The sequence below is a fragment of the Allomuricauda sp. ARW1Y1 genome, from assembly GCF_013407935.1.
Lineage (GTDB): Bacteria > Bacteroidota > Bacteroidia > Flavobacteriales > Flavobacteriaceae > Flagellimonas.
On the sequence record NZ_JACBZU010000001.1, the window covers coordinates 1 to 57671 of the forward strand.

The 57671-nt window shown below is 43.5% G+C and carries 55 protein-coding genes (1 of these 55 running past the window's edge); 36 read left to right on the forward strand and 19 right to left on the reverse strand.

The genetic code is table 11. From position 1 onward, the window contains the following. Window positions 1-64 precede the first annotated feature (64 nt). The 3 genes from GGE08_RS00005 to GGE08_RS00015 all read right to left on the reverse strand — a co-directional run bounded on the left by GGE08_RS00005 (window position 65) and on the right by GGE08_RS00015 (window position 2080). Window positions 65-901: a peptidylprolyl isomerase gene (locus GGE08_RS00005; RefSeq protein ID WP_179382870.1), complete on the reverse strand. Its 837-nt coding sequence runs from the start codon at window positions 899-901 to the stop codon at window positions 65-67. 66 nt (window positions 902-967) lie between these two features. Next, a complete protein-coding gene (locus tag GGE08_RS00010; protein WP_179382871.1) occupies window positions 968-1738 on the reverse strand; it encodes an HNH endonuclease in 771 nt (256 codons plus the stop codon). Between the two features lie 105 nt (window positions 1739-1843). Continuing rightward, window positions 1844-2080 carry a helix-turn-helix domain-containing protein gene (locus GGE08_RS00015; protein WP_179382872.1) on the reverse strand — a complete coding sequence of 79 codons (237 nt, stop codon included), beginning with the start codon at window positions 2078-2080 and terminating at the stop codon, window positions 1844-1846. Window positions 2081-2142: 62 nt separating this feature from the next. On the opposite strand from GGE08_RS00015, the gene GGE08_RS00020 reads away from it, so the two are divergent. Next, window positions 2143-2628 carry a hypothetical protein gene (locus GGE08_RS00020; RefSeq protein ID WP_179382873.1) on the forward strand — a complete coding sequence of 162 codons (486 nt, stop codon included), beginning with the start codon at window positions 2143-2145 and terminating at the stop codon, window positions 2626-2628. On the opposite strand, the gene GGE08_RS00025 is transcribed toward GGE08_RS00020, so the two are convergent. Further along, on the reverse strand, window positions 2629-3078 hold the full coding sequence (locus tag GGE08_RS00025) for a cupin domain-containing protein (protein WP_179382874.1): 450 nt from the start codon (window positions 3076-3078) through the stop codon (window positions 2629-2631). A 54-nt stretch (window positions 3079-3132) separates the two neighbouring features. Next, window positions 3133-5337, reverse strand: coding sequence for a DUF5916 domain-containing protein (locus GGE08_RS00030; RefSeq protein WP_179382875.1), 2205 nt, complete (start codon window positions 5335-5337; stop codon window positions 3133-3135). Between the two features lie 164 nt (window positions 5338-5501). Here GGE08_RS00030 and GGE08_RS00035 point away from each other — a divergent pair, with 164 nt between their 5' ends. After that, window positions 5502-6410: an AraC family transcriptional regulator gene (locus GGE08_RS00035; RefSeq protein WP_179382876.1), complete on the forward strand. Its 909-nt coding sequence runs from the start codon at window positions 5502-5504 to the stop codon at window positions 6408-6410. Window positions 6411-6428: 18 nt separating this feature from the next. On the opposite strand, the gene GGE08_RS00040 is transcribed toward GGE08_RS00035, so the two are convergent. Continuing rightward, complete coding sequence (locus tag GGE08_RS00040) at window positions 6429-7466, reverse strand: AraC family transcriptional regulator (RefSeq protein WP_179382877.1); 1038 nt, start codon at window positions 7464-7466, stop codon at window positions 6429-6431. Window positions 7467-7657: 191 nt separating this feature from the next. Here GGE08_RS00040 and GGE08_RS00045 point away from each other — a divergent pair, with 191 nt between their 5' ends. From GGE08_RS00045 to GGE08_RS00070, 6 genes are all read left to right on the forward strand, one after another. Then, window positions 7658-8353 carry an SOS response-associated peptidase gene (locus GGE08_RS00045; RefSeq protein ID WP_179382878.1) on the forward strand — a complete coding sequence of 232 codons (696 nt, stop codon included), beginning with the start codon at window positions 7658-7660 and terminating at the stop codon, window positions 8351-8353. A 172-nt stretch (window positions 8354-8525) separates the two neighbouring features. Continuing rightward, window positions 8526-8687, forward strand: a complete 162-nt coding sequence (locus tag GGE08_RS00050) for a DUF1328 family protein (RefSeq protein ID WP_179382879.1) — start codon at window positions 8526-8528, stop codon at window positions 8685-8687. A gap of 39 nt (window positions 8688-8726) precedes the next feature. After that, a complete protein-coding gene (locus GGE08_RS00055) occupies window positions 8727-8966 on the forward strand; it encodes a hypothetical protein (RefSeq protein WP_179382880.1) in 240 nt (79 codons plus the stop codon). A 135-nt stretch (window positions 8967-9101) separates the two neighbouring features. Continuing rightward, the gene (gene cls / locus GGE08_RS00060) at window positions 9102-10523 is read left to right on the forward strand and encodes a cardiolipin synthase (protein WP_179382881.1); all 1422 of its coding nucleotides are present in this window, start codon (window positions 9102-9104) and stop codon (window positions 10521-10523) included. Window positions 10524-10612: 89 nt separating this feature from the next. Next, window positions 10613-11077 carry a hypothetical protein gene (locus GGE08_RS00065; protein ID WP_179382882.1) on the forward strand — a complete coding sequence of 155 codons (465 nt, stop codon included), beginning with the start codon at window positions 10613-10615 and terminating at the stop codon, window positions 11075-11077. Window positions 11078-11245: 168 nt separating this feature from the next. Then, window positions 11246-11878: a hypothetical protein gene (locus tag GGE08_RS00070; protein WP_179382883.1), complete on the forward strand. Its 633-nt coding sequence runs from the start codon at window positions 11246-11248 to the stop codon at window positions 11876-11878. Here the strand turns inward: GGE08_RS00070 and GGE08_RS00075 are convergent. The 3 genes from GGE08_RS00075 to GGE08_RS00085 form a co-directional block, all read right to left on the reverse strand. Next, window positions 11873-13396 (reverse strand): GH3 auxin-responsive promoter family protein, encoded by a 1524-nt coding sequence (locus GGE08_RS00075; protein WP_179382884.1) that lies wholly within the window; start codon window positions 13394-13396, stop codon window positions 11873-11875. The genes GGE08_RS00070 and GGE08_RS00075 overlap by 6 nt on opposite strands. An 82-nt stretch (window positions 13397-13478) precedes the next feature. Continuing rightward, window positions 13479-13712 (reverse strand): hypothetical protein, encoded by a 234-nt coding sequence (locus GGE08_RS00080; RefSeq protein WP_179382885.1) that lies wholly within the window; start codon window positions 13710-13712, stop codon window positions 13479-13481. Window positions 13713-13719: 7 nt separating this feature from the next. After that, window positions 13720-13980: a hypothetical protein gene (locus GGE08_RS00085; RefSeq protein WP_179382886.1), complete on the reverse strand. Its 261-nt coding sequence runs from the start codon at window positions 13978-13980 to the stop codon at window positions 13720-13722. An 88-nt stretch (window positions 13981-14068) separates the two neighbouring features. Here GGE08_RS00085 and GGE08_RS00090 point away from each other — a divergent pair, with 88 nt between their 5' ends. Then, window positions 14069-14296: a hypothetical protein gene (locus tag GGE08_RS00090; RefSeq protein WP_179382887.1), complete on the forward strand. Its 228-nt coding sequence runs from the start codon at window positions 14069-14071 to the stop codon at window positions 14294-14296. Window positions 14297-14779: 483 nt separating this feature from the next. Here the strand turns inward: GGE08_RS00090 and GGE08_RS00095 are convergent, their stop codons facing one another. Further along, a complete protein-coding gene (locus GGE08_RS00095) occupies window positions 14780-16300 on the reverse strand; it encodes a pyruvate kinase (RefSeq protein ID WP_179382888.1) in 1521 nt (506 codons plus the stop codon). Between the two features lie 67 nt (window positions 16301-16367). Then, window positions 16368-17915 carry a glycoside hydrolase family 32 protein gene (locus GGE08_RS00100; RefSeq protein ID WP_179382889.1) on the reverse strand — a complete coding sequence of 516 codons (1548 nt, stop codon included), beginning with the start codon at window positions 17913-17915 and terminating at the stop codon, window positions 16368-16370. Window positions 17916-18113: 198 nt separating this feature from the next. Between GGE08_RS00100 and GGE08_RS00105 the strand changes: the two genes are divergently transcribed. The 4 genes from GGE08_RS00105 (at window position 18114) to GGE08_RS00120 (ending at window position 21418) form a co-directional block, all read left to right on the forward strand. Further along, window positions 18114-18728 carry a TIGR04282 family arsenosugar biosynthesis glycosyltransferase gene (locus GGE08_RS00105; protein WP_179382890.1) on the forward strand — a complete coding sequence of 205 codons (615 nt, stop codon included), beginning with the start codon at window positions 18114-18116 and terminating at the stop codon, window positions 18726-18728. Then, window positions 18725-19540, forward strand: coding sequence for a purine-nucleoside phosphorylase (locus GGE08_RS00110; RefSeq protein ID WP_179382891.1), 816 nt, complete (start codon window positions 18725-18727; stop codon window positions 19538-19540). The genes GGE08_RS00105 and GGE08_RS00110 overlap by 4 nt, the downstream gene beginning before the upstream one ends. Next, window positions 19537-20502 (forward strand): arsenosugar biosynthesis arsenite methyltransferase ArsM, encoded by a 966-nt coding sequence (arsM, locus tag GGE08_RS00115; protein ID WP_179382892.1) that lies wholly within the window; start codon window positions 19537-19539, stop codon window positions 20500-20502. Before GGE08_RS00110 ends, arsM begins: the two co-directional genes overlap by 4 nt. A 100-nt stretch (window positions 20503-20602) precedes the next feature. After that, entirely contained in the window at window positions 20603-21418 is an 816-nt protein-coding gene (locus GGE08_RS00120; protein WP_179382893.1) for a hypothetical protein, read from the forward strand. A 55-nt stretch (window positions 21419-21473) separates the two neighbouring features. On the opposite strand, the gene GGE08_RS00125 is transcribed toward GGE08_RS00120, so the two are convergent. Next, entirely contained in the window at window positions 21474-22388 is a 915-nt protein-coding gene (locus GGE08_RS00125) for an N-acetylmuramoyl-L-alanine amidase (RefSeq protein WP_179382894.1), read from the reverse strand. A 93-nt stretch (window positions 22389-22481) separates the two neighbouring features. Beyond that, window positions 22482-23501, reverse strand: coding sequence for a glycoside hydrolase family 113 (locus GGE08_RS00130; protein ID WP_179382895.1), 1020 nt, complete (start codon window positions 23499-23501; stop codon window positions 22482-22484). Between the two features lie 127 nt (window positions 23502-23628). Between GGE08_RS00130 and GGE08_RS00135 the strand changes: the two genes are divergently transcribed. From GGE08_RS00135 to GGE08_RS00210, 16 genes are all read left to right on the forward strand, one after another. Next, a complete protein-coding gene (locus GGE08_RS00135; protein ID WP_179382896.1) occupies window positions 23629-24978 on the forward strand; it encodes an NAD(P)/FAD-dependent oxidoreductase in 1350 nt (449 codons plus the stop codon). A 9-nt stretch (window positions 24979-24987) separates the two neighbouring features. Continuing rightward, window positions 24988-26592: a 4Fe-4S dicluster domain-containing protein gene (locus GGE08_RS00140; RefSeq protein ID WP_179382897.1), complete on the forward strand. Its 1605-nt coding sequence runs from the start codon at window positions 24988-24990 to the stop codon at window positions 26590-26592. A 91-nt stretch (window positions 26593-26683) separates the two neighbouring features. After that, on the forward strand, window positions 26684-27373 hold the full coding sequence (locus tag GGE08_RS00145) for a glycosyltransferase family 2 protein (RefSeq protein WP_179382898.1): 690 nt from the start codon (window positions 26684-26686) through the stop codon (window positions 27371-27373). Beyond that, complete coding sequence (locus GGE08_RS00150; protein ID WP_179382899.1) at window positions 27373-28857, forward strand: cellulose synthase family protein; 1485 nt, start codon at window positions 27373-27375, stop codon at window positions 28855-28857. The genes GGE08_RS00145 and GGE08_RS00150 overlap by 1 nt, the downstream gene beginning before the upstream one ends. A 9-nt stretch (window positions 28858-28866) precedes the next feature. Further along, a complete protein-coding gene (mptB, locus tag GGE08_RS00155) occupies window positions 28867-30219 on the forward strand; it encodes a polyprenol phosphomannose-dependent alpha 1,6 mannosyltransferase MptB (RefSeq protein WP_179382900.1) in 1353 nt (450 codons plus the stop codon). A gap of 220 nt (window positions 30220-30439) precedes the next feature. Continuing rightward, entirely contained in the window at window positions 30440-31054 is a 615-nt protein-coding gene (locus GGE08_RS00160) for a GNAT family N-acetyltransferase (protein WP_127139632.1), read from the forward strand. 121 nt (window positions 31055-31175) lie between these two features. After that, a complete protein-coding gene (gene argG / locus GGE08_RS00165) occupies window positions 31176-32363 on the forward strand; it encodes an argininosuccinate synthase (protein WP_179382901.1) in 1188 nt (395 codons plus the stop codon). A 114-nt stretch (window positions 32364-32477) separates the two neighbouring features. Then, entirely contained in the window at window positions 32478-33464 is a 987-nt protein-coding gene (gene argC / locus GGE08_RS00170) for an N-acetyl-gamma-glutamyl-phosphate reductase (protein ID WP_179382902.1), read from the forward strand. A 78-nt stretch (window positions 33465-33542) separates the two neighbouring features. Continuing rightward, a complete protein-coding gene (gene proC, locus GGE08_RS00175; protein WP_179382903.1) occupies window positions 33543-34337 on the forward strand; it encodes a pyrroline-5-carboxylate reductase in 795 nt (264 codons plus the stop codon). Window positions 34338-34465: 128 nt separating this feature from the next. Next, window positions 34466-35614: an aspartate aminotransferase family protein gene (locus tag GGE08_RS00180; RefSeq protein ID WP_179382904.1), complete on the forward strand. Its 1149-nt coding sequence runs from the start codon at window positions 34466-34468 to the stop codon at window positions 35612-35614. After that, window positions 35611-36549, forward strand: coding sequence for an acetylornithine carbamoyltransferase (locus tag GGE08_RS00185; RefSeq protein ID WP_179382905.1), 939 nt, complete (start codon window positions 35611-35613; stop codon window positions 36547-36549). The genes GGE08_RS00180 and GGE08_RS00185 overlap by 4 nt, the downstream gene beginning before the upstream one ends. After that, window positions 36546-37292 carry an SDR family NAD(P)-dependent oxidoreductase gene (locus GGE08_RS00190; RefSeq protein ID WP_179382906.1) on the forward strand — a complete coding sequence of 249 codons (747 nt, stop codon included), beginning with the start codon at window positions 36546-36548 and terminating at the stop codon, window positions 37290-37292. The genes GGE08_RS00185 and GGE08_RS00190 overlap by 4 nt, the downstream gene beginning before the upstream one ends. A gap of 1 nt (window position 37293) precedes the next feature. Then, complete coding sequence (gene argB, locus GGE08_RS00195; protein WP_179382907.1) at window positions 37294-38073, forward strand: acetylglutamate kinase; 780 nt, start codon at window positions 37294-37296, stop codon at window positions 38071-38073. Further along, window positions 38070-39140 (forward strand): M20 family metallo-hydrolase, encoded by a 1071-nt coding sequence (locus GGE08_RS00200; protein ID WP_179382908.1) that lies wholly within the window; start codon window positions 38070-38072, stop codon window positions 39138-39140. The genes argB and GGE08_RS00200 overlap by 4 nt, the downstream gene beginning before the upstream one ends. A 93-nt stretch (window positions 39141-39233) precedes the next feature. Next, entirely contained in the window at window positions 39234-40517 is a 1284-nt protein-coding gene (gene argH, locus GGE08_RS00205) for an argininosuccinate lyase (protein WP_179382909.1), read from the forward strand. Window positions 40518-40567: 50 nt separating this feature from the next. Next, window positions 40568-42163 (forward strand): M1 family metallopeptidase, encoded by a 1596-nt coding sequence (locus GGE08_RS00210; protein WP_179382910.1) that lies wholly within the window; start codon window positions 40568-40570, stop codon window positions 42161-42163. Between the two features lie 144 nt (window positions 42164-42307). Here the strand turns inward: GGE08_RS00210 and GGE08_RS00215 are convergent, their stop codons facing one another. Then, on the reverse strand, window positions 42308-44347 hold the full coding sequence (locus GGE08_RS00215; protein ID WP_179382911.1) for a T9SS type A sorting domain-containing protein: 2040 nt from the start codon (window positions 44345-44347) through the stop codon (window positions 42308-42310). Window positions 44348-44621: 274 nt separating this feature from the next. Between GGE08_RS00215 and GGE08_RS00220 the strand changes: the two genes are divergently transcribed. The 4 genes from GGE08_RS00220 to GGE08_RS00235 all read left to right on the forward strand — a co-directional run bounded on the left by GGE08_RS00220 (window position 44622) and on the right by GGE08_RS00235 (window position 50288). Continuing rightward, on the forward strand, window positions 44622-45461 hold the full coding sequence (locus GGE08_RS00220) for a DUF5694 domain-containing protein (RefSeq protein ID WP_179382912.1): 840 nt from the start codon (window positions 44622-44624) through the stop codon (window positions 45459-45461). Window positions 45462-45574: 113 nt separating this feature from the next. Beyond that, window positions 45575-47764 (forward strand): DUF5916 domain-containing protein, encoded by a 2190-nt coding sequence (locus GGE08_RS00225; RefSeq protein ID WP_179382913.1) that lies wholly within the window; start codon window positions 45575-45577, stop codon window positions 47762-47764. Between the two features lie 121 nt (window positions 47765-47885). Beyond that, window positions 47886-48311 carry a hypothetical protein gene (locus GGE08_RS00230; RefSeq protein WP_179382914.1) on the forward strand — a complete coding sequence of 142 codons (426 nt, stop codon included), beginning with the start codon at window positions 47886-47888 and terminating at the stop codon, window positions 48309-48311. A gap of 204 nt (window positions 48312-48515) precedes the next feature. Beyond that, window positions 48516-50288 carry an erythromycin esterase family protein gene (locus tag GGE08_RS00235; protein ID WP_179382915.1) on the forward strand — a complete coding sequence of 591 codons (1773 nt, stop codon included), beginning with the start codon at window positions 48516-48518 and terminating at the stop codon, window positions 50286-50288. 123 nt (window positions 50289-50411) lie between these two features. Here GGE08_RS00235 and GGE08_RS00240 read toward each other — a convergent pair whose 3' ends face one another. The 4 genes from GGE08_RS00240 to mvaD all read right to left on the reverse strand — a co-directional run bounded on the left by GGE08_RS00240 (window position 50412) and on the right by mvaD (window position 54430). Then, window positions 50412-51254 (reverse strand): pseudouridine synthase, encoded by an 843-nt coding sequence (locus tag GGE08_RS00240; protein WP_179382916.1) that lies wholly within the window; start codon window positions 51252-51254, stop codon window positions 50412-50414. Window positions 51255-51348: 94 nt separating this feature from the next. Further along, entirely contained in the window at window positions 51349-52254 is a 906-nt protein-coding gene (locus GGE08_RS00245; protein ID WP_179382917.1) for a geranylgeranylglycerol-phosphate geranylgeranyltransferase, read from the reverse strand. 10 nt (window positions 52255-52264) lie between these two features. Beyond that, window positions 52265-53203, reverse strand: a complete 939-nt coding sequence (locus GGE08_RS00250; protein WP_179382918.1) for a mevalonate kinase — start codon at window positions 53201-53203, stop codon at window positions 52265-52267. Between the two features lie 141 nt (window positions 53204-53344). Next, entirely contained in the window at window positions 53345-54430 is a 1086-nt protein-coding gene (gene mvaD, locus GGE08_RS00255) for a diphosphomevalonate decarboxylase (protein WP_179382919.1), read from the reverse strand. Window positions 54431-54521: 91 nt separating this feature from the next. Between mvaD and GGE08_RS00260 the strand changes: the two genes are divergently transcribed. Continuing rightward, complete coding sequence (locus GGE08_RS00260; RefSeq protein WP_179382920.1) at window positions 54522-54995, forward strand: TspO/MBR family protein; 474 nt, start codon at window positions 54522-54524, stop codon at window positions 54993-54995. On the opposite strand, the gene GGE08_RS00265 is transcribed toward GGE08_RS00260, so the two are convergent. Further along, window positions 54992-55531 carry a DUF1697 domain-containing protein gene (locus GGE08_RS00265; RefSeq protein WP_179382921.1) on the reverse strand — a complete coding sequence of 180 codons (540 nt, stop codon included), beginning with the start codon at window positions 55529-55531 and terminating at the stop codon, window positions 54992-54994. The genes GGE08_RS00260 and GGE08_RS00265 overlap by 4 nt on opposite strands. 61 nt (window positions 55532-55592) lie before the next feature. Between GGE08_RS00265 and glpK the strand changes: the two genes are divergently transcribed. Together glpK and GGE08_RS00275 are read left to right on the forward strand one after the other, a co-directional pair. Beyond that, a complete protein-coding gene (gene glpK / locus GGE08_RS00270) occupies window positions 55593-57089 on the forward strand; it encodes a glycerol kinase GlpK (RefSeq protein WP_179382922.1) in 1497 nt (498 codons plus the stop codon). Window positions 57090-57127: 38 nt separating this feature from the next. Beyond that, window positions 57128-57671: the 5' portion of an MIP/aquaporin family protein gene (locus GGE08_RS00275; RefSeq protein WP_179382923.1), read on the forward strand. Its footprint extends 185 nt past the window's final position; only the first 544 of its 729 coding nucleotides appear in the window; the start codon lies at window positions 57128-57130; its stop codon lies off the right edge, out of view.

The following is a 57671-nucleotide window of genomic DNA, read 5'->3' on the forward strand; positions in this document are numbered from 1 at the left end:
CAAGAACCGTTTCGGGGAAGAATTCTTCCCCGAAACAGACGACATTAATGATAATTTTATGAATTTAGCGATGTCCTAAAAAAGGGAAGGCTACAGCTTGACCTTTGAGTATTTCAAAGCTTTTTTGAATGGCTTCACATTTGATTGCCTTATTCAGAACTTCTTTTTTGCAATTCACGCACTCTACTTTTGAAATTTGTACGTTACTCAGTTCTACAATGTTTTTAATCCCAGTTGCAATTGTTACCCGTATGAATTTGCCTTTTTCATTTACATCTCGTGTAACGGATTCTTGTATTTCAGTTAATTTCAAGTATTCAAATTCCCCTGTTTCCCTATCATTGTGTGTTTTTAAAACAACAAAATGCCAGTTCCTATCTTTTTGAATAGACTCAAAAATATCATTTAGCTCGTGTTCAGCTACAGACTTTTCGAATTCAGGAACCATTCTGCCTTCAGGAAACCAGCCTAGGTTTCCTTGGTTTTTCCTTGGGTCCATCGAGTATTCATCTGCAAGATCCCCAAAGTCCTCTCCATTTCTATATCTTCTAAATATTTCTTTTTTAGTACCCTGAATTTTGGAATTGGACATTTTGCCACCATCCAACCATATGTATTTAACCTTGAATTCCTTCTTGGTTTTTTTATTAAGGATTTTATAATAAACATCATTAAACTCCTTTATGCTGTCGATTTCAATATCTTTGATAAATTCTTCAAAACCAGAATCGCTTGTTGTCTGTATGATACGTTTTAGGGAAAAACAAGGATTATTCAATTGAATACTATCCACTTGGTTTTGGGTGCTTATGTTCCGCATTAATAACTTGTAATCAGGGTTTTGACCAAAACAACAGGGCATTACAAAAAGAACAAATATTATATTTTTAAAATTTTTCATATATGAATCGTAAAGGTCTTAGCTATGGCGGAATGAACTATGGACTTTGTTCTACTTAGTCATTTTTCAATTAGCCATAATTTTTAAAGTCAAATCGAAATCATTAAATTTTTCTATAGGAAACATTTCAGAAAATAATTCCTCCTTAACCTTTTTTGTCTCCTTTATATAAGTATCTCTACTCAATACGAAATTACGGGATGTTGAAATTGCTAAAACATGACCTAGCAATTCAAATTCAAAAAAGTTATGATTGTCTAAAAGGTATTTCATTCTGTACCTTTCGTCAAAAATTAATTCTGGTGATTTATTCCATTCCTCTAGCATCATCATGATTCCATTTTTTCTCCTGAAGTATATTAATGGAAAGTCGCCGAGGTTATATCTTGAAAACTCTCTAATGAAATCATATTTTTCATTCAATGCATCTCCTTTTTGCCTTTCTCTTTCTTCTAGATAAACTTTATATATTCCTCGTTTCAACTGTCTAGCCATATTTTTTTGAAAATTTTGCCGAAGACTATATTTAGGTTTAACTCTTACTTTTTTTTGCTTTAGATTAACGTTAAATAGTTCTGATTTAAATCTTGCTAGTGCTTTATTCTTTCCGACCTCATTGCTGGAATCAAGTAAAATCAATCTGGAGATATTAAAAGTCTCTTTTATGACTGTTTCAATAGAAGGAATTCTGTTTTGAATATTTCCAAAATATGAATTGCATTTGTCACAAACATTTTCACATATGTTTTTACCACCTAAAGATTGGGGAATCGTATGTGCTTTATTATTAAATGTAACTTGTGTATCATTCTGTCTACACCAAATGCAAATTTTCATTTATTTTAAAAATTATGTAACATGTTTATATAAATATAAAATACATCCATACACCCCAAATTAAGCATAAAATCGATGATTGGCAGTTGGATTTACGTTTAAAAATCAATCCTTAAAATCAAAAAGTTGGGAAATATCCACTTCCATGGCCATAGCTAAAGTGACCAGTGTTTTTAAAGTTATATTGGTTCTTCCGTTCTCGATTCTGGAAATGGTGGTCTTATCGTAATCGCATATGGAGGCAACATCCAATTGGGATAATTCTTTGCTCTCCCTAACCTCCTTAATCCGGTGACCTAACTTTTTTTGATAGGCAAGTAATATTTCGTTGTTTATTGACATTTATGTCAATATTAGTTTCTATATTCACAGATAGAGTAAACATATATGTCAACTGTATAGCTATGAAAAATTTACCGACAACATCAAATAAAGCGGATAAGCCAAATGCTAACCTAATACAAACCCTAACCCATTTCCTCCACCACAGCACCCACACCCAACTGCAAATCACCTTTGCATCGCTCAACATCTGCAATTCGCAACACGGAAAACTGCTGCAGCGCCTGCCCAGCCGGCAGGGCCGTATCGGGTTTCAAAAATTGTCCCCGCAGCTGCTCCAATTGGATATTATGGACAGTTTGGTGTTCCGGTTTTCCATTCAGTGCCCCATTCATCAACCCGTGAACCTCAGCGATATGGGACCGCTCTCCCTGCCCCGCCCCTTGGACCAAGGCAGCCTATACGTGGATGAAGAAAAATTGGTGCTATCCTTTAGGATAGATGCCCCCGACCCTTTGCTCCGGATACAGGTTACGCATAACTACCAAGGCATATACCGCCTGGAGGAATACTGCACCCCGCTTTGTGGGCATGCCACTAAGGTGTAGTCAGTTGTTGTACTGTGCATCGGAAACGGGCTCCATCCATTCCACGATCCCCTTTTCGGTGTTGGGAATCACATAAATGTGCGACATGCCCTCGTCCTTGGATGCCCCGTGCCAATGCTTGGTATTTGGGGGACATTTTACTACATCGCCCTTGGTAATTATTTCCTTGGGCTGCCCCTCGATCTGATGATAGCCGGTACCATCGATCACGATCAATAGTTGCCCCGCCGGGTGGGAATGCCAATGGCTCCTCGCCCCAGCTTCAAAATACACATTGCCCGCCAAGGTGGTGTAGATAGAATCGGCCTGTACCAAACCATACGGATAGGCGTTGCCGGTAAAAAATTCATCTGGGCCCTTTTGCCCCTTCGGGAAAATGGCATCTTGGGCGTTTCCGGTTACTGCGAAGCACAGTGCGCCCAATAGCGCTATCAAGGTCATTTTTTTCATTGCTATCGTGTTTTAGTTGTTGTTTTTTATCATTCAAACCACCCTTGGCCCAACTTATAGGTTCAACCAATAGGTGAGCTTTAAGTTAATGGAACGGAACCGGGGCGCAAACGTTCCCGTAAAATAATTGTCGTTGTACACCAAAAATAGGTCCGATAAGGGGGCAAAACGCCATTGCAGGCGCGAATTGATGCCAAAATTGTCCCGCTGGTTGCTGTATTGGATCAAGGTGTTCCAAAATATGGACTTGCTAAAAGTGATTTCGGTACGGGCAATGCCCAACCAAATATCGGCATCGTTGTAGGGTTCTGGCAGTCGAATGCCATCGTAATTGACACCAACACTAATGTTGGCCCACGGCTGAAAGCGATAACCCACCTGCCCACCAAAGGAATACTGCTCCCCATTAAAAAACTGTCCGATCGAGGTATTGCCCGAAAAAGTGAACAGTTTGGACGGATTGGATGCGTATTCGGCGTTGTACTGCGTAAAGCTATACCCCCGGTTTCCAGATAGTGGCGTAGCGCCCGGCGTTCGGGTCGGGTCAAAGTCGTTGGTAAGAAAAATATAATCGTGCTGTACGTTATTGGAAAAGGTGGACTGGTTGGTAAAATTGATTTCCCAAGTGGCGCGGTAGAAATAATCGGTGTTCTTAAAATCGAGGTTCACCCTCCAAAAGTTGACGCCCAACAGTTGGAAACTGTGGTTGCTGATCTTGGAATTTCTCGGATAAAACCGTCGTGTTGCCGAAAGGCCATTTTTAAAAATATCGGTTCGTGGCACAAAGCCCAAATCGGCTCGGTACTCTTCATCCACATACACAAAATCGGTTACAAACCGCCAGTCCCTATCGTCGTAGTTCACCCGGGCCTGGGCCGAAAAGTTGCCTTCGCTGTCCCCCGGCTGAAAGGACTTGTGCACAAAGAAATTCCCGGTCCAAATGTTATCTGCCGAAGCCAAATCATAGTCCAGCCCAATGACCCGATTGTAGCGTTCGTTCGGGTTGAGGGATTCATCGGTGTCCAACGTTTGGCGGTTCACCCAAAAAAAGCCCAAATTGGAGCGGGAAAACACTTTCTTTTGAAACGCCAACATCATATTATTGTAGGAAGGAATCCTGTTGGCATCATCTGCGGCCGATTGCAGGTTCAAAAAGCCCAGTCGCCATGTGGAATTGAGTTTTCCGCTCAAACGTACCCCGCCCAACAGTCTATTTTCAATGAGATTGCCCAAGGTATCGCGCACCAAGCCGATACGCCTTGAGAAAAAGGGAATATTGTCCAAGGTGTTCCCGTAGTTGGCAAAAAGGTCGTTGTTGTCGATAAAGAACTGGCGCCGTTCCGGCAATCGTATTTCAAAGCGCGTCAGGTTGGTAAACACATCATCGACCTCCACATTGCTGAAGTCGGGGTTAATGGTGACATCCAAATTCATTCCGTCGCTAACGGCCACTTTCGCATCCACCCCTGTCTTAAAATCCTGTTGGTCGGTATCGGCGGCATAATCCTGCTGCGCCAGCGTATTGATGTAGGGAATCAAGAAAAATGGGCTCCGCGAGCGCCCCAAGGGTCGTTCAAAGTTCAACTGCCCCATGTAGGCCAAACTGGAAAGGGTCTGGTTTTGCGGAATCTGGGTCCATGTGGTCTGTTCGTTGCTTTGGATATTCCAGCGGTAGGCCCGAAAACGCCAAGAGGTGGAACCCTCTATAAATTTTAAGGACGTGAAGGGTATCGCGATTTCCACGGTGTAATGGTCGTTGTACCGTTGTGCTTCGGCCTGCCACTTGATGTCCCAGGTATTGTTGAAATTTTCCCCGCCTTCGGCCACCAAGCCCTCACGCTGAACGCCGTAGGGGGTCACACCAAAAAAGAAGGCCGTGGTCGCATCGCTGAAGGTATCGAAGAGGAAGGAGATGTTATCGTTGGTAGTTCCGCCAAAATCCCGGCGAAGGGACGATACCACGTAATCGCCATTGGCCGCCTCGGCTCGAACGCCCAAATACAGGGTAGTTTCGGAAAAGACCACTTTAAAGGATGTGGCGTGTTTTGCCGGAAGCGAATCGGTTGGGAAGTACTGCACAAAATCGGAACCGGTTTCGGCCATTTCCCAAAAAGCTTCGTCCAATTTACCATCCAACACCACTTCTTCGGTGATGAATTTGGCGCCGATCTGTTTGGTGGTATTTTGGGCAAATCCCGAATACGGAACAAGCATAAAAAGGCCAAAAATCAACCATAATAAGGGGTGCCAGTGCTTCATCATCATCGTTTTTCCAGTGATGTGACCAAAAATACGCTCCGACCCAGTGAAAAATCGTACCAGAATTACAGATGTTCCTACCAATATTACAGATTGTTCACGCCCATTTGAAATACTGGCAATCAATAGCTTATATTTAATGCGTAATTGATAGGGTTAGGACCATGGAAAAGATTTTGCACATACGCACCGTTAACGATTATTTCAAGTGGCGCGATGCCGAATTGTTGCATCCCTTGGTCAGTATTTTGGATTATTCCACGCTAAATCTGGACCAGTATTCCTACAAGGGCTATGAGGGTATCCATTGGGGCTGCTACGGTGTTTTTTTAAAGGATAGCAAGCATTGTAAGATCAAATATGGCGGTAGGGACTATGACTATGACGAGGGGACCTTGGTGTTTGTGGGTGCCGACCAAACCGTACAGCTCACCCAAGATGCCAATTACGTGCCGAAAGGGTATGCGCTGGTGTTCCATCCCGACCTTTTTCTGGGCTCGGACCTTGCCAACAAGATGTCGTCCTACACCTATTTCTCCTATGCCGTAAATGAGGCGCTCCATTTATCCACTAAAGAGCGTAGAATTATTTTGAGCCTGTTGGATAAGATTCAATTTGAATTGGAACAAAACTTGGACAAACACAGTAAAAAGCTCATTGTTTCCAATATTGAGTTGCTGTTGGATTATTGCCTCAGGTTTTATGATCGCCAGTTCTTGACCCGTGAAATTCCACATCAAAATTCCCTGAACAAGTTTGAATCTTTGTTGAGCGACTATTTTACTTCGGGAAAACCTTTAAAATACGGATTGCCCACGGTGGGGTACTTTGCCGACCAATTGCATTTGTCCAGCAATTATTTTGGGGATTTGATCAAAAAAGAGACCGGAAAATCCGCTCAGGAATACATCCAGACCAAACTTATCGATGTAGCCAAGGAGAAGGTCTTCGACCCGAACAAATCGGTAAGCGAAATTGCTTATGAGCTCGGCTTTAAATACCCCCAACATTTTAGCCGCATGTTCAAGCAGCAGGTTGGGCATTCACCCAAAGCGTTCCGCAACTTAAATTAACAGACCTTCAGAGCTGCATCAACCTACAGTCTGTGCGCTCTTTTTACTATTCTTGAATTCGCTTGGGCTTAGGCCGTACTTTTCCTTAAAAATCTTGGAAAAATAGCTCCTACTGGTAAACCCGATGGAGTAGACCACTTCAGAGATGTTCATTTCGGTGGTGGCAATGTAGTCGCGGGCCAGTTCCAATCGCGCATGGCGAATGTACTCCGTCACCGTTTTGTTGTAGAGCAACTTAAAGCCTTCTTGCAGTTTGGCCTGCGTTAGTCCCGTTTCCGCAGAAATGTCTTCCAACGAAAAATCTTGGGAAATGTTCTTCTCTATTTTTTTGACGTAGTTGCGAATGGTCTTCAGCTCCCGCTTTAGCAGACTGGTCTGCGGTCTTTTGTTCAGTACCTCCTTGTTGTGCTGGATCATGTGCATGGACAATATCTGGTACACGTAGCCCTCGATCATCATAATGCGGATCATGCCCTTGGCCTTGATTGCGCGCATCTTGGTGACCACCTCCGCCATTTTAAGGTTGTATGAGCCGTAGTAGGCAAACACCTTTTCGTGGTCGCTATCCAAAAACACCTTGTACAGCTGTTGGTTGAGCTCCTCGCCTTGGTTGAGTCTTTTGCGCAAAAATGGCTTTCGGCGCACTTGGATGACGGTTTGGGAAATTTTGATGTCCTTTGGGAAATATCTATCGGTGATGCCGCCATCCCTGTTGGTCAAAATCACGGATTGAAACTGCTCCATGATTTTGATCTCATCATCGGGCTGGTAGCCAAACTTATGTCCGCAATAACCTTCCAAACAATAGTAAAAACTGATGGGATTAAAGTTGGAGGTGTCCACCTCAATGATCACCTCTTCGGCAAAGGTAATGTCCAGTTCCAACAGGCTTACCCCCCAATCGAAGGTAATAAAACGTATGCTCCCTTCGGCCTTATCGTTGGAAACCTCCAAAACATACTGTCCCCAGCGCTCCTTGATTTCGCCTCCGATTACATCTCTTATCTGCTCCACCGATTCCGCGGTGTCCTGAGCATCCACTTTGATTTTGATCATTAAAATCTCCTACTAATTTGTTTATTCTTGGTCTAAGACTATAAATATAGGGTTTGTTGTCCGTTGGTCAGCCATGGCCGCTTGGCTTTATCATAGTTTTAATAAAAAAATGAAAAGCAATACAAATAATTTGATTTGAGTTAACCATTGCCTGCTTTTTAAATTTACTTGATAACATATTACTGGAGACTATGATTTACAAGCTTTCAAATGACGCAGGAAAAGAGGAGATAGAACAGGAGTTTGGAATTCCTTTCCGATATCCAAACCTATATACCCCAAACCCCATTATTAACGGATTTCACGAAATCAACCTCAGTGTGGTGACCATGGAGAAGCCCAACCGCATCTCATTGGCCATTTGGGGGCTGATGCCGCAGGATTTCAAAGAAGATTGGCATATATTTCAGGACAATGCCAATACCCTCAACGTAAAGGTGAGCGAACTGGAAGACATCGACTGGATGCAGGAATCCTTTGAACAGCGCCGCTGCTTGATCATAGTGACAGGTTTTTATACCCACCTTTTGGAAAACGGAAATACCTGTAGTTTTTACATCCATCAAGCCAACAACAGGCCTTTCTACCTTGCAGGCACCTATAATAGGTTGGACGATGGCTTTTTGTGCACCGCTCTTATGGTAGACAAAACGGATACCTTCCTCACCAAATACCACAACATTAGCAATCTTTGCCCCGTCATCATCCCCAAAGCCATGGCGATGGACTGGCTGAACCAAAAGGCTACCCCATCGGAGCTGGAAGAAATCATCCAAAAGCCAAAAGATGTGAAACTGAAAGCCAAACGGCTATCCAATGAGTTTTTTTTGAACCACATCACTTCCGACACCCAACACGTACCCCTTATCACAAATTCGCAGGACTAACACGGTCCTCTTAAGGGATTACTACCTCTTTTTTAAGGGGCGATGCGATTCCTATTTTGCTTTTGAGTTAACATAAACACCGAAAACGACAAGCTACGGACAAAAGGCAAGCGATATTTGTAATATACTGATTAAGAGTTGATCAGGCTATAATTTAAACACTACTATTATTATGTTACGTTGGACAGTCACCTTTGTTATTTTGGCCATCATAGCGGGTATTTTCGGATTTGGCGGAATCGCCGCCGGAGCTGCAAGCATCGCCAAAATATTATTTTTCATTTTTATTGTCCTGTTTATCATTTCACTGATAACCGGAAGAAAAAGACTATAGAATACCCACAATAATCATTAACCTTAAAACAGAGAACCCATGAAAAAGACGATAAGTGTATTTGCCCTAATGCTAGCTACCGTGCTTACTTTGAGTATGACCAGCTGCAGGGAAACAAAAGAAGATAAGGCCGAAGAGGCCGTAGAAGATGTGAAGGAAGGCGTTGAGGATGCCGCCGAAGAGGTGGAAGACGCAGCGGAAGATGTTGGAGACGACATTGAAGATGCTGCCGAAGAAGTGGAAGACTCCATTGAGGACGCCACTGACGATTCCCAATAGACTTCACAAATTAAAAAGTATAAACTCTGGCAAAGATTTGCCAGAGTTTTTTGTTTGCACCTATTTTATTATAGGGATGGCATGGCTTTACCATAAAACGTTGCTACCTTAGAACATCTAAACACTACCATTTTTTTGAAGACTGTCCTCACCATCCTCTATATCGTAACTTCCGTTTGGGCCATTGGCGCCATTATTTACCACGGAAGAAGGCCTTCCCGTTCCATTAGTTGGGCATTGGCCATTATTACCTTACCCTTTCTTGGGGCACTCCTCTATTACCTTTTTGGTGTGAACCGCAGAAAGTTCCGCTTTTTTAATCCCAAGGAATTTGAAAAACGCAAAAAATACGGATTACCGGAATCTCCCTTAAAAGAGGACCATCGCACCCATTTCGAGAACGACATCAGAAAACAGCGCCTCAGTCGGCTAATCCATTCCAGTTGCAATACCACGGCGACCTCTGGAAACAAAGTTTCCGTGTTGCAGGATGGCGGCGAAACCTTTAATGTGCTGTTCAATGCCATGGAAAAGTCCAAAAGGTTCATCCACATTCAATATTATATTTTGGAACAGGGCCAGCTCTTGGACAAAATGTTGGATTTGTTGAAGCGGAAAATTGATCAGGGGGTGGAGGTACGCATCATTTACGACTCCTTGGGAAGCTATCAATTGCGGGGGCGGCCCAGGAAAAAATTTCAGGATATCGGGGTAAAGATCTACCCCATCATGCCCATCCGATTAACCAACCTGCTGTTCTCCCTCAATTTTAGGAACCATAGGAAAATTGTCATCATCGACAACCAAGTGGCCTTTACGGGGGGCGTGAATGTATCGGACAAATACATCAAACGAGAGGATGGACTGGGCAAATGGAAGGACGTCCACTTGCAATTGGAAGGGCCAGTGGTCAACGACCTGCACATGGTATTTCTAAAGGACTACTTTTTTGCCAGCAACAAGGAAAATTTTCATATCTCCGATTATCTGTTCGAACAGGAACAAATGGACGGAGTTGATGCCCAAGTAGTGGCCGGGGGACCGGATTCCATGTATCCCACCATCATGCACCAGTACATCGGCATGATGAACCAGGCCCAAAAATCCATTTGCATTGCCAATCCCTATTTTGTTCCCGGAGAGGCTTTTTTGGAAAGTTTGAAGATTGTGGCACTGGAAGGTGTAAAAATCCATCTGCTGGTACCCAAAAAATCCGATTCCCAGGCCGCCAAATTTGCGATGTTCTCCCATTTTGAGGAACTGCTGCAAGTGGGCATCGATATTTATTTGCGGGACGACTTTTCGCATAGCAAGATCATGATCGTAGACGACGACTTGGTATCCATCGGTTCCGGAAACTTCGACATACGCAGCTTTGAGCTCAATTATGAAACCAATGTGCTCCTGTACGATAAGAAAATCACCGCCGAAATGGCCCAAGAGTTCCAAAAACTCTGCGATAAAGCTGAGTTGGTCACCTTGGAACGGTTCAAGAACAGGGGCGTATGGCTACGGTTCCTCGAAGGACTCTTCAAATTCTTTAAACCCCTCATTTAATAGCCCAATAGGTATTTGGAGCAAACATTAAATGGTTTACGGCAAGCCAAAATAGGGACAAATCTACCTTTGTGTCCAAATAAACAATGATGAAAAATTTAATCTTACTTTTATTTTTAGCAGGAACAACAGCCATGAGTGCCCAGAGCATCTCAAAGAACGCCTTGGGTGTCCGATTGGGCGATAACGACGGTTTTGGAGGTGAAATCTCCTACCAGCGTTACCTAAAAGCAAACAACAGACTGGAATTTGACCTCGGTTGGAGAGACTCCAACAATGTGGAAGCCTTTAAATTGGTAGGTCTCTATCAATGGGTGATGCCCATAGATGGCGGTTTTAACTGGTACGTAGGTGCCGGTGGTGGTCTTGGTTCCTTTGATGCCGGTGAGAACGATGGAACTTTTGCCCTTGTGGCCGGTGACATCGGTATAGAGTATAATTTTGAAATCCCGCTGCTCATTTCATTGGACATGAGACCGGAACTTGGATTCAACGACAATTATTCCGATGACCTTGACCTTGATATCGCCCTTGGTCTGCGATACCAGTTTTAGGTAAAAAAAGAATCTAAATAAAAAGCTGTCTAAAGAGCGGTATTATTTGAACGTCAGGTTGAGTAGAGCCGAAACCCATTGATTATCAGTGTGCAATAAGTTCTCGACTGCGCTCGAACTGACAGATAACCCGTTCTTTAGACAGCATCTTTTTAAGCCCAGTTCATTTTGAAGAGAAAATTCCTTTCCATTTTTCTTGTATTCATCGCACTATTTTTTGTAATCATTATTTTGAAGGAACCCAAAAACAGTATACCCGACAACATAAAAGATGAAGTAAACATCGCCTTGGAACATTTTCCAGAGCTTGAAGGCATTCCCATAACCTTTAAGTTTAAAAAAAACATCAAAAAATCGGTGATGCAGGCACAGCCTACCTGGAGCGGACTCGTAAAACCGAGAAGCAAGCGAAGCTATGTGATTCTGATCAGCGAACGGTTCAAGATTTCCGGTGAAGAATATAAAACAGTGGATGTGCCCAAAGATGTTTTGATCGGTTGGTTGGGTCATGAGCTCGGCCATGTGATGGATTATCAAGAGCGGGGCAATCTCAATCTTATCGGTTTTGGTATCCGCTATGTGCTTTTAAAAGAGTTTGTGAAGCAAGCGGAGCGTGCCGCAGATTCCTTTGCCGTAGCAAGGGGAATGTCCGAATACATCCTAAAGACGAAACGGTTTATACTCAACAATTCCGACATCGATGAAACGTACAAGACCCGAATCAAACAATATTATCTATCCCCGGATGAAATTATGGAAATGGTCAAACAACAGGATTCGGTCGACAATGGCCTATTATGATTGATTAGCGACAAATTCCTCCCATTCCTTAAAGCGCTCCTCTCCCATAACACGCTCCATTTTTACCTGACCACCTTTCTTTTTGTTGGCCCCGTTCCATTCGGCAAACATTTGTTGGGGCACAAAGGTGACCTTAACGCCTTCCAAAGCTTTGCTTCGGGCTCCCTTGTAGTTTTTATTGGCTTCCTTTAAGTAAGCGTCCAACACGGCCGCAGTTTTTTCCTCATCCAGATTTTTATCGGACCCCAAATACCAGGAATGGTAAAATCCATCGTCAAAGCGTTTGGCGCAAAGTGTGTATTCTGGCACCTTGATATTGAGTTCCTCTTCCAAATGTTTCACAGCATCGTTCAACTTGTTCACCGAAAGCTGGGAACCCACGGTATTCAAGAAGAATTTAGTTCGACCCGTAATTTTGATCTCGGCTCTTTCCACATCCGTAAAGGCTATGGTATCGCCAATAATGTACCTCCATGCGCCGGATACCGTGGAAATGATCAATACATAATCCACCTCCTCCACCACTTTGTCAAGGGTAATGGAAGGCGCATTATCGGTCAACGATCCATCTTGATTGATGTATTCCGGTTCAAAGGGGACAAATTCAAAATAGACCCCATTGTCCGTAATCAATTTCATGGCCGTAGTCTCCGGACGGTTCTGGCAGGCAAAGAACCCTTCGGAAGCCAAATAGGTATCGATAATCTGAATAGGATGGCCCAATAGGGCGTTGAAACTTTTTTCGTAGGGCTCAAAAGCCACTCCTCCGGAAGTATAGGCCTGTAAATTGGGCCAAATTTCATGAATATGCTCCGCATTGTGGTAATCAATGACCTTTTTGAGCATCAATTCCATCCAGGAGGGAATGCCACTAAGGGCGCCAATATCCCAATTTTTCGCGTTTTTGGCAATGGAAAGCACCCGTTCGTCCCAATCATCAATTTGGGCAATCTTGTCCCCGGGCTTGTAGTATTTTTTAAACCAAAATGGAATGTTGCTGGCACTTATGCCGCTAATTTCCCCTTCTTTTTTACCATTGCGTTCCTGCAGGTTGGTGGAGCTGCCCAACATCATGATTTCCTTCTCGAAAAAATCCGCTGGCATATCAAAATTGCTCATGGCGAAAACCTGTTGCCGTCCTGCCCGTGTAATGGAGTCCAACATATCTTTGGTTACTGGAATTCGCTTGGAAGTCTTACCTGTGGTGCCGGAAGACAGCGCAAAAAAATCAGGACTTCCGGGCCAAGTCACATTGGGCTCGCCCTCAATGGTCTTGCTCCACCATTCCTCGGTAATTTTGTTATAGTCGTGGTAAGGAATTTTCTCTGAAAAGGTCTTTTGGATGTCATCGGACGTTAGGATGGTTTCAAAATCGTACTGCCTTCCAAAATCGGTATCCTTAGCTTTTTCCAGCAAATCCCGTAGTACCTTTTTTTGGTCTTCAACAGGGTCTGTTTCCCTACTGAGGGCATCCTTTGCCTCAATAACACCTTTGATAATGTTTCCTATGATTGCCATATGGGTAATTTCTTTATGTAAAATTACCGATATACCTGCATTGGGGTGTTCTCAATCCGTTTTTTGATTGACTGGAAAGATCTTAGAAATGAGCTGTCGCCAAAAGGGATGACACAGGTTCTTGCACAATTCGCGCTTTGGGCTGAACGAGCTTATCCGAAATTTTGGAATAGAGCGGTTCGGGAGTTTCTGGGTGAACGGAAACCTTTCCATTGGAAGCATCAATTTGAATCCCTACCAAAGAAAGGTAATTCATCAGGTGTTCTGCCTCTTTGATGAGTATCTTTACCACCTGAAGGCGGACCGCATATTCCAAATTAATCCTACTTTGGTGGTTGAGGGAAGTTTTGTTTTCCGTATGTTTCCAGATAATTTCCAACTACTTCTTTTGATGCAAAAATAGTCCAAATAATATACAGTTTACAATTACGAAACGTTAAATTAACATACGGCGGGGCTTTAGTGGAGAAAACCTGATTTTTTACACATCCTCCTTTATCTCCAGTATCAGGAAAACAGGTCGCTTCCAGATCATTTTTAGAATTTTTCAACACTTCCCCCACCCATCTTCTTAATGTTTTCATAAATATGAAAATCAAATGGTTGCATAGGCAAAAAGTATAAAACTAACCCTTATATTTAGCCGATTGCGAATAATTTTAAAAACAAAAAATGACCCAGGATTTATTACAACAGGCGGAAGAATTTGAGAAAAGGCCCATGAGCCACATGTCCACCAGCGATAGGGTTAAGGCCTCAAGGGAAGCAAAAAGCTTGATTCTTTCCATTAACGAGATCTACAAAAAGACTAAGGATTCCAAATTAATGGAAATCATGAAGAATATTACGGCCAAGAAGCGTAAAATCGAAAAACGACTTAAAGGTTCGCCCTTGGCTTAACATCTACTTTCAAAAGTATACGGAAGGATGTTTCTCCATCCTGCGATAAACATCCTTCCCAAGATTCCAACCTTCTTCTTCCAATTGACATAACAGTTTGTTTTTCAGCGAAAAGATCCAGCTTTCGCCCAACCATCTTCATGTCAAAATCCATCACTTTTCCATTTACATAACTTTTACCACCAATTATGGTGATATTAGGGCAACCGATATAATTCTACATGGGAATTGGCTTTGTTTTGAATACTTTAGAGGTGTAGTTTTAACTCAACTAAATAAACAAACACGCTGAAAAATGAACACTATAGAAGCAAAGTTGGGATACCTTTTTTGGTACGCCGTAATTGCACTATCCGTCTACTCCCTTTTAAGAAGTATCTACTTTTACATTAGTTAACTATACTAAACACTAACGCATCCCTTAAAATTCATCTGCAGTTAGTTAGTAATGTGTCTTGGGGCTCCTGTTCAGGTGCCCTTTTTTTATTTCCACTCCATTTTGGGCAGCATAACCTCTTTCTTATCATGGGAGCTCTTCATGGTCTGCATCACCTCATCCAAAAAAGAGATGGCCTCAATAATATGCGGGCCTTTGTTCAACATAACGCATTCCGCTTGGACGGAAGAAGCTAAATCGGTAATCTCAGATCTCGACGGCATTCCTTTTTTGGCCAAGCCCTCCAATACTTGTGTGGCCCATACCACAGGAATATGTGCCGCTCCGCAGAACGACAAAATACCTTCCTGTACAGCACCCATATTTTTCCATCCTACTTCAAGGGCCAGGTCGCCACGAGCTATCATAATGCCCAAACGTTTGCGCTGCATTGCAGTAATAAGGATATTAATTAGGTTTTTATAGGCTAAATGGGTCTCTATTTTCAAGATAAGTCCCAACTCATCATTTGCACCCAACTTTTTGAGCTCCAAAAGCAGGTCATTCACATCTTTTTCGTCGTTTACAAAGGAATAGTTGACCATATCCGCATATTGTGTCACAAACCTTAAATCTTCACGATCTTTTTCCGTGAGTCCCGAAATTCCCAAATCCAATGTGGGCAAATTGATTCCTTTCTCCCCTTTCAGTTTTGCTCCACCTGGCTTGGTACGTGTAATTTTTACCACAAAGGAATCCACATGTTTTTGAATAACTTCTCCTTCAATTTTTCCATCATCGAATAAAATAGGGGCTCCCGTTTCGACCCGATCTACGATTATGGCAGGGATGCATCCAATGCTGGCAGGTTGAAGCTGTTTTCCATTTCCATCGAAGGTGGGTAGGGCAACCTCTTTTTCGTTTCTGGTCACGATGAGTTCGTCGCCAGCGTGCACCCGGATATATGGTTCTTTCGGGATATTGCCCTGTTTATGGTCGCGAATAACCATCGGCCCAGTCCTTATTTTGGGACCGGCCAAATCCATGGCTATCGTTACATGGCTGGAATTCTCTTTGGCAGCCCTTCGGACGTGGTCAATTATGGCTTTCCATACGTCGGGGCCATCGTGGGCGCAATTGATGCGGGCACAATCCATCCCATTTTTCACCATTTGGAGCACCAAATCATAGTCTGTTGCCGCTTCCGTGGGTTGTGTCACCATAATACGCACCCTGCGTTCCCTTGTGTTCAGCCCGAATAGTGCTTCCGTGTGCTTCTGTAGCAACAAGGCCCCATCGCCAATGTTCAAAAACTCATTTTTGGTAAGGTCGGGGCTCCTGCCCAACAAGCTATTCACAATGATTTTTAAGTTGAGAAGACTGCCCAGTATATTGCCCTCTGCATTGGCAAGCCGGGTCAGACCCAGTTGTTTGAGGCCCTTTTGCATTTTACGCGCATCAAAACTCCGAAAGGAAGTATAATGGAGCAGATTTCTGGCACTGGCGCTATACATATCGCATACACCCTTGGTCAATCCATGGCCATCCATTTCATGCTGATGGATCCTGTCAATGACGGCATCAATTTGCTCTGCCATTTTTTCCAGTAGTTCCCGAGTAATGCCCATAACGCCATGATTGACCACAAAGATGATCGAGAAACTTGTCAAAAAAGCTGATATCGGTCAGACAATACTAGTTTTGCCAAACGGATTCCATCTTTTTGATGGATTCGATAATGATGGGATGTTGGCTGTCCTCATTCACAATAATCAATGTATCGTAAGGTTCGGTGGGAAATACTTGCTCGGTAATGGACAATAACCCTTCATTTACAAACAGCTCCATAGACGACCAATCCATCAAAACCCTCAAATTCCTGAGCTCCCCCTTCGGGAGCACTATAGGGGCTTTATGGATCCTTGCCCCAAAATCCTTTTGAAAATCAACTTGACCCGACAACCTCCTGTCCACTTGTACGGTATCCAGACCCATCTGGACCTGAAGCACTTCATCCCTATCGTTTTTGAACAGAAGCTTCATATTTTTTGAAGCTGTTTTCAATTGTATTTCGGATTGATGCAGCCCATCAACAACTAAAGTGTCCGAAGTGGCCGCTGGGACTTCCGTTGAGGACAGGAACATATCGGAAGTTAATTTTCCAACGGACGCAATGGGATAATTTGCCAAAACATAGTCGTCTTCAACCTGATGTAAGCTAAGTTTGCGGGGGGCGGTCATGGCACTTCGCCATTTCTGGGTAGGGGTATCCCGTGCATAGTCCCAATTGCTCATCCAACCTATAAAAATTCGGTCCTCGCTCGGCACATTGTTGTAGGTGACGCCGGCATAATTATCGGTTCCATAATCCAGCCATTTAGGTTCTTGCTGCTGCGAAGTAAAGGTTGTTCCGTCAAAATCACCAACAAAATATTGGGTTCCGCTACCACCATTTGGAGCTCTGGGATTGATACTGATGAGCAGCACCCATTTTTCTTCCTCTGAACCCTGTACTGGTAAGGGAAAAAGATCGGGGCATTCCCAAACACCTCCATGGGCGCCCTGTGTTTTTCCAAAATCGCTCATGTACTTCCAATCCTTCAGGTCTTTGGAAGTATAGAATTGCGCATGGTCGCCCGCCACCAATGCCATTATCCAAGATGACGAAGCTTCGTGCCAAAACACCTTGGGATCCCTAAAATCCTTGATTCCTGGGTTTGGTATAACCGGATTGCCATCATACTTGGTCCAAGTGACACCATTATCCAAACTGTAGGCAATGCCCTGTGTTTGGTAGTCTGTTCTACCCTCTTTTTCACCCTCCATGGAATGGTAGGTGAATATGGCCACCAAAGGTGTTTCCCCATTTTTACCGAAACCCGTCGTGTTATTTTTGTCCACCACAGCGCTACCCGAAAAAATAAGTCCATGCTCATCGGGATATAGCGCAATCGGTTTATGCTCCCAATGCACCAAGTCCCTGCTCATCGCATGCCCCCAATGCATGGGTCCCCAGACGATATCATCTGGGTAGTATTGGTAGAATAGATGGTACCAACCGTCATTGTATACCAAGCCGTTAGGGTCATTCATCCATTTTTCCGGTGGTGAAAAATGAAATTGGGGTCGATATGCTTCTTGATATTTCGCATCCTTATCTGTCGGGGTCGATGCCTTCTTTTGTTCCTGCTTGCATGCCACCAGGGCGAGTACCAAAAAGCAACTTATGACTTGTCTATGCATTTTCTAAAATAAATTAACCCGCTCAAGTTAAACAAATTTTAGCGCTCACTGTATGGGTTTTATCTACATTGAGGCAGAACAATTGGACGGAAAACCAACTGTAACCAAAAAATATTTCCCTTTTTCCGAAAGGAACGAACGCAAAAATCTACCTATCTTTAAACAGCGTTTTGCAAACCCCAACTAAATCCATAAAAGTTGAGCAAAAACCTTCTTTTGATCCTTACCCGAAACCCCGAACTTGGCAAGTGCAAGACCCGATTGGCAGCGAAGGTGGGTGATAAAGCGGCTTTGGATATCTACAAATTTTTATTGGACCAAACGGTCGCCTTCACCAAGAATCTAAATGTAGAGAAATGGGTGTACTATTCCGAACAGATTTGGGAACATGATATCTGGGACAGTTCCATCTACCAAAAAAAACTCCAGGTTGGAAAGGATTTGGGCGAGCGCATGATGCATGCCTTTGAAGAGGGATTCCGAGCCGGGTTTGAGAACATCATCATTATTGGAAGTGATATGTTCCATTTAAACCAAAAAGACCTCGAAGAAGCATTTTCCAAACTTGACCACCATGATTTTGTCGTGGGCCCGGCAGAAGACGGCGGCTATTACCTATTGGGTATGAAATCCTTACGAAGGAAGCTGTTCCAAAACAAGGTATGGGGCACAAATATGGTGTTGTCCGATACGCTTTCCGATATCAAAGACGCCGACGTACATCTATTGGAAGAAAAAAATGATGTCGATTATTACGAAGACATTAAAGATATTGAGGCCTTTGCGCCATTTTTAAAACATATACAAGAATGACACAGAAACAGATTGATGAATCCGTTGACTACTTGAAAAAACGTGGTTTCGAAACCCCAGAAATTGGGATTGTACTTGGCACGGGACTTGGGCAGCTCATTGAGAGCATCGAGCATCCCACCGAGGCCCATTACAACCATATCCCCTATTTTCCGTTGGCAACGGTGGAATTTCATACGGGAAAACTCATCTATGGCACTATCGAGGGCAAAAAGGCAGTGGTGATGCAAGGCCGTTTCCATTTGTACGAAGGATACGATTTTTTGGACATTACCTACCCCATTCGCGTGATGCACAGTCTTGGTATACAACAATTGTTTGTGTCCAATGCCGCGGGAGCCATCAACCTCAACTTTAAGAAAGGGGATATCATGCTCATCGAAGATCACATCAACCTTCAAGGAGGGTCGCCATTGGCCTTTAAAAACGTATCCGAATTCGGGAACCGTTTTGTGGATATGAGCGAACCTTACGATTTGGATATGCGCAAAAAAGTGGAGGCCATAGCCAAGCGCGAAAACATTTCGTTGCAAAAAGGGGTATATGCATCGGTGGTGGGCCCGCAACTGGAAACCAAGGCCGAATATCGCATGCTCAAAACCTTGGGTGCAGATGCGGTTGGAATGAGTACCGTTCCCGAAGTAATTGTTGCCAATCATTTACGACTACCCATCGTAGCGGTTTCCGTTTTAACGGATGAATGTGACCCTGATAATTTGCAACCTGTTGAAGTACAGGAAATTTTGAGGGTCGCGGGGCAAACGGAACCCAAAATGATCAAACTATTCAAAGAACTTATCAAAGAACTATGAGCTATTTAGATGCCACCCAGGATTTATATAAGGAAGCAGCTTTGACCCCTGATGTTGGACTTTGCTGCACCACCAACCCCATTTGGCAATTTCCGGGGCTTTCCATTCCCAAAATCATGCAGGAGATGAACTACGGCTGTGGAAGTACCGTTTCTGCACAGGATTTGGTGAACGAACCCAAAATTCTTTATGTGGGAGTTGGCGGTGGTATGGAACTGCTGCAATTCGCTTACTTTTCCAGGCAAAAAGGAGGGGTTACCGGGGTGGATTCCGTGGATGAAATGCTGGAAGCTTCCCGGAAAAATTTCAAATTGGCCGAAGCGGAAAACAATTGGTTCAGAAGTGAATATGTCAATTTAGTGAAGGGAGATGCTCTGCATTTGCCCGTTGAAGATGAGAGTATGGACGTGGCCGCACAGAACTGCTTGTTCAATATCTTTAAAATCGAAGATTTGAAAAAAGCCGTTTCCGAAATGTACCGTGTCCTGAAACCACACGGCAGATTGGTCATGAGCGACCCCATTTGCGAACAGCCCATGAGCGATGAACTCCGTAATGATGACCGATTGAGGGCACAATGCCTAAGCGGAAGCATCCCTTTAAAGTATTACATAAGGGTGTTGACCGATGCAGGCTTTGGCACCATCGAAATCCGTGGTAAGCGGTCGTACAGGGTTTTATCGCCCAACCACTACCCCACTGATGAACTCATCCACATCGAATCCATAGAAATAGCAGCGATCAAAGACCCAATGCCTGAGGATGGACCATGTGTTTTTACCGGAAAAACAGCGATTTATTTTGGCAACGAAGCCTATTTTGACGACCAAAAGGGACACGTATTGCAACAAAACCAACCCTTGGCAGTTTGTGATAAAACGGCTGTCGCCTTGGCCAATGCATCGGATGAAATTTTTATCAGTGAGAGCACCTACCACTATAATGGAGGGGGTTGTTGCTAAATTCTAGAATTTTATACTAATTTTGATATGATGCCCTTAGCTCGGGCAATAACGAATCATACCTCAAGACTTTTTAAAATCGTTTAAAAAAATTGATTGTATGGTACCGCCTGAGTTTATAAATGAGTTAAAGCTTAATGAGCTTCCTGTTCATTTTAAGGACCTACCCTTAAAAAGATTGCCCATTGACCCTGTTTTTGGCAAAAAACTTATGGAACTATCTCCAAGAGGATTGATCGCTCTTGCCGCAGCCATGTCCGAATGGATAATCTGGCGTATTGACAAACATCATGATTTTGAAAGTCAGCCCTTAGTAGAAGCAATGTGGGTGTGCTCCGTCCACCCATCTTATCTGGCTCCTTTTCAACTCGAAAATTGGCCAAAACCATCCGATTCTTTGTGGGATTCACCTCCAAGTAAGGCTTTTTTTAGTGTCCAATATCATTTTCGAAAGGTTATCGAAGGTATGGTTGGATACAGTCACTTTCATGATTTAGCAAATTGGTGTTATAATGTCTTGGAAACTGGGATGTTCAAAAACAAAAAAAATAAACTTGAATCGACAATAGGAAAGGAATTGACAACGACTTTCCATACTTGGTTACACGAAACCATCGATAAAATAGCGGTTCTTTCACCAATTGATGAAATCACCTCCAAATGTCTTATGGAAAGAAATCCTTCCGAAAAATTCCAAAATTCCTTCTCTTGGGGAAATGCAGTTTGCCGAGATGAAATTTATGGTGAGGTTAATAGCCAATTTAATAAAACAAAAGCAATAGATTCACTTTTGAAAATGGCGGCAGGGAATCCTTTTTTGTGCAGTGTTGAAGAACTTAAAGAGAACAAATGCTGGGATTTTACCAAACACAGCATTCCAATGCTTCAAGGTAATCCCTATACGTTCACGGAATAGCCGTGATGGTTACATAAAGGCCAGTAACACCCTACTTTAAAAATAATTTATTGCTTCAATTCTCAAATTCAAGGTCTGCGTAGTCGTTCATGATGCCATTACTGATCATGTTGGCGAACTTTGTTTTATTGGTTTTGAGCGAAATTTTACTTTGGGCTGTTTTGGAGGAACTTTCCAAGGACAACAGGCTTATGGCAGGTAGTATGTTCTTGGCCAAGTAAAGACTGTTTTCATCTTCAAAAATCAAACTGGCCTCATCCACATTGGTATTGGAAACACTATGTTGTTTGAATACATTTTGAATATGGTGTGCAAACCGTTGCCCTTGCTCACTTTTGTTGTAATGGTAAACGGCTACATCCAGCGCGCTTCCTTGGGAAAGGTCGCCGGCACGCAATAAGAGGACACGTTGGTATTTGCCCATGTTTTGAAGGTATCGCTTGTTGATAACCTTCACATACTCCCCCATGATTCCTTTGGAAGCATTTGAATTACTGGGCTCCCCCATTACATATACCTGTGCACCGTGTTCCATCAATTCAGCAGCGAGACGTTTGGCGGTATCTTTGGTAAAGCTGCCATCGCTTTCAACCTTATTTTCAACAATCAGATAGTACACTGCATCCTTCAATTTGTCACTTTTGACCGACATCTGGGAAAGTTCGGCATTAAAAATAGGGGCTTCGGAATCGGCGACCGCTTCGACCAAAACACCCTTCTTTTTAAAGGAATCACTGGCATAGGGCACCTTGTATTCTTCACCTAATTTCAGGGCGCTCCCTTCTTTGATTTTATCGGAATTGAGTTCCAGAAATGTGCCGTAGTGCTTGGCGGGATCTAAGCCCTGTTTCCGTAGCAAGGAAAAAATACCGTCGCCCTGCTCGGCTACCACTTGGTAAAAATTGTTGTCTTGAGCAAAAATGAGTGTGCAGGCCCCTACCCAAAATAGAAGGGATAATCTTAATTTCATTATAACATGTTTTGGGTGGGATGTGCTACAAATATGGCGAAAATTATGAGACAACAGGTCGTTATCCCATTAAAAATTTTGGGGCTTCATTTTCTAATCCCGACTTCGCGATGTTTTTACTTGTGCGTATTGTTCCCGTATCACGGACTCTGCAGGTTTGTTCTGGGGTGTAAAGCGATTGTCATCGGCTCCACCCACTTTTTCGTGTTCCATAAACCATTTCCACACAAAGCCACCGGCGAACCAATCCTCGTTCCAAAATTCGTCAAAAAGCACTTGGGTCGCCCTTGCTTGGGCCTCCAAGTTCACATTCTCTTGGTTCCGGTCTACCAACCAGGGCTTTTTACCGGTAAAATCCATGCTCCGATAGCCAAATTCCGTAAATAAAATAGGACGGTCCTGTTCTTGGGCCAATGCCTTCATCTTATCCTTCCAAGGCTTCCAACCTTCGGTAAGTGTTTCTCTTGTAGGATTTTGCCTTTCACACAATGGAAAATAAGCATTCACCCCTATATAATCCAGTTCCGACCAAAAAGGTGTTTTGGCATATTCATCCCAATTGGCTGCATAAGTGAGCTTTCCATGATATACCTCTTTGATTTTTTGGATGAGTTGACCCCAAAACTCGGGACGTTCATCAATGAAGGTCTTCAATTCCGTGCCCACGCAAAAAATATCGCTTTGGGTTTCTTCGGCCATTTCGGCAAACAACAGTATAAATTTTTCATAGGAAGCCTCAAACGTTTCCCAATCCGCTTCGCTCTTCATATCCAAGTTTCCGGTAAAAGCACCATTGGTAATCCAAATTTGGGGCTTCACCATCACCATTACCCCATTCCGATGCAGTTGTTCGATATACTGTTTTGCACCATCCCTTCGTTCACCAAACCATTGTCGGTCCGAATTAAAAAACAATTCAGCTGATTTTTCGCCATTGATAAAACCAAAGGGCATAATGGCCGCATAGTTGGCATGGACATCCAAAACAGGGGCGATATGCCGTTCCGAAACCTCCTCACGGGAAGCCACAAAACTTACACCGTTCACCTTTTGAAACTTGCTACTGGCGCAAGAGGAAAGGACTAGGACCCCTAAAAAAATCAGTTTTTTCATAATGATATCCAACCCTCTAAAATAATCATTTTAAAACAGCATTCAGCTCCATTATTCTTATTAAATTTCATCTTGTTGTTAAGTTCTTAACAAAAAACACGACACATCAAACAATCAAACCTAACCCATGGAGCACGTTGTCATTATCGGAAATGGAATATCAGGCGTTACTGCTGCTAGGCATATCCGCAAACTTTCCGATAAAAAAATCACCATCATTTCGGCCGAGTCCGAATACTTTTTTTCGAGGACGGCCTTGATGTACGTGTACATGGGCCATATGAAGTTTGAGCATACCCAACCCTACGAAAACCACTTCTGGAAAAAGAACAACATCGAATTGGTGCATGGATATGTTGCCAAAGTAGATACCGAACAAAAGCTGCTTTATCTAGCGGACAAATCGTCGCTCAATTACGATAAGTTGGTTATTGCCACAGGATCAAAACCCAACAAATTTGGATGGCCCGGGCAAGATTTGGATGGTGTGCAGGGACTTTATTCCAAACAGGATTTGGAACTCTTGGAAGAAAACGCACCCAACAATAAGGTTTGTAAACGAGCTGTAATCGTAGGCGGCGGACTTATCGGCATCGAACTGGCCGAGATGCTACGAACGCGAGATATTCCCGTTACGTTTTTAGTACGTGAAAAAAGCTTTTGGAACAGTGTTTTGCCCTCTGGGGAATCTGAAATGATCAACGAACATATTCGGGAGCACCATATTGATCTGCGATTGGGCACATCACTTCAAGAAATCTGCCCCGATGCAAATGGAAGGGTGAAATCCGTGACCTTGGCGGAAACGGGTGAAGAAATTGAGTGCAATCTGGTAGGATTGACGGCGGGTGTAACCCCCAATATAGATTTTCTGAAAGATTCTGGGATTGCATTGGGGCGAGGCGTAAAAGTCAATCGCTTTTTGGAAACCAACGCGAAAGATGTGTACGCCATTGGCGACTGTGCCGAACAGCATGAGGCCATTGGAAATCGCAGACCCATTGAGGCAGTGTGGTACACGGGACGGATGATGGGCGAGACCCTTGCCCAAACCATTTGCGGCAATCGGATGGCATACAACCCCGGACATTGGTTCAACTCCGCCAAATTCTTGGATATTGAATACCAAACCTATGGTTGGGTGTTTTCGGAAAGAAACAAAAAAGAAAACGAAGTCCATTTTCATTGGAGACATCCCAACGAAAAAATCTGTATCACCATAGCGTTTGATAGGGAGTCCGAAACACTATTGGGCATCAACACCTTTGGGATTCGTCTACGGCATCAAGTATTCGATCAATGGCTCAGCGAGCAACGATCCATTGATTTTGTGATGGAGCATTTGGTGGATGCCAATTTTGATCCTGAATTCTATAAAAACTTCGAAGCGCAGATTGTATCAAAATACAATGCTGATTTTGGAAAATCCATCAGCCTGAAAAAGAAAAACCTAAAACGCATCTTTAAAATTGCCTAAACCAAGATTATGAGCACGTACAACAAAAGCATGGCACTAACGGGGGAACCACCAAAAAGTTTGAGCCTGAATCAAAAAATGGCTGTTTTTCTGGGCACTTCGGGATTGGGGATTTTACTGTTGGCCGTTTTCAATGTAAGCTTTCCAAACAAGACCCTTTGGCTCACCTTGTCGCTTCTGGCCATCACCATCGGGATTATCTGGTTCTCTTGGGATGCCTATTCCAAAAAACTTCCTGGTATTAAAAACGACGGGGTCTGGTTCAAATCCATTTCCAGTCGTGGTCTATGGGGGTGGATTGCTGGCTTGGCATTGACAGGCTTTTATATCGTACTCTATTTTTATCCCGAATATCTTGGCTTGGTAAGCGATGGCGAAAACAAGGGTGTCATCGCCCTTTTTGACCCACTAAGCCAATTGTTGAGCGGCAATCCGGCCAGTCAGTGGTTTGTGTATGGGACCCTTTACACCGTGGCCATTTTGGCCTTTGGCATTAAGTTCCTTTGGAAATACCGCCATAACCGGTATGAAAGGCTGCGTACTATTAGCGTGATGTTCTTTCAAACCGCCTTTGCATTCATCATCCCAGAATTGATGGCACGTTTGAACGGGGACAAGATTCTGAACGGAGGAAGCCTACCTTATTACGACTTAAAAAATATTTGGCCACTGAACTATTACAATTTTGAAGGATATCGTATCAAAATGTTTTTGAGCTCTGGCGAAATCGGTTTTGCACTATTGATTTTTGGTATTCTTTCCATTTTTGTGATTACCCCTATCCTAACCTACAAATATGGAAAAAGATGGTACTGCTCGTGGGTCTGCGGTTGCGGGGGATTGGCCGAAACAGCTGGCGATTCCTTTAGGCAGTTGAGCGACAAATCCACCTTTGCATGGAAAGTAGAGCGATGGGTGGTGCACAGCGTCGTGGTTTTTGTAACCTTGATGACCACCGCCGTTATCTACTCCTATTTGGGAACGGACACCAGCAAATATTGGTTGACCAAAAGTACTTTTTTGATTGGCGTAGCTGTGTTGCTGACCTTGGTTTTCGGTTGGGCCATGATTTTTAAACGGGACCAACTTCAAAAAGATGCCCAATATGGGGCTATCGGTTACTTCGTGATTATCTTGGCATTGATCGGGTTCCACTTTTTCAGTGGTGACGGGGAAGTATTTTTGTTCAAATCAGGTACCCTACGTAAATCCTACTCTTTTTTGATCGGCAGTATTTTCTCTGGTGTTATCGGAACGGGTTTTTATCCCATTTTTGGCAGTAGGGTTTGGTGCAGGTTTGGATGTCCCATGGCAGCCATTTTGGGCTTTCAGCAAAGGTTGTTTTCCCGGTTTAGGATTACTACCAATGGCGGTCAGTGCATCTCCTGTGGCAACTGTTCGGTGTACTGCGAAATGGGAATCGATGTGCGGGCCTATGCCCAAAAAGGGGAGAACATCGTCCGATCAAGCTGTGTGGGATGCGGAATCTGTTCGGCAGTTTGTCCACGTGGCGTGCTTAAATTGGAGAATGGTCCATTGGAGGGAAGAATCGACAGCAATCAGGTGTTGTTGGGCAACGATGTAGACCTCATGACCTTGGTAAACAAAAAGTAAGATTACTTTCTTTTTCAAAGTTTCGCATCAGTTATCCATGGAAAATTTTAGTTTTGGCAACTGCTAACACTAACTAAATTGTTTCCAGCCAATGGCGGATATCAAAGTCATTATCCCAGCAATCAACGAAGGAGATTCCATTGGTTTGGTCGTCTCGGAAATCCCTGACCACGTATCGGAAATCGTGGTGGTTGACAATGGTTCCGAAGACGATACCATGGCAAATGCCAAAAAAGCTGGAGCAACGGTGATCACCGAAAGCCGCAAGGGCTATGGCTTTGCCTGTTTAAAAGGATTAAATTATATCTCCGAACAATCCAAAACACCCGACATTATCGTATTTATCGACGGAGACTATTCAGATTACCCAGCGGAATTGGATAAGATTGTCGCCCCAATTTTGGAAAATGACATCGATTTTGTGGTCGGGGCGCGAAAAAAATCACTTCGCGAACCGGGTTCCATGACTCCACAACAGGTTTTTGGGAACCAATTGGCCACATTTTTAATGCGTTTGTTTTTTAGGTCAAAATTTACGGATTTAGGACCTTTTAGGGCGATAAAGTACGAAAAGCTCAAAGAATTGAACATGCAGGACACCACTTATGGATGGACAGTGGAAATGCAGTTAAAAATTTTAAGAAAAAAAATGTCATATATCGAAGTACCAGTGCGTTACAAACGAAGAATTGGCGTATCAAAAGTTTCTGGTACGGTAAAAGGTACTATATTTGCTGGCATAAAAATTTTGGGTTGGATCTTTAAATACAGTTTAAAATAATGGGACTCGCTATTACTTACATCATCATTGCTATTTATAGTACGGCCTTACTTTTGATTTTCTTCTACAGTCTTGCCCAGTTGAATCTTTTGATCAACTATCTCGGCTATAAAAAGCGAAACGAGGAAGCCCCAAAATTCAACCTTCTCGACCCCAAGGAAATTCCATTCGTTACCATTCAGCTTCCTATTTACAACGAGGAATATGTAATGGAGCGTTTGTTGGACAACATCGCCAAAATAGAATACCCTAAAAGTAAACTGGAAATCCAGGTCTTGGACGACTCTACCGATGATTCTGTGGCCGAAACCGCCCGAAGGGTACAAGAGCTTCAGGAAACTGGTCTCGACATACAGCATATCCGCCGCGAAAACAGAAAAGGTTTTAAGGCCGGTGCACTTAAGGAAGGATTGGAAATCGCAAAAGGTGATTTTATCGCCATTTTTGATGCCGACTTTCTCCCAGAATCCGATTGGTTGAAAAAAACTGTTCCTTACTTTAAAGATGAGGAAATCGGTGTGGTTCAGACCCGCTGGGGGCACATCAACAGAGACTACTCTACCCTAACCCGTATCCAAGCCTTTGCTTTGGATGCCCACTTTACCTTGGAGCAGGTAGGACGAAATTCCAAAGGACACTTTATCAACTTTAACGGTACTGCTGGTATTTGGAGAAAACAATGTATCCTCGATGCCGGAAACTGGGAAGGCGATACCTTGACCGAAGATTTGGATTTGAGCTACCGTGCACAGTTGAAAAACTGGAAGTTTAAATATTTGGAAGATGTGGAAACACCCGCAGAGCTTCCAGTTGTGATCAGTGCCGCCCGTTCCCAGCAGTTCCGTTGGAACAAAGGAGGGGCCGAAAACTTTAGAAAAACGGTGCTAAGCGTTATCACAGCTAAAAACATCCCGTTCAAAACCAAGTTCCATGGCGTAATGCACTTGTTGAACAGCTCCATGTTCCTTTGTGTTTTTATTGTGGCGCTTTTGAGCATTCCCATGCTGTACATCAAAAACACCTATGGTCATTTGGGTTGGGTGTTTGAGGTAACCAGCTTCTTTATTTTGAGCACCATCATCCTATTTGTGTGTTATTGGTTCACCTACAAGAGTATACAGGGTAGTAGTTTTGACAACTTTGTGGATTACATCAAACTCTTTTTTACGTTCTTCTCTGTTGCATTGGGTTTCTCTTTGCACAACACCGTAGCGGTTCTAGAGGGGCATTTGGGGAAACGAAGTGAATTTGTGAGAACTCCTAAATTCAATATCAACAACCTAACCGATACCTGGAAGGGCAACAAATATTTGACCAACAAATTGTCGCCCAATATGATTTTGGAGTTTGCTTTGATGATCTATTTCCTTTTTGGAATGTACAGTGCCATACCGTTGAACGACTACGGATTGTTCCCTTTCCACCTCATGTTGTTCCTAGGATTTGGATTCGTGTTCTTTAAATCCTTGACGTCCAAGGCATAATCCTGCACCATGCAAGCTTATTGGCGACTGCATAGATATCCGATACTATTTGCCGTCGCCTGTATTTTATTTTACTGGAGCTTTGCTTACCAGCTGGTACGCACCGATTTTGTGAAGCTCTTTATGCTCTTCGGGGCACTTTTTTACCTCACCTACAAAATCATCCAGTTCGAAAAATGGAACTTTAAGTTCCTTTTGATTATCGGTATACTTTTTCGGTTGGTGTTTTTGATGGCCGAACCGAACCTTTCACAGGATTTCTACCGGTTCCTCTGGGATGGGGAACTGATTAAAAACGGCATCAACCCCTATTTGTACACCCCCGACCAAATTATGGAACAAGGTCATGTCACCTTTGCCAACATGAAAGAGTTGCGCGAAGGGATGACCGACCTCAACGCAAGGCACTACAGCAATTACCCACCTGTCAACCAAGTACTGTTCGCATTGGCATCGGTTTTGGGTGGTGGAAGCATTTTGGGGTCAACCATTGCCATGCGGTCGATAATAATACTTGCTGACCTGGGCGCACTTTATTTCGGCAGAAAGCTATTGCAACTACTGAACAAGGCCAATAACTTGGCGTTTTGGTACTTTTTGAATCCCTTGGTCATCATTGAATTGACCGGAAATCTGCATTTTGAAGGCGTCATGCTGTTCTTCTTTGTGTGGGCGCTTTACCTTATATCCATCAACAAATGGTTATGGGCAACCCCTGTTTATGCCATTTCCATTATGGTCAAACTAATGCCGCTGTTGTTATTGTCAATATTTATCAAATACTTCGGATTCAAAAAAAGTATCGCCTTTTACACCTTAGTCCTTTTAGGATGTACTGCATTGTTGTTTCCGTTTTACTCCTCTGTATTTATTGATAATTATTCCGAAACCGTTGGGCTTTGGTTCAGTAACTTCGAGTTCAATGCCAGCATATACAATGTGGTCAAAAAAATAGGAGTCACCTATTTTGAAGCCAAACCTTGGGAACTCATCGATGCTTATGGCTCTTTCATTCAAAAAGTGGTCGTTGTTATCGTATTGTTGCTCGCTTTCCTTCGGAAGAATCAAAAAATGGAAAGCCTCATTACCTCAATGTTATTTGCCTTGGCCTGCTATTATTTTCTATCCACCACCGTACACCCTTGGTATGTGGTGTTCCTGTTGGGCTTCTCTATTTTCACTGATTATCGATTCCCCCTGCTCTGGTCCTTTACCATAATTCTGAGTTATTACACCTACTCCAACCCAAACTATACCGAAAATTTAGGGTTGCTGGCGATTGAATACCTATTGGTAATCGGCTTCTTTATTTACGAAATGATAGGTAGTCGGCCTAAAAAGTTATATTTCTTTAAAAAATAACATCAATTCTAGCACAGTTCGAATTAATTTGTACTTTAGTCCCGTAATGAAAGGACAAGAGTACATATTAACTTCGTTGAGCATCGCTGCTCCCATTAGTCCATTTACACCCCGCCGTCGTCGCCCGTAAGGGTGAATCATATCTATTGGAAATAGGTGAGTCCATTTCCGCACAACTTCCAAAATTCTTTTTTCAATTTTTACAGATCAATCGCTTGCAATGGAAATTATTGTTGCTAACGAATCACATTTTAAATACGCACAAATCATTAGTGATACCATTACCGAATCCGCCAAGGTTCGCGGAACGGGTATCGCCAGACGTACGCCCGAGTACATCATAAAGCGTTTGCAGAACGGAAATGCCATCATTGCTTTGGACGGGGATAAATTTGCTGGCTTTTGCTATATCGAAGTCTGGGGAAATAAAGACTTTGTGGCCAACTCCGGTTTGATCGTTCATCCCGATTATAGAAATCAAGGGCTTGCCAAGCAGATTAAAAAAGCCGTTTTTGACCTATCACGGAAAAAATTCCCCGATGCCAAAATTTTTGGTATTACCACCGGACTGGCCGTGATGAAAATGAACTACGAGCTAGGCTACAAACCTGTAACCTTTTCCGAACTTACGGATGATCCCGAATTCTGGAAGGGGTGCCAAACCTGTAAGAACTTTGATATTTTGACCCGTACCGAAAAGAAAATGTGCCTCTGCACAGGCATGTTGTACGACCCCGCATCAAAAAAGCAAGAACCTGAAAAAATCAATAAAAAAGCGTTCCAACGACTAAAAAGCATCAAGGAACACCTCTTTTTAAAAAAGAAAGATAATTAAACTGTCTGTTCGATCTAACATGCAGAACCTGAGTTGAGTGAGGGGTCGAACCATCAAGAATATAAGAACTAAGACATAAAATGGATTCCTGCCTTCGCAGGAATGACAAACTAAAAGAACAATGGAAAAATTAGTTTTAGCCTACAGTGGCGGATTGGACACTTCATACTGTGCCAAGTACCTATCGCAAGAAGAAGGCTTTGAAGTACATGCCGTAAGTGTGAACACTGGAGGTTTCAGTGAAGCAGAAATTAAGGAAATCGAAGAAAAGGCCCTGGCTTTGGGAGCAACCAGCTACACTTCCATAGATGCCGTTACCACGTTCTACGAAAAAGTGGTCAAATATCTCATCTTCGGCAACGTGCTCCGAAACAATACCTATCCCCTTTCCGTGAGTGCGGAACGTATCGTACAGGCCATAGAAATTGTAAACCATGCCAAAAAGCTGGGTGCCAAATACATTGCCCATGGCAGTACCGGTGCAGGCAATGACCAAGTTAGATTTGATATGATCTTTCAAATCTTGGCGCCGGAAATCAAGATCATTACCCCGATCAGGGACAAAAAATTGGCACGAGAGGAAGAAATCAATTACCTACAACAAAATGGTATCGACTACTCTTGGGAAAAGGCCAAGTACTCTGTGAACCGAGGTTTGTGGGGGACATCCGTTGGAGGCGATGAAACCCTTACCTCCCACTTATCCCTGCCCGAAAGTGCCTATCCGAGCCAATTGGAAAAGGAACTTCCAAAAGGATTAAAACTGACCTTTAAAAAAGGGGAGTTGGTAGCCTTGGATGGGGAGGAAGACACTCCTGTGGCCAATATCGAGAAATTGTCTGCCATCGCCTCCAAATACGCCATTGGCAGGGACATCCACGTGGGCGACACCATTATTGGGATCAAAGGAAGGGTCGGGTTTGAAGCAGCCGCTCCATTGATCATCATTAAAGCGCACCATCTATTGGAAAAACACACTTTGAGTAAATGGCAGCAATACCAGAAAGAACAAATGGGCAACTTTTATGGAATGCTATTGCACGAAGGAAATTACTTGGACGAGGTAATGCGAAACATCGAAGCTTTTTTAACCGACACCCAGAAACACGTTTCGGGAGATGTTTTCGTGACCTTGCATCCCTATCGATTTGAGTTGAACGGCATCACTTCCCCCCACGATTTGATGAACGCTTCCTTTGGAAGCTATGGTGAAATGAACAAGGGCTGGACCGCCGACGATGCCAAGGGCTTCATCAAAATTTTGTCCAACTCCGGGAAAATTGCAAACCACGTAAACAATGAAATTTAAAAACCGTCACCCTGAACTTGATTCAGGGTCTCATTGGCGTGAGATGCTGAAATAAACCCGCCTACCGAAAGGCAGGCTCAGCATGACGATGACGATAAATAATTCTCCATCGATATGAGAAAAAAAAATATAACAGCAGGAATCATCGGAGGGTCTGGCTATACAGGAGGAGAGCTCATTAGACTTTTACTCAACCATCCTGAGGCAGAAATCGACTTTGTGTACAGCACCACCCGAGCGGGCAAATCGATTACTTCGGCCCATCAAGATTTGCTGGGGCAAACGGAATTGAAGTTTTCAGGAGAAATAAATCCAGAAGTTGATGTCGTTTTTCTTTGTTTGGGACATGGCAACTCAACTTCATTTTTGAACGAGAACAAATTTTCGGCATCAACAAAAATCATCGACCTCAGCAATGATTTTAGATTGCAGGGAGATTCCATGTTCAATGGGCAACGGTTCATTTACGGACTTCCCGAATTGAACAAGTCCGCGATCCAAGCTGCAGAAGCCATTGCCAATCCCGGTTGTTTTGCCACCGCTATCCAATTGGCCCTATTGCCTTTGGCAAAAGCAGGTTTGTTGGGCAATGATGTCCATATCAACGCCGTTACGGGCAGCACCGGCGCAGGAGTCGGGCTTTCGGACACTTCCCATTTTAGCTGGAGGAACAATAACGTATCGTGGTACAAACCATTTACGCACCAACATTTGGGAGAAATTGGAGAAAGCTTGAATTCCTTCGGGAAGTCTGTGGGCAAATTGATGTTCTTACCGAATCGCGGCAACTTCACCCGAGGGATTTTGGCCACTGCCTATACCCATTTTGATGGGACCTTGGAGGAAGCAAAACAATTGTACAGCGATTTTTATAAGGATGCTGCTTTTACACATCTATCGGATGAAGAATTGCATTTGAAGCAAGTCGTGAACACCAACCAGTGCCACATCCATTTGCATAAACACGATGACTTGCTTTTGGTGACATCGGCCATCGACAATTTATTGAAGGGAGCATCGGGACAAGCAGTACAAAACATGAATTTGATGTTCGGATTTCCTGAGACAACAGGCCTGTTGTTAAAGGCAGGAGTATTTTAGTATGGGTGCCCTGAGCGTAGTCGAAGGGCACAATCAAATCAGATTTCCGTCTACACGGAAATGATAAAAAAGTGAATCATGAAAATAGCCATCATAGGAGCAGGGAATTTGGGATTGGCCATTGCCAAGGGCATTTTGCATAGCAATGGAGCCACCACCATGTACCTCACCAAACGGAATACGAAATCCATTCAGGAATTTGAAAAGTATGGAATCGTAACCGTAACCTCGGACAACCAAGAAGCCGTAAAAAATTCAGATATCCTGATTTTTGCGGTGCAACCCGGTCAATTTGTTTCCATTTTGAAAGAGACCAAGGACCTTCTGACCGAAAAACACGTAATCATAAGCACCATTACAGGTTTCCGTATCCCCAAAATAGAGGAAATCATCGGTTCGGATAAATTTATCATCCGAAGCATGCCCAATACCGCTATTTCGGTAGGTAAATCCATGACCTGTATTTGCAGCAACGAACTGGGCAAAAAACGGATTGATTTGGCAAAGGCCATTTTTAACCGAATGGGCCACACCATGGAAATTCCGGAAGACCAAATGCAAGCGGCAACGGTCATCTGTGCCAGTGGCATCGCTTTTTGGATGCGTTTGATTCGAGCCACAACACAAGGAGCCATTCAATTAGGTTTTGATGCAAAAGAAGCCCAAGAGCTGGCCATGCACACCTGCAACGGAGCAGCCAGTCTGTTGATTGAATCCGGCAGCCATCCTGAAGAAGAAATTGATCGGGTGACCACACCAAAGGGATGCACCATTGAAGGTTTGAACGAAATGGAGCATCAAGGTTTGAGCTCATCCTTGATCCGGGGAATTGTATCCTCATTCGAAAAAATCAGTGAAATCAGAAAAGGATAAAAATGTTAGGTCGAGCTGTCATATCGAGCGAAATCGAGATGCGAGACCTTTATTGAAGAAAAATATAAAAACACCTCTCGACTGCCTGCCTGCCGAAGGTGGGCGCTCGGGGTGACAAGTAAAAGATTATGAAACTATTCGACGTATACCCACTGTACAACGTCACTCCAGTGAAGGCCAAGGGCATAGAAGTCTGGGACGACAAAGGGGAAAAATATTTGGATTTTTATGGCGGTCACGCCGTAATTTCAATCGGACATACCCATCCGCATTACGTAAAGCGAATCAAAGAACAACTGGAACAGATGGCGTTCTATAGCAATTCGGTCCAAAATCCGCTTCAAAGCGCATTGGCCGAAAAGTTGGGCCAAATGTCAGGATGTGAAGATTACGACCTATTTATGTGCAATTCTGGGGCCGAAGCCAACGAAAACGCACTGAAAATGGCCTCGTTCCACACTGGAAAATCAAAAGTGATCGCTTTTACCAATAGTTTTCATGGAAGGACCTCGGCTGCCGTTGCTGCAACGGACAATCCGAGCATAAATGCGCCCATCAACAAACAGCAAGAAGTCACTTTTTTGCCCTTGAACGATGTTGATGCCTTTGAAAAAGCTATTGAAAGTGATTCATACTGTGCCGTTATCATAGAAGCTATTCAAGGCGTTGGTGGTTTGGATGAACCGACTACCAAATTTTTCCAGTTCATCGCCAAAAAGTGCAAAGAAAACAACGTGGTTCTTATTGCCGATGAAGTACAGTCCGGTTACGGACGAAGTGGTAAGTTCTTCGCTTTTCAGCACCATTTGGACACTGAGCGGAGTCGAGGTGTACAACCCGACATTATTTCGATTGCCAAGGGTATGGGCAATGGTTTTCCAGTTGGTGGTATTTTGATCCACGAATCCTTTAAACCCTCCTATGGACTTTTGGGCACCACCTTTGGTGGCAACCATTTGGCTTGTGCAGCGAGCTTGGCCGTGTTGGAAGTGCTAGAGGATGAAAATTTGATGGCCAATGCGGCAAAGCTTGGTTCGTACTTCCAAGAAAAGGCAGCGGAGATTCCCGAAATCAAAAAAGTAAAAGGCAGAGGACTTATGATTGGATTGGAGTTTGATTTTGAGGTGGCGGACCTCCGCAAGAAAATGATTTTGGAGCAACACATGTTCACAGGAAGTGCCAAAAACAAGAAATTGTTACGATTCCTCCCTGCGTTGAACATCACCAAAGAAGATATAGACTTATTTTTTGAAGCCCTCAAAAAAGCATTATCATGAAGCACTATTTATCCATTAACGATATTGATTCCCTCCCCGACTGGGTGGACGAAGCCATTACCCTTAAAAAAGACCCGTACCTATTTGAATCCTTGGGCAAGCGAAAAACCATTTGTCTGTTGTTTTTCAACAATAGCCTTAGAACACGCTTGAGTACGCAAAAAGCGGCCATGCATTTGGGCATGGAAGTGATGATCATGAATTTTGGCAACGAAGGCTGGGTTTTGGAATATGGTGATGGTACCGTGATGGACCAAGGTACTTCCGAACATATCAAGGAAGCGGCCCAAGTGGTCTCCCAATATGCCGATATTGTCGCCATTAGGGCATTTGCAGGGCTAGTGGACAGGGAAAAAGACGAAGCCGAAGAAGTCATTACCGGATTTGCCAAATATGCCACCATCCCTGTGGTCAATATGGAAAGTTCGGTGGGGCATCCGCTCCAAGCGTTGGCCGATGCCATTACTTTGAAAGAAAACGAAACCAAGAAAAGGCCCAAAGTGGTCCTTTCGTGGGCACCACATCCCAAGGCCTTGCCACATGCAGTGGCCAATTCGTTTGTACAGATGATGAAATTGCAGGATGCCGATTTTGTGATTACCCATCCCGAAGGATACGAACTCAATCCGGAATTGACACAAGGCTGCCAAATCGAATTCAATCAAGATAAAGCATTGGAAGATGCCGATTTCGTTTACGTGAAAAACTGGAGCAGTTATTCCCAGTACGGCAAAGTACTCAGCTGGGACACCAACTGGACCATGACCCAACAAAAATTGGGTCATGCCAAATTTATGCACTGCCTCCCCGTTCGCCGGAACATGATCGTGGAAGATGCCGTTTTGGATGGTGACCAATCCTTAGTGGTGCAACAAGCCAAAAACCGAGTCTTTTCCGCACAGCTAGTCTTGAAAAAAATATTGGAGAACTTATGAAATTAAAGGACAAGGTCTGTATTGTAACCGGTGCAACAAGTGGAATGGGCAAAGCCATTGCCCAAGGACTCTCGTCCGAAGGAGCACGTTTGGTGCTTTCGGGCAGGAATAAGGAAAGTGGCCAAGCTTTGGAAAACAGCTTGGAACATGCTGTATTTGTTCCAGGGGATGTTACGGAGCCTTCCTACAACAAAAAGCTGGTGGATACGGCTTTGGAAACCTATGGTCAATTGGACATCCTTTCATTGAACGCAGGTGTTCTGGGATTGGGCAATGTGATGGAACTACCTATCGAAACGTGGCACAACGCCATCAACACCAATTTGAGTGCTCTCTTTTATCTTTGTAAGTACGCACTGCCCATCTTACAGCAACAACCTCAAGGCAATATTTTGATCAATGCTTCTATAGCGGCCTTCAAAAGTTTCCCAAATCATCCAGCCTATTGTGCTTCCAAAGCGGGAGCCGTAGCGCTAATGAAGCAAATGGCGGTGGACTACGCTCCAAACATCCGTGTAAACGCCATTTGTCCTGGGCCAGTGGATACGCCCTTGCTGTGGGAATCGGTCAAGGCTTTTGAACATCCTGAAACTGCCGTAGAACATGCGAAAAGGACTACACTGTTAAAAAGGTTGGGTACCCCTCAAGATATTACTAAACTTGTGCTTTTTTTGGTTTCGGATGACAGTTCATGGATCACTGGAACCACAGTAACCATTGATGGAGGGATTATAAACACATAAAATGAAACAAAAATTATCCGTAGTAAAAATTGGCGGAAACCTGATAGAAGATGCCGAAGGATGCAAACAAGTATTGGACCTGTTCGCTAAAATGGACGGCAACAAAATTTTGGTTCACGGTGGTGGCAACAAGGCCACCGAGTTGGCCAATCAATTGGGGGTAGAATCCAAAATGGTCAACGGACGGCGAATCACCAATGCCGAGACCTTGGATATTGCCCTAATGGTCTATGGCGGCTTGGTCAGTAAAAAAATCGTGGCCAAATTACAGGCACTTGGTACCGATGCCATCGGAATGAGCGGTGCAGATGCCAATGCCATTCGCGCCCACAAAAGGCCTAAAAAAAATGTGGATTTCGGTTTTGTCGGCGATGTAGATATGGTGAATACCTACGGAATCTTTAAATTGTTGCAAGCAGGGTTCACGCCTATTTTTTGTGCACTTACCCACGACGGAAAAGGGCAACTGTTCAATACCAATGCGGATACCATTGCCGCTGAATTGGCCATTGCCATGTCCGATCAGTTTGAGACCACCCTTTACTATTGTTTCGAAAAAAAAGGAGTATTGCAAGATGTGGAGGACGAAAACTCCGTGATCCATCATATCGATTCCAAGGGGTATGACGAACTCTTGGCCTACGGCATCATTGCGGATGGTATGCTTCCCAAGTTGCACAACTGCTTTTATGCCCTACGCAACCATGTATCCAAAGTATGCGTGGGAAACACCAATATGTTGGAAGCAGATAACTCAGATTACACCACATTGACCTTATGAACATCAATCAAGAAATAGTAACGGAAAAAGCCATTGACCTGCTGAAAAAACTCATCAGCACACCATCCTTCTCAGGTGAAGAAGATAAAACAGGGGATGCCATTGAGGGTTTTTTACAAGGTTTTGGAGTGAAAACCCATCGCCAATACAATAATATTTATGCGTTCAACAAGCATTTTGATGAGCGCAAACCAACACTGTTGCTCAATTCACATCACGATACGGTAAAGCCGAACAGCGCCTACACCAAGGACCCTTTTGATGCTCATATCGAAGACGGAAAATTGTATGGCTTGGGCAGTAACGATGCTGGTGGATGTCTGGTTTCGCTGTTGACCACTTTCGTTCATTTTTACGAGAAAGAAAACTTGAGCCACAATATCATCATGGCAGCGACTGCGGAAGAGGAGGATGCAGGCGAAAAAAGTATCAGGGCATTGCTCCCCATTCTTCCCAACATTGATGTTGCCATTGTGGGCGAGCCCACTTTAATGGATTTGGCCATTGCCGAAAAGGGATTGGTGGTTTTTGACGGTGTTGTGGAAGGAACCCCATCACATGCAGCTCATCCCAACGATAACAACTGTATTTACAACGCGATTGAAACCTTGCAGTGGTTTCGGGATTACTCCTTTGAAAAGGTATCGGAGGCATTGGGCGAAGTCAAACTGACCGTTACCCAGATCAATGCGGGCAAACAGCACAATGTGGTTCCAGCACAAGTGGATTTGGTCATTGATGTGCGTGTGAACGATTGTTACAGCAATCAGGAAATCGCAGATATCCTGCAAAAGGAAGCGCCTTGCAAATTAACGCCTCGTTCTTTGCGATTGAACTCCTCCTGCATTGACCCCGACCACGAGTTGGTGAAAAGTGGATTGGCCCTAGGGCGAAAAACCTACGGTTCACCAACGCTTTCAGACCAAGCGGCATTGACCTGCCAATCAGTAAAATTGGGTCCTGGGGACAGTACGCGGTCACACTCGGCAAATGAATATATTTTTGTAAGGGAAATTGAGGAGGGCATAGATCTTTACATTAAAATCCTGACGGGATTTTTACAGTAAAAAAACGAAACTTGGGCCCTGAGCGAAGTCGAAGAGCCATATATATCGAAATTATAAGATTCCCACCTTCGCGGGAATGACAAAAGAAAAACTATGAAACTCTGGGACAAAGGATTCAGCACTGATAAAAAAATAGACCACTTTACAGTGGGAAACGACCGTGAACTGGATTTGGTCTTGGCCAAATACGATGTCATCGCTTCCAAAGCCCACGCCAAAATGTTGGGCAAGGTGGGGTTGATTACCCAAGACGAGGCCAAAGATTTGGTAAAAGCATTGGATACCATTGCCAAGGACATTGAAAAGGGCAAGTTCAGTATTGAGAATGATTTTGAGGACATGCACTCCAAAATCGAGTTTATGCTGACCGAAAAATTGGGGGATACCGGTAAAAAAATCCATTCCGCCCGTTCCCGAAACGATCAAGTGCTCGTGGCCATGCAATTATTCTTGAAAGATGAGTTGACCGAAATCAAACAGCAAGTAAAAACCCTGTTCGATTTGTTGATAAAGCTAGCGGACAAGCATCAAAAAGTATTGCTGCCAGGTTACACCCATTTGCAGATTGCCATGCCCTCCTCTTTTGGACTTTGGTTTTCCGCCTATGCGGAGAGCTTAATAGACGATTTGTACTTTGTACAAGCGGCTTACAAAGTAGCCGATCAAAATCCGCTGGGCAGTGCAGCAGGTTATGGAAGCTCCTTCCCCATTGATAGAAGTTTCACCACGAAAGAAATGGACTTTGCCACGCAAAAATACAATGTGGTCTCCGCCCAAATGGGACGTGGAAAAGTGGAAAAAGCAACCGCCTTTGGAATTTCCAGCGTTGCCGCCACGCTTTCCAAAATGGCCATGGACATTTGCCTGTATATGAGCCAAAATTTTGATTTCATTTCTTTTCCAAACGAGCTGACCACGGGTAGTAGCATTATGCCACACAAGAAAAATCCTGATGTTTTTGAATTGATTCGTGCGAAGTGCAACAAGATTCAGGCAGTCCCCAATCAATTGATCATGATCATGAACAACCTCCCCAGTGGCTACCATCGCGACCTTCAATTGGTAAAGGAAGTGATTGTGCCTGCTTTGCAGGACATGCATGCCTGTCTGGAAATGATGACCTTCAGCCTGAAAGAAATCAAGGTGAACAAAAGTATCTTGGACGACCCCAAGTACGATTACCTATTTAGTGTGGACACCTTGAACGAACTCGTTAAAAGCGGCATGCCCTTTCGGGATGCTTACAAAACCATGGGCAAGGCCATAGAAAACGGAAACTTTAAACCCAAACGGGACATCGAGCACACCCACGAAGGTAGTTTGGGCAATCTATGTTTGGAGCAGATAAAAGAGAAAATGGAAAAAGTTTTGGCTTAAAATGGATACATTAGGTTGAAAATTTAGCCAACGGCTTTCAAATCAAACCTATGTCCGTCAAAAATATACTTCGCCTTTTTCTCTGTATTGGGATTTTCCAATCCACTCTAGCGCAGGATGTTTATCAAAAAAATGAATCGGTCGATATCCAAAACTATGTTTTTGCGCTTTACTTGAACGATACTTCCAACGAAATCAAGGGAGAAACCCAAGTCACCGTGCTGTTCAAGGACAAGCCAGTTCCTTTTTCGTTGGACCTCATCCAAAAATCCGGTCAGTTCGGCATGCAGGTTTCCGAAGTGATGGACCATGGGTCACAAGCCAACTATACCTTTGCTAACGATAAAATCAATATCGTTCCAAAAAATACCGAGAATTCAATTCAAACCTACACCATCTCTTACCATGGTATTCCAGAAAGAGGCTTGGTCATCGACACCACCAAATATGGCAAGCGTTCCTTTTTTGGGGATAACTGGCCCAACTTGGCAAGGCATTGGTTGCCTTCGGTAGACCATCCGTACGACAAGGCCAGCGTGGCATTTCAAATTACTGCGCCCGACCATTATGATGTGGTGGCAACCGGACTAAAAGTGGAGGAAAGCAACTTGGAAAATGGCTATAAGCTCACCATTTACCACGAACCTGCTCCCGTAGCCACCAAGGTGATGACCATTGGGGTCACTGAATTTGCCTCCCGATTGTTGGACATGGTGGATGGTATTGAGGTTTCGGCCTGGGTGTACCCACAAAACCGTTTGGAGGGATTTGGTGATTATGCGGTTGCCAGCAAGGTGCTCGATTATTTTATCGGTACCATTGGACCGTATTCCTATGCCAAATTGGCCAATATGCAGGCCAAAACGCAGTGGGGCGGACTGGAAAATGCGGGTACCATTGCCTATTTTGAGAATTCGGTCACGGGCAACCAAACTGTGGAGCCTTTGATTGCCCACGAAATTGCCCATCAATGGTTCGGAAATTCGGCCACTGAGAAAAGCTGGAACCATGTTTGGCTGAGCGAAGGGTTTGCCACCTACTTCGCCATTTTGTATTTGGAAAGTGAGTACGGCGATGAACGCCGTAAGCAAGAATTGGCGAAAGACAAGCAACAGATTTTTGAGTATTACAAAAAAAATCCATCTCCCATTGTGGACCTCAGCATTAAAGACCCCATGAAAGTACTGAGCACCAATACGTACCAAAAAGGAGGCTGGATATTGAACATGCTTCGCCATAGCTTGGGTGATGGTGTTTTTTGGGAAGGCATCCGAACCTATTATGCCCTTTACCAAAATGGCAACGTGCTTACGGACGATTTTCTTACTGTGATGGAAGAGGTTTCGGGCGAGGATTTGGAAGCTTTTTTTGAGCAGTGGTTGTTTGTTAAGGGGCATCCGCAAATCCAATGGAACTGGGAGTACGGTAACGGAAACATTGACCTGAATGTCATGCAAACCCAAGACCATCATGTATTCCAATTTCCTTTGGAAATAGGGGTGGTAAAGGATGGAAAGATGACGATAAAAAGCATTGAGGTGACCCAACAAAACCAAAGCTTCTCGTTGGAAAGTACGGAGCGGCCCGATGCCATAGTGCTGGACCCCAACGAATGGACCTTGTTCGAAGAGGTGGGGAAACCATAATACGTATCAATTCCAAAAGGAACTGGTTTATCTCCCCTGTAATTTAAATCCAAAAAATACTTCTCCTTTTGACTTAACATGGGGTTGGAAATTTACAACCCATAACGCAGTGGAAAACCAATGGAAAAGATTAGATTGGATAAATTAATCCTTATATAATTTAAAGGATAAAACTTGATTTGGATAATTTAAGTTTACAATATAATAGCCACTAGAGAGACTATTCAATTCAAAATCAAAAATTGGGGTGTCTCTTGGTATTTTTTTCTGAAATAGCAACTTTCCCCCTAAAGAGTATACGTTCAGTATCGAGGCCTGATTTTCTTTAAGACCATTTAAGCTATACTGGCCTTCCAGATTTTTCAACAAAACTATTTTGTCCAACAAAATTGTGTTGTTAAGTACTCCTTGACATTCATTATCTGTGGAAATTGAGACGTTGTTGATTCCATTTTCCAGAGGTATTTGTATTGACCGGGCCTCCTCCGAGTCGGTTGCAAACCTAAATTCAACCCCATTCACTTGTACAACATACAACGATGACCCTTGCACTGTGATAGAAGCCTTTTTACTGTCTTTGTTTACGGTTATCTTTCCTAGCGTAGAAACTGATTCCAAGTTATTGATGATCAACGAGAAACATCTGGACGGGTATTCAGGCACATCCGTAATACCAACACATACCTGATAAGTACCAGGTTTCAATTGGTTTTCAACAAAAGTTAAGTCATACGGCACATTGGTATAAGATTTAGAAAATCCTTCGTCGCCAGTTATTTCAACAGTATAGGGATATTCTTTTACAAAATCGATTGAAATGGTGCCGTCATTTGAGTCTATGCAACTAAGACTAGTCGCTTTAATCAGGATATCCTGAGCCCCTAAATCTACCAATTGAACTGGAGAACATCCGTTTTCATCAACTGATGCTCCCATGGGTGTACCAGGACATAGATCGATATCGTTTATAACACCGTCATCATCATCATCTGGCAGACCAATTAGCCTATTTTCAAACCAAAAAACTCCATTTGATGTGGTTTGCAGTATATCCTTGTCTCCATCTTTGTCGAAATCTGCAACTTGAATACTGTACCCAGCGGCCTGATCGGTATTTAAAGTCCTTCTACTTGCAAAAGTTCCGTTGCCCAGGTTTTCCCACATATGCAGTGAAGGTTGATTGTTTGAAAATGTCGTTATAACAATATCAGCATCACCGTCGTCATCAAAATCTTCGATTCCCGTATCCATTGCCGTATTGCTATCCAATTCGTATGGTATGACTTGTTCGTTGTCAAATTCCGCGTTGCCCAAGCCCTTTAACCAAGAAAGAAAACTGGTTTGAGAATTAAAAACAGATGCAGTAATATCCAACACCTCATCGTCGTCTATGAAACCGAGTCCTATTCTGAAATATAGGTCGGTACCAATATTCGAAATGGTTCCAATTTCAAAACTTGTTGAACCATTGTTGATACCCAACGCTATTCCAGACAACCATTCTACTAAGACTAAATCTTCCAAATCGTCATCATTGACCTTGGCCTTTTCAAAATATCGATATTCTCCTTGCAAAAACACCTCTTTACTAGAAAATGTGCCCGAACCCGTATTGGGCCAATACCATATGGCATCTTCAATACTGCCATTAAAATCAAAGCTGTACGTTAGAATATCCTCAAATCCATTATTGTCTACATCCAACAGTTGAATCGACTGAGAACGTAATCCCACGTTTGTTTCGATTATAATCGGATTGCCAAACCCTTGATTTTGATTATTTGGCCACCATGCCAAATCATGCGTCTCAAATTCAAACCCCCCAGTAGTTGTCCTGTCAAATTGAATTGCAGCAACAATATCAAGAAACCCGTCATTATTGACATCCATGACCTCAATGTCATCGGCATGGCCGTCCAAGAATTCTTCCTTGCTTTCGTGCACTGGCAAATACGTTGCGAAATCACCGTTCCCATCATTAAACCAAACTGAAATACCAGGCCCCGGAATTGTTCCCTTGCGTAAAGCAACTATATCGAGGTCTCCATCATTATCCAAGTCCGCGACTCTTGAGCCTCTTACATTTTTAAGAGAACCATCAATGGTGTGTTTCGTAAATTCCTGAGAACTACATACTGAGATTTGTAGTAGACAAATACCGAAAATTATTTGTTTAAGTTTCATAAATCTGATTAGATGAAGCTAGCAATATAAAAATGTAAAAAAATTCTGTCCTATTTTATCGGTCAAATTAGCGTAAATAAAATTCAATGACCAAAGAACCCACTTACCTTGCATATTTATTCGCTGAAAAGCTCATACCCATTTCTGTGAACCGTCACCATGATATCACTAAATATCAAATCCAAAACCAATAGTTTAAACTATATTATTTACTGCCATGGTTATAACTGTAACAAAACAAACACTTTGAACTCCTTAAAAGAAAACCGTAACCATGCACCGATTTTCTTTTCTTGTTGTTTTAGCGACTACATTTTCATTTGGTCAAACTCCATTACAATCCCCTTCCGAATTTTATCCCTCCCAAAAAACCAAAGTACTGGTCGTGGGTACCTTCCATTTTAATTTTCCGGGCTTGGACGAGGTAAAAACGGCCAACGAAAACAAAATCGATGTTTTAAAAGAGCCCAAAAAATCGGAATTGGAAGAACTGGTGGCTTACATCAAAAAATTCAATCCCACAAAAATTGCCATTGAGGCAAGGCCTTCTTGGAACAGCATGCAAAAGTTCGAGGAATACAAACAAGGGCAACATCGGAACAACCGGGACGAGCGATACCAATTGGGCATGCGCATCGCCGCTGACCTTGGTCTAGATTCCGTTTATGGGATAGATGCGACAGACTTGCGCAGTGATCTTTACCAAAAGGACTCCGTTTACTTGAGGGAATTGTTGGAAAATATAGATTGGAAAGTCGAGGACCCTTTTTGGGACTATGCCGAAACCTATTTTGAGTACCGCGACAAAAAAATGAAGGAGGTACATCTCTTGGATTTCATAAAGGCCATGAACACCCGCGAGGGACACAATTTCAATTTTGGTTTGTATTTAACGGGTTCCATAGCCACAGGCGATGGGCAAGGCGCCGACCATCTGTCAATTTGGTGGTACAACCGCAATGTGCGCATCTTTTCCAAACTCATCAACATCACCAAAAGTTCGGATGAACGCATATTAGTCATTTTTGGAAACGGGCATGCTGCTATTTTAAGGCAATTGTTGGAAGCTTCGCCTCAATATGAATTTGTGGAGTTCAGTAGTTTGCAAGACTGATTCTAGCAACCATAGCCATCAAAAAAATAGTTATTTGACAATTAAACCGGAGCAATTGGCCTTCATTGTTAAAAAACAAAGTAAATTATTACATTTGCGGCACTAAACAAACAATGAACAACCTCCGCCTAACCTCCCCCGTTTTCATAGCGTTTGCTATGCTTTTTTGTGCGCTCACCTTTGCGCAAAAGAAGAATGCCGACTATAAAATCCATCTGTACCAAACGGACGAAACCATTACTATTGACGGTATTGGCGATGAAACCACATGGCAGGAAGCAGAGGCCGCCGAGGACTTTTTTATGGTATTGCCGATGGACGACCGCAAAGCCACCCAGCCTTCGGAGGTGAAAATGGCGTACGACAACCGACAACTCTACCTGTTAGCCACCTTTTACAAAACACCCGGTAATACCTACGTAGTGGAATCGCTTCGCAGGGACTTTTCCTTTGGGGGCAACGACAATTTTTTGTTGTTCATGGACCCATTCAACAACCAGACCACAGGGTTTAGTTTTGGAGCAAATGCCTATGGCGCACAGTGGGACGGCACCATGTCCAACGGTGGTAGCATCGACCTGAATTGGGACAGCAAATGGATTTCGGAAGTGCAGAGTTATGAAGATAAATGGGTCGTGGAAATGGCCATCCCCTTTAAATCCATCCGCTATGAAAAGGATGTGACCGAATGGGGCGTCAACTTTTCCCGATTGGATTTGAGCACCAACGAAAAATCGAGCTGGACACCCATACCACGCCAGTTCCCCACAGCTTCATTGGCCTACACGGGCACCATGGTCTGGGACAATCCGCCGCCCAAACAAGGGCTCAACTACTCCATTATTCCCTATGTGCTGGGCACAACCGGCAATTCGACCATAGAAGATCTTACGTATGATAACGAGTTTAAGGTTGGGGGCGATATCAAATTGGGGCTGACGTCTTCCTTGAACCTCGACCTGACCATCAACCCTGATTTTTCACAAGTGGAAGTGGACCGCCAAGTGGCCAACTTGACCCGTTTTGAGCTCTTTTTCCCAGAAAGACGGCAGTTTTTCCTTGAAAACGCCGACCTCTTTGCCAGTTTTGGATATAGTGAAATCCGCCCGTTCTTTTCGCGCAGGATTGGATTGGGCGTCCCCATTATCGCAGGGGCAAGGGTCAGTGGCAACCTAAACCGCAACTTGCGTTTGGGCGTTTTGAACATGCAAACGGACAAATTGGAGGAAACTGGGTTGCCAAGTCAGAATTTTGCAGTGCTCTCCATGCAGCAAAAGGTGTTCTCCCGTTCCAACATCGGTCTATTGTTCGTGAACAAGGAATCCTTGGACTACAATGCCCTAGCCGATAGCTTGCAAACGCAATACACCAAGTACAACCGGAATCTGGGTCTGGAATACAACCTGGCCTCGGCCGATAACAAATACAATGGAAAGGTGTTTATGCTGAAATCGTTCGGTCCCGATGCATCTTACAACGGTATTGCCCAGGGCGCCCATTTGGAATATAGCAGCCGTAACTGGAACTGGCGGGTACAGCAGGAATATATTTCGGAGGATTTTACCTCGGAAGTGGGTTTTGTGCCCCGAAACAACTATCTCAAGTTTGAAGGTTCCGTAGGATATCAATTTTTGCCCGCGAGCGACAAGGTGGTGAGCCATGGTCCGCAATACACCGGTTTTTATTATTTCAACCCCAATTTTAACGCCACGGATTATGTGTCCATCGTAGGCTACCGAGTCGATTTTATGGATCGTAGTTCCCTGAGTGCTGATGTCTTTAATGAATACGTTCGATTATTGGCCCCCTTTGATCCCACCAACACCGGCCAAGAGCAGTTGGCCACGAATACGCGGCACCACTGGAACGGGGTGTATTTGCAATACAATTCGCGTCCAAAAAGTTTGTTCACCTATAATATGACGACCCGATTGGGCCGCTATTTTGCGAGTGGTTACCGCACCAATTTAAATGCCAGACTAGGCTATCGGTTTCAGCCTTATGTGAGTTTGGGGGCCAACCTCAGCTACAACAACCTTGATTTACCCGCACCTTGGTACACCACGGATTTCTGGTTGGTGGGCACGGAGGCAGATATCACCTTTACCAATAAATTGTTCTGGTCTACCCTAGTGCAGTACAACGAGCAGAACAACAATTTTGGCATCAATTCGCGACTGCAATGGCGATACGCTCCTGCATCGGACCTCTTTTTGGTATTCAACAACAATGAACAGCTCGCCCCGCTCGAGGGCAATTTGTGGTCCTTGACGCTCAAGTTTACCTATTGGTTTAATCGATAAGACTCATCCGTCAATTCAAAAGCCCCATCCGTCAACTCAAAAGGGGCATCCGTCAATTGGTCGCTTTGGGCTAGCATCTTTTTTTAGACCTTCGGGATTCCATTGGAAATAGTTGAACATCATGTTGGACAAAACAACGGGCGCCCTGTGTCTTTACGAAGGTATCGAGATTGGCCCTCATATTGATTTTACCACAACGGCAGAACTGAACTTCGGCAACAAACCCGAGGTGATTGGCTTTGTGGATGCGGAAAATCAGCAAGTACATTTTAGAAATGTGAGAGTGGAACGCTCCTTTTTCACCTTCCGGATGCGGTTTAGTTACAACCGACTGTTGGTTTTGGAACTTTTGGTGAGTCCGCTTCCCATTCCAATTACAAGCGATTGGGAGGACTGGAGTTTTGAAGCGGAAATGCAACACTTAGAGCAGTGCAACGCTTGGTTACAGAAACAGGTCGGGAACGAACGTGAATTCGATTGGGGCTGCATTTGGTCGGGCTACGATAGTTTGGGCGGTTATAGCAGTATTAAAATCAAATATTATTAGCAGTGAAAAACGCATCCGTTGATCCAAACGGCGCATGGATCAACTCAGAAAGGGCATTCGTCAATTGGTGTAAAATTTCTGCCACAAAAATACTAACTTCACTTACCTGTGCCGAACTCGTTTCGGTATCGGTTAATATAAATCATTTAAACGATTCATATCATTGGGCATTGGCTAAAACCCAAACAAACATTCATCATAATTATGAAATTGACCATAAACCCAGCAATTTTTTTAGTCGCTTTAATATTTCAATCAACAGTTTTTTCCCAAGACAAATACAATCTGGACTTTGACGACTTTAACCCCAAAGAACAGAAAATGCCTACGGGTTGGTTCAAATGGGGTTATTTTGAAAATTTAAGCGGAGAATTAATAAGTGATGGAAACTATGCTGGAAAAGTAGTTTCTGACGGAAACGGAAAATTCGGGTGCATCACTTATAGAATACCAGCAAATTATGTTGGAGATACCATTAAACTATCTGGACGAATTAAGTATGAGAATGTCAAATACTATGTAGGACTTCTAATGCGAATAGATGGCTATTCGAAGAAAAGGTCACTAGCCTTTAAAAGTATGCAAAGTCTTAAAATTAGGGGAACAAATGACTGGAAGGAATATTCTATACAGGTACCTTATCCTAAAAATGCCAAGACCATATATGTGGGTGGTATTTTAGGTAAAAAAGGCATCGCTTGGTTCGATGATTTTAAAGTTACCATCGACGGAAAAGACATTCAGACTTTAAAGGAAACCGAAAGGTTGGCGTTAGATAAATACGATTCAGGCAAACTAAAATCGGCTTTGGCTAAATCTTCTAGTACATTGGACTTGCTCAACGAACAAACCATTCGCAATAGTTTAGACTCGTTGATAGAAAAAGTAGGCGACAAAAAAATTATTGCAATTGGAGAAAGCACCCACGGAACCTCTGAATTTTATCAAATCAGGGAAATCATAACAAAAAGGTTGGTAGAAGAAAAAGGGTTCAATCTTGTGGTTTTGGAAAGCCCATACGATGATATTGAAATCTTGAACAGAGATTTGAATACAAGACCATTGGACAAATTAATTCGAGAACATCTATTTTCAATTTATCAGACACAAGAAATGAAATCCTTTTTGCAATGGTACAAGGATAATAGGTCTGTTCATAACATTGAGTTCAAGGGTTGCGACGATTCATATTGGGCTTTCTACGAACTACTTAAAGACCGTGTTAGCCCAGTAAATGATGACAAACTGAATAAACTCTTGAAAAATCTAAAAACCAATATCTTAAAGAAGTCGACTGACAATTTGAAAAAAGAGTTTAAAATCAATAATTCGATTTACAGTACCATTTTATCAATTGAAAATCACTTGAAATCAAAAAACAGCCTGACCAAGCATATCGAGGAAATTCTATTCAACGGAAAAAATACGTATATCAACTATGTCAACATTAAAAACAAAAAACCTCTCCAAAGCAGAGATGAAATAATGGCCGATAGAATTTCATTCTTGGCTAAAGAATCAGATGAAAAGATTATTGTATGGGCGCACAACGCACATATTTCGAATGAAATCATTACAGATAACGAGATAGGAATAATGGGGCGTGATTTAAAAAAGGAATTTGGTGAAGATTATTATACCATTGGACTTACAACACTAAATGGCGACTATTCATACATAGACGAAAAATTCATTAACGGCGACCATAACTATACCGAAAAACTGAAAACAGCGCCTTTTCAACCTATAGAGGGCTTGTTTTGGGAAAATGCCCTGTCAGAAAATGGCAATTCGTTTGTTGCTGATATGTCCGATCTGACGAATGAACTCGACACGGATAAGATTATTGGTCCGACAAAATTTATCGGTTACTCAAAGGAAAGCGAGGAGGATATTTACTTTCTTCCTCTAATTAAAGATTTTGATTGTCTCATATTTATAAAACAAACAAATGCAACAACACCAATTTTTGAATAAAAAAGGGCAGTTGTCAATAAAGAACTGAGTCAGAAAACAAGTCACTTTAGGCCAATTTCGATATGTTATCCTCTTAATAGCCAAACACGAAAAGTGCAAGAATGCCCTTTACCTAAAAACCAATTATTTAATATTCTTCAAATTAATCACCTCCTGTTCGGTCAGGTAACGCCAATGGCCGCGAGGTAAGTCCTTTTTGGTGAGTCCAGCAAAGACCACCCGGTCCAATTTGGTCACGGTATAGCCCAAGTGTTCAAAAATGCGTCGCACAATACGGTTGCGCCCACTGTGGATCTCCACGCCCACTTCGCGTTTTGGTGCACCTTGGATGTAGCTCACACTATCCACGGTGATAAGGCCATCCTCTAACTCCAATCCCGCTTCAATTTTGTGCAAATCGCCCAAATTCAGGTTGTTATCCAGATGCACATGATAAATCTTGCGTACGTTGTGCTTGGGGTGCGTCAATTTTTTGGTAAGGTCACCATCGTTGGTAAAGAGCAACAGACCCGTGGTATTTCGGTCCAAACGGCCTACGGGCAACAAACGGTTGTTCGAGGCACTCGAAATGAGTTCCATTACCGTACGGCGGCCCTTTTCATCACTGGTCGTGGTGATAAAGTTCTTGGGCTTGTTCAGCAATATGTACTCTTTCTTTTCCAGACTAAGGCGTTTGCCATCAAAGCGCACATCGTCCGATCGCTTCACCTTATAGCCCATTTCGGTCACCGGTTTGCCATTTACCGTAACGTTACCTGCCGCAATATAGGTGTCCGCTTCCCTTCGGGAACAGATACCCGCGTTGGCAATGTACCGGTTCAATCGAATCTCGTCGGGATTGGATTTTTTCTTTGGTGTACTTGGACGTTGTTTGGGCGTAAAAGGTTTCCCCTGTGGTCTTTTGTTGTCCCCGCCCTTGTAGTTTTTCGAGGGCCTTTTGCCCCTGTTGCTGTCTGATTTCGCCATCAGTCGTAATTTTTGGCAAAGGTAATCTTTTTACATGCCCAAAGTTGGATTATGGTTACAATTCTGAAACCTTTCGTACCAACTTGAAATCTTGTTACAAAATTCGGTTCAGCACCACATCCACATCAATCAATAGAATACTGAAAACGCCTACCACAATAATCAACTTGATGATGTTGTGCAGCCACACATAATGCTTTTTGCCATTGGCTTTCCACAGCAAGGCTAAAAATAAAATCAACAGCACTACACAGGCCGAAAAATAGAAGTACATATAGCCCACATCGAAGGTATTGATCAAAAGCAATGAAGGCACCAAGGTCAGTACAATCAAAAAGGAGATAATGGCTTTGGAAACCTTGGGTCCGTAGATAATGGGAATGGTCCTGTAGTTCTGGGCCAAGTCGCCCGCCATATTTTCGAGGTCCTTGATCATTTCCCGGGCCAAAATCAGTAAAAACAAGAAAAGGGCATGCACAAAAATCACCGTTTGAAAGTTCTGATAGTACACGAACACCACAAAAAACGGGGCAATCGCCAAAGTGGAAGACACCAAATTACCGATCAGCGGTATCCGCTTGAGCTTGTGCGAATAAATCCAAATACCAAAAATATAGGCAGAAAAAAACAGTACCGCCTTGAACGAAATGTAACTGGCCGCAAAAACGGCCATAAAGTTGAGCACAAAATAGGTGGATAGCTTAAAACGCTGGCTCACCAAACGGTCCAACATACTTTTGGTGGGCTTGTTGATCAAATCCTTTTCCGCATCATAAAAATTATTGATGATGTACCCACTGGCTATGGTGAGTGCCGAAGCGGTGACAATCAGGAACAGATTTAGGTCAAAGACGACATCCCGCAACGGAATATCGGGCGCCAGAATATAAATGGAGGCCAAGTATTGCGCCAAGGTAATGACCAAGATGTTGTAGCCTCGGACCACGGAAAACAGACTCAACAGCTTAAAAAGCAGGAGTTTGTTTTTTCTACTAAGCATGGTTTTGCTATTAGAAGTTGTACACTACTTCCAAAGTATGGCCTTCAAGGGCTTTTTTGGCCTTTTCCAGATCTTGGGTAAAGCCCAAAATATAACCACCACCGCCAGAACCACAGAGTTTGAGGTAATAATCATTGGTTTCGATACCCTTTTGCCAAAGTTGATGGAACTTGGCGGGAATCATGGGTTTGAAGTTGTCGAACACCACGTGTGACAATTGCTTTAGGTTTCCGAACAGCGATTTAATGTTGCCGTTCAAGAAGTCCTCCACGCAGGCATCGGTATGTTTGATGAACTGATTTTTGATCATATTACGGAAACCTTCCTGCTTCATGTTTTCCATAAAGAGTTGCACCATGGGTGCGGTTTCGCCAGTCATACCGCTATCCAACAAGAACACTGCACCTTTTCCCTCGGTGTTTTGCGAAGGGATACTGGTGGATTCGATGTTGTCCTTGGAATTAATAAGGATAGGCAGGCTCAAATAACTGTTCAACGGGTCCAATCCTGATGATTTACCGTGGAAGAAAGATTCCATCTTCCCAAAAATTTTCTTCAACTGAAGTAATTTTTCACGGGTCAAATTTTCCAAGACGGTGATTTTGTCCGTAGCATAGCGGTCGTAAATGGCAGCCACTAAAGCACCACTACTACCAATGCCATAGCCTTGCGGAATGGAACTGTCAAAGTACATCCCTTCGGCTACATCTTTCTCCAAGGCTTCAATATCGAACGATACCAAACCTTCCTCCTTCATCTCCAACACCTTTAGGTATTCTGCGTAAGCCTTCAAGCTCTTGTTCGATTCTTGGGCCATTTGGGAATTGTTCTTGTCCCATTTTAAGGCACCCTTGAAGAAATTGTAGGGTATGGATAGCCCTTTGGAGTCTTTGATAATGCCGTACTCCCCGAACAATAATATCTTGGAATAAAATAGTGGACCTTTCATATACTACAACTAAGATACAAACATTTTTTGTTTAATGTTTAATAAATATCGATAAACAAATCGATTTTATCCATAAAACCATGTTCCCGTTGGTCTAAAACCTTGGCAAATAACGTAAAAAAACGCCTTAGCTGTTCATTTTTAACCCTTTATTTTAATCGCTCCCGCTCCCACTTGATCGTGGATGTATTGTCCGTTTTCACAATGTTGGGCCAAATTGTCTTTGATAAACGCTTGTACCTTGGCCTTTTCGGATGAAGGGTAGAGCAAATGTACATTGGCCCCAGCATCAAGTGTGAAGCATACCGGGGTTTTTGTCTCTTCGCGGTAGTGCCAGATTTTCTGGATGATTTCCAACGTATCCGGTTTCATCAACATAAAGTAGGGCATACTTGTCATCATCATGGCATGCAAGGTGAGTGCCTCGCTTTCCACCAGTTTGATAAAATCGTCCACATCCCCATTTTTCAAAATAGGTTGTAGTTGGTCCAGATGATCAAATGCCTGTTGAAATCGGTTTGTGGCGTAAGGGTGACCGTGCATCAATTGATGCCCCACGGTGCTGCTCACCTGTTTTTGTCCTTTGTGCACCAACAAAATGGTATCACAATACCCTTTAAAATCGGGATGTACCTCAAAAGGATATTCCAGCCCGTACAAATCCGAACTGTTGGGTATGTTGGCATGTTGTCCCCATTGCACCAAATGACCTTTTATGCTGCGACAAGCACTCCCTGAGCCCAGACGGGCCAAATAGGACGCTTTTTGATAAAACACAGCCTCATCCAAATCTGGATTTAATTGTTTTTCCACATCCATCAAGCAGAGCGATAGGGCGGCCATACCACTGGCAGAAGAGGCTATACCACTACTGTGCGGAAAGGAATTGGAGGTTTCTATGGTAAAATGATATTCATTTACAAATGGAACATACTTCTCAATTCGCTCTAAAAATGTTTGGATTTTGGGTTTAAAATCTTCTTTTGGCTTGCCCTCAAAAAAGAGGTCAAAGGAAATGGCATCCTCCTTTTCCTTTTTTGTAAACGAGAGCGAGGTAGTGGTAGCGCAGTTGTCCAACGTGAAACTTATGGAAGGATTGGCCGGCAATTGCACCGGTTTTTTGCCCCAATATTTCACCAGGGCGATATTACTGGGAGCTTTCCAGGTTACTTTGTCCTTTTCCGGGAATTGTTGGTACGGATGGGGCAAAAAGTCTTGTTCCGTCATGGGAAATGCTTGTTAGATGTACAATATTGTCACAAACTTACTGTAAATCGGATTGAAATAAATTCTTATTTTAGTCGAAGTTGCTCCAATCATGAAAAAAAGAGTCCTTTACATCACTGTAAGCGTTCTGGTTTGCCTAGCCATAGGATTCCTTTCGAGTATTGCCACCCAAAGCTCGGTAAACGATTGGTACCTTACGCTGGACAAGCCTTCCTTTACCCCACCCAATTATCTGTTTGCCCCGGTTTGGACCGCATTGTACATTATGATGGGGGTAGCTGCTGGTATTGTTTGGTCCAAGGGGTATCACCATATCTGGGTAAAAACGGCATTGTACCATTTTGTGTTTCAGCTTTTGTTGAATGCCCTGTGGAGTATTGTATTCTTCGGGCTTAAAAATCCGCTCGGGGGCATGATCGTGATTCTCGCCCTGCTCACCATGATCATTCTTACCATTAAATGGTTCAGGGTGATCAGCAAACCAGCGGCCTACCTGCTCGTCCCCTACGTCCTGTGGGTGGCTTTTGCCTCTGCATTGAACTATAAAATCTGGGAACTGAATTAACTAGCGGAGAGCTCCAACAGCTTTCGTAAGGTACGGTCATTTCTTGTGGTGGCCTGCACCTGCAATTTTCGTTCGATTAAATTATTGTTGAGTTTGGCCTTGCCGTATCCCTTTTTACATTGCAGATAAACACAGCTATCGGTGATATGGAAATCCTCGTGCTCAAAATTGAGTTGATGGAATTTCTTTATGAATTCCTCCTTCGGGCGTTGTTGAAGCAACACATAGTACAATTTGTTGCTCTCAGTCGAATCCAAAAAAGGATTGTCCTCCAGAACTTGCTGGATTTCAGCCCTCTGAACCACTAACGTAGGCACCTCAAAACCAAAATGCTTCACAATTGTTGAATTGATAAGCTCTTGAAGTGTCTTTGTTTGTGACACTTCGCTATCAAAAACAAGGTTCCCGCTTTGGATGTAGGTTGTTACGTTTTGAAGCCCCGCATCCTCCAAAACAGCCCTCAGTTCGGCCATTTTTATCTTTTTTTGACCGCTTACGTTGATACCCCTGAGCAATGCTATGAATGTGTCCGCCATGTTAAACCGATGTGATAGCCAAATTTATTTTAGTAAATTGAAACGCACTTAAATTAACAAAATGAATCAATATATCCTGGCTTTGGACCAAGGCACCACCAGTTCCCGTGCCGTAGTCTTCGATAAAAAGGGAACCATCATCTCCGTAGCACAAAAAGAATTCACACAACTATTCCCCAAACCTGGGTGGGTGGAACACGACCCCGATGAAATTTGGTCCACCCAAGCCGGAATGGCGGCCGAAGCCGTGAGCAAAAAGGGCATCAAAGCCTCCCAACTGGCTGCCATTGGCATTACCAATCAGCGGGAAACTGTGGTAGTGTGGGACAGAAATACCGGTGAGCCGGTCTACAATGCCATTGTTTGGCAGGACAAGCGCACCGCAGATTATTGCGATGAGCTAAAAAAAGCTGGAAAATCAAAACTCATCCGTGAAAAAACGGGACTCGTAATCGATTCCTATTTTTCGGGCACCAAGGTCAAATGGATTTTGGACAATGTCTCTGGAGCCAGGGAAAAAGCTGAAGCAGGGGATTTGGTTTTGGGTACCATCGATACTTGGCTCATTTGGAAAATGACGGATGGCGAACTACATATCACCGATGTAACCAATGCTTGTCGTTCCATGCTCTTCAACATCAATACGATGGACTGGGACGATGAATTGTTGGAACTGTTGACGATTCCCAAAAGCATGCTTCCCGAAGTAAAACAGTCCAGCGAGGTGTACGGGCATACCAGTGGCAGCCTTTTCGCTACCAAAATACCGATTGCAGGGATTGCCGGTGACCAACAGGCTGCACTTTTTGGGCAAATGTGTACCCAGCAGGGCATGGTCAAAAACACATATGGCACGGGATGTTTTATGTTGATGAACATCGGGGACCAACCGATTGTCTCCGAAAACAATCTTTTGACCACGGTCGCATGGAAAATCAATGGGAAAACCACCTACGCGCTTGAAGGTAGCATATTTATCGCCGGAGCCGTTGTGCAGTGGTTGCGGGATAGTTTGAACATCATCAAAACCTCTTCCGAAGTCGAGAAATTGGCAAGTTCCGTGGAAAGTTCGGATGGCGTCATTTTTGTTCCCGCCTTTGCTGGTTTGGGAGCTCCCCATTGGAACCAAAAGGCACAAGGAACCATTTTTGGGCTCACTCGCGGTAGTACCGATGCCCATATTGCCAGGGCGGCATTGGAATCCATCGCCTACCAGACCATGGATATCCTAAAGGCCATGGAGGCGGATTCGGGCATTTCGATACAGGAACTCCGCGTGGATGGTGGGGCCACCGTAAACGATATGTTGATGCAGTTTCAGGCCGATGTATTGAATACGGTTACGGTTCGTCCCAAAATTGTGGAGACTACGGTAATGGGGGCCGCTTATTTGGCCGGATTGGCCGTTGGGTATTGGGAAAGTCCAGAAGAAATCCAAAATATCTGGGAAACCGATGTACATTTCAACCCCACCAAAGAGCGAAAAGCCATTGATGAAGGCATCAAAGGGTGGTACAGGGCCATAAAAGCGCTCGAATATTGGACAGAAAATCCGTAATCTTGTCAAAACCAAACAAACACTAACATTCCTAGCATATGACTCCTTTTATTTCTGAGATCGTAGGTACTTTTTTATTGATGGTACTGGGATTGGGCGTAAATGCCAATGTTTCCCTACAAAAAACCTACGGTAATGGCTCCGGTTGGATCGTGATCACCACTGGATGGGCCTTTGCTGTGTACACTGGCGTTGTGGTCGCAGGACCATACAGCGGAGCGCACATTAACCCAGCGGTAAGTTTTGGACTTGCTGCAGCCGGTGAATTTCCTTGGAGCGAAGTACCCAGCTATATCCTGGCCCAATTTATCGGTGCCATGTTCGCTGCATTTTGCGTGTGGCTCGTAAACAAGGACCATTTTGATGCCACCGAGGATGGCGGTACCAAAAGAGGCGTATTTTGTACCGCTCCTGCCATTCCCAACACGGGCATCAATCTGTTTTCGGAAATCTTGGGCACCTTTGTGCTCGTTTTTTCCGTTCTCTATTTTACGGATGCGGTCATCTCCACCAACAATGAAATCATCGGACTCGGTTCCTTGGGAGCTTTGCCGGTATCCCTCATTGTATGGGGCATTGGAT

Coding starts and splice junctions, on each gene's coding strand:
- argH (WP_179382909.1), top strand. CDS start 39,234: ATGAAACTCTGGGACAAAGGATTCAGCACTGATAAAAAAATAGACCAC.
- GGE08_RS00035 (WP_179382876.1), top strand. CDS start 5,502: ATGGAAAAGATTTTGCACATACGCACCGTTAACGATTATTTCAAGTGG.
- GGE08_RS00015 (WP_179382872.1), bottom strand. CDS start 2,080: ATGTCAATAAACAACGAAATATTACTTGCCTATCAAAAAAAGTTAGGT.
- argB (WP_179382907.1), top strand. CDS start 37,294: ATGAAACAAAAATTATCCGTAGTAAAAATTGGCGGAAACCTGATAGAA.
- argC (WP_179382902.1), top strand. CDS start 32,478: ATGAGAAAAAAAAATATAACAGCAGGAATCATCGGAGGGTCTGGCTAT.
- GGE08_RS00145 (WP_179382898.1), top strand. CDS start 26,684: ATGGCGGATATCAAAGTCATTATCCCAGCAATCAACGAAGGAGATTCC.
- GGE08_RS00010 (WP_179382871.1), bottom strand. CDS start 1,738: ATGAAAATTTGCATTTGGTGTAGACAGAATGATACACAAGTTACATTT.
- GGE08_RS00075 (WP_179382884.1), bottom strand. CDS start 13,396: ATGGCAATCATAGGAAACATTATCAAAGGTGTTATTGAGGCAAAGGAT.
- GGE08_RS00025 (WP_179382874.1), bottom strand. CDS start 3,078: ATGAAAAAAATGACCTTGATAGCGCTATTGGGCGCACTGTGCTTCGCA.
- GGE08_RS00110 (WP_179382891.1), top strand. CDS start 18,725: ATGACACAGAAACAGATTGATGAATCCGTTGACTACTTGAAAAAACGT.
- GGE08_RS00090 (WP_179382887.1), top strand. CDS start 14,069: ATGACCCAGGATTTATTACAACAGGCGGAAGAATTTGAGAAAAGGCCC.
- GGE08_RS00055 (WP_179382880.1), top strand. CDS start 8,727: ATGAAAAAGACGATAAGTGTATTTGCCCTAATGCTAGCTACCGTGCTT.
- GGE08_RS00085 (WP_179382886.1), bottom strand. CDS start 13,980: ATGAAAACATTAAGAAGATGGGTGGGGGAAGTGTTGAAAAATTCTAAA.
- GGE08_RS00005 (WP_179382870.1), bottom strand. CDS start 901: ATGAAAAATTTTAAAAATATAATATTTGTTCTTTTTGTAATGCCCTGT.
- GGE08_RS00140 (WP_179382897.1), top strand. CDS start 24,988: ATGAGCACGTACAACAAAAGCATGGCACTAACGGGGGAACCACCAAAA.
- GGE08_RS00245 (WP_179382917.1), bottom strand. CDS start 52,254: ATGCTTAGTAGAAAAAACAAACTCCTGCTTTTTAAGCTGTTGAGTCTG.
- GGE08_RS00095 (WP_179382888.1), bottom strand. CDS start 16,300: ATGGGCATTACTCGGGAACTACTGGAAAAAATGGCAGAGCAAATTGAT.
- GGE08_RS00190 (WP_179382906.1), top strand. CDS start 36,546: ATGAAATTAAAGGACAAGGTCTGTATTGTAACCGGTGCAACAAGTGGA.
- GGE08_RS00185 (WP_179382905.1), top strand. CDS start 35,611: ATGAAGCACTATTTATCCATTAACGATATTGATTCCCTCCCCGACTGG.
- GGE08_RS00100 (WP_179382889.1), bottom strand. CDS start 17,915: ATGCATAGACAAGTCATAAGTTGCTTTTTGGTACTCGCCCTGGTGGCA.
- GGE08_RS00030 (WP_179382875.1), bottom strand. CDS start 5,337: ATGAAGCACTGGCACCCCTTATTATGGTTGATTTTTGGCCTTTTTATG.
- argG (WP_179382901.1), top strand. CDS start 31,176: ATGGAAAAATTAGTTTTAGCCTACAGTGGCGGATTGGACACTTCATAC.
- GGE08_RS00250 (WP_179382918.1), bottom strand. CDS start 53,203: ATGAAAGGTCCACTATTTTATTCCAAGATATTATTGTTCGGGGAGTAC.
- GGE08_RS00065 (WP_179382882.1), top strand. CDS start 10,613: ATGAAAAATTTAATCTTACTTTTATTTTTAGCAGGAACAACAGCCATG.
- glpK (WP_179382922.1), top strand. CDS start 55,593: ATGAATCAATATATCCTGGCTTTGGACCAAGGCACCACCAGTTCCCGT.
- GGE08_RS00200 (WP_179382908.1), top strand. CDS start 38,070: ATGAACATCAATCAAGAAATAGTAACGGAAAAAGCCATTGACCTGCTG.
- GGE08_RS00230 (WP_179382914.1), top strand. CDS start 47,886: ATGTTGGACAAAACAACGGGCGCCCTGTGTCTTTACGAAGGTATCGAG.
- GGE08_RS00265 (WP_179382921.1), bottom strand. CDS start 55,531: ATGGCGGACACATTCATAGCATTGCTCAGGGGTATCAACGTAAGCGGT.
- GGE08_RS00120 (WP_179382893.1), top strand. CDS start 20,603: ATGGTACCGCCTGAGTTTATAAATGAGTTAAAGCTTAATGAGCTTCCT.
- GGE08_RS00020 (WP_179382873.1), top strand. CDS start 2,143: ATGAAAAATTTACCGACAACATCAAATAAAGCGGATAAGCCAAATGCT.
- GGE08_RS00180 (WP_179382904.1), top strand. CDS start 34,466: ATGAAACTATTCGACGTATACCCACTGTACAACGTCACTCCAGTGAAG.
- GGE08_RS00225 (WP_179382913.1), top strand. CDS start 45,575: ATGAACAACCTCCGCCTAACCTCCCCCGTTTTCATAGCGTTTGCTATG.
- GGE08_RS00220 (WP_179382912.1), top strand. CDS start 44,622: ATGCACCGATTTTCTTTTCTTGTTGTTTTAGCGACTACATTTTCATTT.
- GGE08_RS00045 (WP_179382878.1), top strand. CDS start 7,658: ATGATTTACAAGCTTTCAAATGACGCAGGAAAAGAGGAGATAGAACAG.
- GGE08_RS00040 (WP_179382877.1), bottom strand. CDS start 7,466: ATGATCAAAATCAAAGTGGATGCTCAGGACACCGCGGAATCGGTGGAG.
- GGE08_RS00135 (WP_179382896.1), top strand. CDS start 23,629: ATGGAGCACGTTGTCATTATCGGAAATGGAATATCAGGCGTTACTGCT.
- mvaD (WP_179382919.1), bottom strand. CDS start 54,430: ATGACGGAACAAGACTTTTTGCCCCATCCGTACCAACAATTCCCGGAA.
- GGE08_RS00160 (WP_127139632.1), top strand. CDS start 30,440: ATGGAAATTATTGTTGCTAACGAATCACATTTTAAATACGCACAAATC.
- GGE08_RS00150 (WP_179382899.1), top strand. CDS start 27,373: ATGGGACTCGCTATTACTTACATCATCATTGCTATTTATAGTACGGCC.
- GGE08_RS00235 (WP_179382915.1), top strand. CDS start 48,516: ATGAAATTGACCATAAACCCAGCAATTTTTTTAGTCGCTTTAATATTT.
- GGE08_RS00050 (WP_179382879.1), top strand. CDS start 8,526: ATGTTACGTTGGACAGTCACCTTTGTTATTTTGGCCATCATAGCGGGT.
- proC (WP_179382903.1), top strand. CDS start 33,543: ATGAAAATAGCCATCATAGGAGCAGGGAATTTGGGATTGGCCATTGCC.
- GGE08_RS00260 (WP_179382920.1), top strand. CDS start 54,522: ATGAAAAAAAGAGTCCTTTACATCACTGTAAGCGTTCTGGTTTGCCTA.
- arsM (WP_179382892.1), top strand. CDS start 19,537: ATGAGCTATTTAGATGCCACCCAGGATTTATATAAGGAAGCAGCTTTG.
- GGE08_RS00240 (WP_179382916.1), bottom strand. CDS start 51,254: ATGGCGAAATCAGACAGCAACAGGGGCAAAAGGCCCTCGAAAAACTAC.
- GGE08_RS00130 (WP_179382895.1), bottom strand. CDS start 23,501: ATGAAAAAACTGATTTTTTTAGGGGTCCTAGTCCTTTCCTCTTGCGCC.
- GGE08_RS00210 (WP_179382910.1), top strand. CDS start 40,568: ATGTCCGTCAAAAATATACTTCGCCTTTTTCTCTGTATTGGGATTTTC.
- GGE08_RS00125 (WP_179382894.1), bottom strand. CDS start 22,388: ATGAAATTAAGATTATCCCTTCTATTTTGGGTAGGGGCCTGCACACTC.
- GGE08_RS00215 (WP_179382911.1), bottom strand. CDS start 44,347: ATGAAACTTAAACAAATAATTTTCGGTATTTGTCTACTACAAATCTCA.
- mptB (WP_179382900.1), top strand. CDS start 28,867: ATGCAAGCTTATTGGCGACTGCATAGATATCCGATACTATTTGCCGTC.